Origin of the sequence: Streptomyces sp. NPDC050636, from assembly GCF_040654775.1 — a bacterium.
Lineage (GTDB): Bacteria > Actinomycetota > Actinomycetes > Streptomycetales > Streptomycetaceae > Streptomyces.
This window is the reverse complement of record NZ_JBFAIP010000034.1, coordinates 1-55874: the sequence shown is the minus strand read 5'-3', so window position 1 is coordinate 55874 and position 55874 is coordinate 1. Positions and strand designations below refer to the sequence as shown.

Genomic DNA, 55874 nt, shown 5'->3' with positions numbered 1-55874 from the left:
CGAGGTGGGCATTTCGCTGCTTCAGGAGGACCAGGTCCCGGCTTGCCTGGACTACCTGGCGCGGGCCGAGAAGCGCGGTGTGGAGTTCGTCCTCCCCGTCGATGTGCTGGTTTCGGCCGAATTCCCGGACCTGAAGACCAAGGCCCCGGCCAACCCCAAGACCGTCGGCGCGGACGCCATCCCGGCGGACGAGGAGGGCCTGGACATCGGCCCGAAGACCCGCGAGCTCTACGCCGCGAAGCTCGCCGACGCGGGCACGGTCTTCTGGAACGGACCGATGGGCGTCTTCGAGCACCCCGACTACGCCGGCGGCACCAAGGCCGTCGCGCAGGCGCTGCTGGACAGCGACGGCTTCACCGTCGTCGGCGGCGGCGACTCGGCCGCGGCCGTGCGCACGCTCGGCTTCGACGAGAATGCTTTTGGCCACATTTCGACCGGCGGCGGCGCCAGCCTCGAATACCTCGAAGGCAAGACGCTCCCCGGCCTCGCCGCTCTGGAGGACTGAACAACCGTGAACGCTCTCAGCAACGGCCGCACCCCGCTGATGGCGGGCAACTGGAAGATGAACCTCAACCACCTTGAGGCCATCGCGCACGTCCAGAAGCTCGCCTTCGCGCTCAATGACAAGGACTACGAGGCCGTAGAGGTCGCGGTGCTGCCGCCCTTCACCGACCTGCGGTCGGTGCAGACGCTGGTCGACGGCGACAACCTCAAGATCAAGTACGGCGCCCAGGACATCTCGGCGCAGGACTCCGGTGCCTTCACCGGTGAGATCTCCGGTTCGATGCTCGCCAAGCTCAAGTGCACCTACGTGGCCATCGGGCACAGCGAGCGCCGCCAGTACCACGGCGAGGACGAAGAGATCTGCAACGCCAAGGTCAAGGCCGCCTTCAAGCACGGCCTGACCCCGATCCTGTGCGTCGGCGAGGGCCTGGACATCCGCAAGGCGGGCAACCAGGTCTCGCACACCCTCGCCCAGGTCGACGGCGGTCTGAAGGACATCCCGGCCGAGCAGGCCGAGACCATCGTGATCGCGTACGAGCCGGTGTGGGCCATCGGCACCGGCGAGGTCGCCACGCCCGAGGACGCGCAGGAGGTCTGCGGTGCCATCCGCGGCCGCCTCGCCGAGCTGTACAGCCAGGAGCTGGCCGACAAGGTCCGCATCCAGTACGGCGGCTCGGTCAAGTCCGGAAACGTCGCGGCGATCATGGCGCAGCCGGACGTCGACGGCGCCCTGATCGGCGGCGCGGCGCTGGACGCGGACGAGTTCGTGAAGATCGTCCGCTTCCGCGACCAGTAGCAACTATGACGACGGGCCCGGCCCGTCGTACCCTGTCGGGGCCGGGTGAGGCGTTCGGTGCGCCGCCCGGCCCCGCACCATTTGATCTCCATCAGAACATCGGTACGTTCCGTCCGTCAGTCCTAGAGAGTTGGTCCAGCCGTGGTCATCGGGTTCTCGATCGCCCTCATCGTCTTCAGCCTGCTGCTGATGATGCTGGTGCTCATGCACAAGGGGAAGGGCGGCGGCCTGTCCGACATGTTCGGTGGCGGTATGCAGTCCTCGGTCGGTGGCTCCTCGGTCGCCGAGCGCAACCTCGACCGCATCACGATTGTGATCGGTCTGCTGTGGTTCGCCTGCATTGTCGCCCTCGGCATTCTCATGAAGCTCGGCAACTGACATAGCGTCGGAGGCGCGGCCTATCATGGGGCGGCGTCCTTGAACGGGTAACTCCTGTCACTGGACGCGCGTTGGGCCTTACGTAGACTGGGGCGCCCGCAGCGCAGCTGCTGTGGAGCCCGCAGCGCAGCTGATGTCAGAGGCTGAGCGGCACCATTACGCAGGGAGTTACGACCGTGGCAAGTGGCAACGCGATCCGAGGAAGTCGGGTCGGGGCGGGGCCGATGGGGGAGGCCGAGCGCGGCGAGTCCGCGCCGCGCATCCGCATCTCCTTCTGGTGCTCCAACGGGCACGAGACACAGCCCAGCTTCGCCGGCGATGCGCAGGTTCCGGACACCTGGGACTGCCCACGCTGTGGATTCCCGGCCGGCAAGGACCGGGACAGCCCGCCGGACCCGCCGCGCACCGAGCCGTACAAGACCCACCTCGCCTACGTCCGGGAGCGCCGCAGCGACGCCGACGGTGAGGCGATCCTCGCGGAGGCGCTCGCGAAGCTCCGCGGCGAGATCTGACGGAACAGCAGACGTACCGGCCGGCCCGGCCGGAGGGGACACACCACCCTCCGGCCGGGCCGTTGGTGTGTGGATGCCGGAAATGACCGGCGGTATCCGGGGGTTGTGCCGAGACGGTGAGCCTCGGGTGCGCCACCCGTCAGGGCGCGCCGTCCCGACACCCGTACGTAAGTCCTCCGACAGCGGACAGACACCTTGAACCGCGCCCTGATCAATTAGGTTGGGGGAGGCGGGGCCGGTACGAGACAGAGAAGGCTGATGTCCGAGATGAACGCAGATGGCCGCAGCAGGCTCGACCAGAGGCCTGAGTGGACCGCGCTGAGCAAGCACCGGGAGCAGTTGGGGGAGGTGCATCTGCGCGAGCTGTTCGACGGGGATCCCGGCCGTGCCGAGCGCTACGCCCTTCAGGTCGGTGATCTGCACCTGGACTACTCCAAGCACCTGGTCACCGACGACACACTGCGGCTGCTGCGCGAGCTGGCCGCGGCTGCGGGAGTGGGCGAACTGCGGGACGCGATGTTCCGCGGCGCCAAGATCAATATCACCGAGAACCGCGCCGTGCTGCACACCGCACTGCGCGCGCCCGGCTCCGCGGTCGTCGAGGTGGACCGCGAGAACGTCGTCCCGGGCGTGCACGCCGTGCTCACCAAGATGGCGACCTTCTCCGAGCGCGTGCGCTCCGGCGGCTGGAAGGGCCACACCGGCCGCCGTATCAAGACGGTCGTCAACATCGGCATCGGCGGCTCCGACCTGGGCCCGGCGATGGCGTACGAGGCGCTGCGCGCCTACACCCACCGGGACATGCAGTTCCGCTTCGTCTCCAACGTGGACGGCGCCGATCTGCACGAGGCCGTGCGCGACCTGGACCCGGCCGAGACGCTGTTCATCATCGCCTCGAAGACCTTCACCACCATCGAGACGATCACCAACGCCACCTCGGCCCGGGACTGGCTGCTGACCGGTCTGCGCGCCGGGGAGGAGGCCGTTGCCAAGCACTTCGTGGCGCTGTCGACCAATGCCGAGAAGGTGGCGGAGTTCGGCATCGACCCGACCAACATGTTCGAGTTCTGGGACTGGGTCGGCGGCCGCTACTCCTTCGACTCCGCGATCGGCCTGTCGCTGATGATCGCGATCGGCCAGGAGCGGTTCCGCGAGATGCTGGCCGGTTTCCATCTCGTCGACGAGCACTTCCGCACCGCCCCGCCGGAGGAGAACGTCCCGCTGCTGCTGGGCCTGCTCGGCATCTGGTACGGCAACTTCTGGGACGCCCAGTCGCACGCGGTGCTGCCGTACAGCCACTACCTCTCCAAGTTCACCGCCTATCTGCAGCAGCTGGACATGGAGTCCAACGGCAAGTCCGTGGACCGCGACGGACATCAGGTCGGCTGGCAGACGGGCCCGGTCGTGTGGGGAACGCCCGGCACGAACGGCCAGCACGCCTACTACCAGCTGCTCCACCAGGGCACGAAGATGATCCCGGTCGACTTCATCGGCTTCGCCCGGCCGGTCGACGATCTCCCGCCCGGTCTGGTCGCCCAGCACGACCTGCTGATGGCCAATCTCTTCGCGCAGGGCCAGGCGCTGGCGTTCGGCAAGACACCCGACGAGGTACGTGCCGAGGGCGTGGCGGAGGAGCTGGTGCCGCACAAGACGTTCAAGGGCAACCACCCCACCACCACGATCCTGGCCGAGGAGCTCAGCCCGTCCGTGCTGGGCCAGTTGATCGCGCTGTACGAGCACAAGGTGTTCGTCCAGGGCGCCGTCTGGAACATCGACTCCTTCGACCAGTGGGGCGTGGAGCTGGGCAAGGTGCTCGCCAAGCGCGTCGAGCCCGCGCTGACCGAGGGAGCCGAGGTGGCGGGCCTGGACGCTTCCACGGCCGGCCTGGTCGCCAAGTACCGCGAGCTACGGGGGCGTTGAGCGGGCGCGCCACGGCGCCCGGATGAACGACAGCGGCCCCGCCCGCCGGGAGGAGGGCGGGGCCGCCGGTTGTCCGTGCGCCTACGGCGAAGCCGGCGGATACATGTCCCGCGGCAGCCGGGAGGCCGCTGCCTCGTCCAGCAGCCACAGTGTCCGGCTGCGGCCCCGGGCGCCCGCCGCCGGGGCCTGGATCTCGCCGGCGCCGGAGAGTGCCATGGCCACGGCGTTCGCCTTGTCCTCGCCGGCCGCCAGCAGCCAGACCTCCCGTGCCGCGCGGATCGCGGGCAGGGTCAGCGAGACACGGGTGGGCGGCGGCTTGGGCGCGCCGTGCACACCGACCACCGTCCGCTCGGTCTCCCGTACGCCGGGCAGCTCGGGGAAGAGCGAGGCGACATGGGTGTCCGGGCCGACGCCCAGGAGGAGGACGTCGAAGGAGGGCACCGGACCGTGGTCCTCGGGGCCCGCCGCGGCGGCCAGCTCGATGGCGTACGCCTCGGCGGCGAGGTCCGCGTTGTTGCCGTACGGGCCGCCCGCGGGGGCCATGGGGTGCACCCGGGCCGGGTTCAGCGGGACGCTGTCCAGCAGCACCTCGCGGGCCTGGGTGTAGTTGCGTTCCGGGTCGCCGTCCGGCAGGAACCGCTCGTCGCCCCACCACAGGTCGAGGCACGACCAGTCCACCGCGTCCCGGGCCGGCGCCTGGGCGAGGGCCGCGAGCAGCCCGTTGCCGTTGCGCCCGCCGGTCAGGACCACGGAGGCGGAGCCGCGGGCGGCCTGGGCGTCCACGATCTTGGTGATCAGCCGGGCCGCCGCGGCCTGTGCCATCAGCTCCTTGTCGTGGTGGACGACAACCTGCGGAGCGGTCACTTGGCGGTCGCCTTCTTCGTGGAGGCCTTCTTCGCCGCGGGCTTCGCCGGGGCGCTCGGGTCGGCCGCAGACGTCTCCGCGGAGCTCGCCGCGGGCTGCTCGGACAGCTCACCGAGCCGGTCCACGCCGAACTTCAGCGCGGAGGCGTAGATGTCGTCCGGGTCGAGCCGGCGCAGCTCCTCGGCGAGCAGCTCGGAGGTCTCCCGCCGCTTGAGCGCCACCGCACGGTCCGGCTGGCCGCGCATGGAGAGCGTGGCGAGCGAGCCATCCGGGCGGTCCAGCACGATCGCGCCGCCGCTGGACTCCATCCGCACGGCCGTCAGACCGGGGCCGGCCGACACCGTGCGCCTGACCGGGACGTTCAGCCGGCTGGCGAGCCACATGGCGAGCAGCTCGCAGCTGGGGTTGAACTCCTCACCCTCGACCTCGGCCGAGGTGACCGTGCACGGCGCCTGGTCCAGCGCCGCCGCGAGCATCGAGCGCCACGGGGTGATGCGGGTCCAGGACAGGTCCGTGTCGCCGGGGCTGTAGTTCTCGGCGCGCCCGGACAGTTCCTGGACGGGCTGCTCGGCGGCGTAGGCGTCGGTGACACGGCGCTGGGCCAGTGCACCGAGCGGGTCGTTCGCCGGGTCCTGGGGGGCGTCCGCGGCCCACCAGACCACGACCGGGGCGTCCGGCAGCAGCAGCGGCAGCACCACGGACTGGGCGTGGTCGATCGCCTCGCCGTACAGCCGCAGCACGACCGTCTCACCGGTGCCGGCGTCCGCGCCGACGCGTACCTCGGCGTCCAGGCGGGCCTTGGCGCGGTCGCGCGGCGACCGGCTGACCCGCTTGATGACGACGAGGGTGCGCGAGGGGTGCTCGCGGGAGGCCTCGTTGGCCGCCCGCAGCGCGTCGTAGGCGTTCTCCTCGTCGGTGACGATGACGAGGGTGAGGACCATGCCGACGGCGGGGGTGCCGATGGCGCGACGGCCCTGGACCAGCGCTTTGTTGATCTTGCTGGCTGTGGTTTCCGTCAGATCGATCTTCATGGCCGACGCCAGCTCCGTCCGTCTCGTGCGAGCATTTCGTCCGCCTCTATGGGGCCCCAGGTGCCCGCCGGGTACTGCGCGGGCTTGCCGTTCTTGTCCCAGAACTCCTCGATCGGGTCGAGAATCCGCCAGGACTGCTCGACCTCCTCCAGGCGGGGGAAGAGGTTGGCGTCGCCGAGCAGGACGTCCAGGATCAGCCGCTCGTACGCCTCGGGGCTGGACTCGGTGAAGGACTCGCCGTAGGCGAAGTCCATCGATACGTCCCGCACCTCCATCGACGTGCCCGGCACCTTGGAGCCGAACCGCACGGTCACGCCCTCGTCCGGCTGCACCCGGATGACCAGGGCGTTCTGCCCCAGCTCCTCGGTGGCGGTGTGGTCGAAGGGGGAGTGCGGGGCGCGCTGGAAGACCACCGCGATCTCGGTGACGCGACGGCCCAGGCGCTTGCCGGTCCGCAGGTAGAAGGGGACGCCCGCCCAGCGGCGGTTGTCGATGGTCAGCTTGATCGCGGCGTAGGTGTCGGTCTTCGACTTGGGGTCGATGCCGTCTTCCTGGAGGTAGCCGACGGCCTTCTCGCCGCCCTGCCAGCCGGCCGCGTACTGCGCGCGCACCGTCTCCTTGCCCAGGTCGGCGGGCAGCCGGACGGCGCCCAGCACCTTGGTCTTCTCCGCGACCAGTGCGTCCGCGTCGAAGGAGGCGGGCTCCTCCATCGCGGTCAGCGCGAGCAGCTGGAGGAGGTGGTTCTGGATGACGTCACGCGCGGCGCCGATGCCGTCGTAGTAGCCGGCCCGGCCGCCGATGCCGATGTCCTCGGCCATCGTGATCTGTACGTGGTCGACATAGCTGCGGTTCCAGAGCGGCTCGAACATCGTGTTGGCGAACCGCAGCGCCATGATGTTCTGGACCGTCTCCTTGCCCAGGTAGTGGTCGATCCGGAAGACCTCGTTGGGCGGGAAGACCTCGTGGACGATCCGGTTGAGCTCCTGCGCGCTCTCCAGGTTGTGCCCGAAAGGCTTCTCGATGACCGCGCGGCGCCAGGAGTCCTCCTTCTGGTCGGCCAGCCCGTGCTTCTTCAGCTGCTGGACGACCTTGGGGAAGAACTTCGGCGGCACGGACAGGTAGAAGGCGAAGTTGCCGCCGGTGCCCTGCGCCTTGTCGAGCTCGTTGATGGTGTCCTTGAGCTGCTCGAAGGCGTCATCGTCGTCGAAGTTGCCCTGGACGAAGCGGCAGCCCTGCACCAGCTGCTGCCAGACCTCCTCGCGGAACGGCGTCCGCGCATGCTCCTTGACCGCTTCGTAGACCTCCTGCGCGAAGTCCTCGTGCTCCCACTCGCGGCGCGCGAACCCGATGAGCGAGAAGCCCGGCGGGAGCAGGCCGCGGTTGGCCAGGTCGTAGACGGCAGGCATCAGCTTTTTACGGGACAAATCGCCCGTGACGCCAAAGATGACCAGGCCCGACGGCCCCGCGATACGCGGGAGCCGTCGGTCTGCGGCGTCACGAAGCGGGTTAGCTCCGTGTGAACCAGACAAGGTTGGTCAGCCCTCCGAAGGGGTGAGGCGCTTCAGCTCCGCCTCGGTCGACTTGAGCAGGTCGTTCCAGGACGCCTCGAACTTGTCGACGCCCTCTTCCTCCAGGAGCTGCACGACGTCGTCGTACGAGATCCCCAGCGCGGCGATGGCGTCCAGGTCGGCCTGGGCCGCGGCGTACGTGCCGCGCACGGTGTCGCCCGTGATCTGGCCGTGGTCGGCGGTGGCCTGCAGGGTGGCCTCCGGCATGGTGTTGACCGTGCCCGGGGCGACCAGCTCGTCGACGTACAGCGTGTCCTTGTAGGCCGGGTCCTTGACGCCGGTCGAGGCCCACAGCGGACGCTGCTTGTTGGCGTTGGCACGGTCCAGGGCGGCCCAGCGCTCGGAGGAGAAGACCTCCTCGTACGCCTGGAAGGCCAGCCGGGCGTTGGCCAGCGCGGCCTTGCCCTTGAGGGCCTTGGCCTCGTCCGTGTCCAGCTTCTCCAGACGCTTGTCGATCTCGCTGTCCACACGGGACACGAAGAACGACGCCACCGAGTGGATCTCGGACAGGTCCAGGCCCGCGGCCTTGGCCTTCTCCAGGCCCGCGAGGTAGGCGTCCATGACCTCGCGGTAGCGCTCCAGCGAGAAGATCAGCGTGACGTTGACGCTGATGCCCTTGCCGATGACCTCGGTGATCGCCGGCAGGCCGGCCTTGGTCGCCGGGATCTTGATGAGGGTGTTGGGCCGGTCCACCAGCCAGGCGAGCTGCTTGGCCTCGGCGATCGTCGGCGCGGTGTGGTGCGCCAGACGCGGGTCGACCTCGATGGAGACCCGGCCGTCCTGGCCGCCGGTCGCGTCGAAGACCGGCCGCAGGATGTCGGCGGCGTCGCGCACATCCGCCGTCGTGATCATGCGGATGGCTTCCTCGACGGTGACCTTGCGGGCGGCCAGGTCGGCGACCTGCTGGTCGTAGCCGTGGCCGTCCGAGATCGCCTTCTGGAAGATCGACGGGTTGGTGGTGACGCCGACGACGTGCTGCTGGTCGATCAGCTCGGCGAGGTTGCCGGACGTGATGCGCTGGCGCGAAAGATCGTCCAGCCAGATCGCGACGCCTTCGTCGGAGAGGCGCTTGAGTGCGTCTGTCATGGGTTCTGCATCTCCTACTTGTCGTATACGGGCGTCAGCGCTGGGCGGCTTCCATCGATTCCCGGGCGGCGGCCGCGACCGCGTCGGCGGTGAAGCCGAACTCGCGGAACAGGACCTTGGCATCGGCCGAGGCACCGAAGTGCTCCAGGGACACGATGCGCCCGGCGTCACCGACGAAGCGGTGCCAGGTCAGACCGATGCCGGCTTCGACGGCGACACGGGCCTTGACGGACGGAGGGAGAACGCTGTCGCGGTATGCCTGGTCCTGCTCGTCGAACCACTCGACCGACGGCATGGACACCACCCGGGTCGCGATACCCGCGGCCTGCAGCTGCTCGCGCGCCTCGACGGCGAGCTGCACCTCGGAGCCGGTGCCGATCAGGACGACCTGCGGCTCGCCACCATCGGCCTCGAAGAGGACGTATCCACCCTTGGCCGCATCCTCGTTGCGCTCGTACGTCGGCACGCCCTGACGGGTCAGTGCGAGGCCGTGCGGGGCGCCCACGCCGAACTTCTTCGTGTAGCGCTTGAGGATCTCGCGCCAGGCGATGGCGGTCTCGTTGGCGTCGGCCGGGCGCACGATGTTCAGGCCCGGGATGGCGCGCAGCGAGGCGAGGTGCTCGACCGGCTGGTGGGTCGGGCCGTCCTCGCCCAGACCGATGGAGTCGTGCGTCCACACGTACGTCACCGGCAGGTGCATCAGCGCGGACAGCCGGACCGCGTTGCGCATGTAGTCGGAGAACACCAGGAAGGTGCCGCCGAAGATGCGGGTGTTGCCGTGCAGCGCGATGCCGTTCATCTCCGCGGCCATGGAGTGCTCGCGGATGCCGTAGTGGATCGTGCGGCCGTACGGGTCGGCGCCCGGCAGCGGGTTGCCCTTCGGCAGGAACGACGACGTCTTGTCGATCGTGGTGTTGTTGGAGCCCGCGAGGTCGGCGGAGCCGCCCCACAGCTCGGGGATGACCGCGCCGAGCGCCTGGAGCACCTTGCCGGACGCGGCACGGGTGGCCACGGCCTTGCCGGTCTCGAACGCCGGGAGGTGGTCCTGCCAGCCCTCGGGCAGCTCGCCGGCGGCGATCCGGTCGAACTCGGCGGCGCGCTCCGGGTTGGCGGTCCGCCATGCGGCGAACGACTTCTCCCATTCCTTCTTGGCGTCGCGGCCGCGGTCCAGGGCGGCGCGGGTGTGCGCCAGGACCTCGTCTGCGACCTCGAAGGACTGCTCCGGGTCGAAGCCCAGCACGCGCTTGGTGGCGGCGACTTCGTCGTCACCGAGCGCCGAGCCGTGCGCGGCCTCGGTGTTCTGGGCGTTCGGGGCCGGCCAGGCGATGATCGAGCGGGCCGCGATGAACGAGGGGCGCTCGGTCTCGGCCTTGGCGGCCTCCAGGGCCTTGGCCAGACCGGCCGGGTCCAGGTCGCCGTTGGACAGCTGCTCGACCCGCTGGACGTGCCAGCCGTAGGCCTCGTAGCGCTTGAGGGTGTCCTCGGAGACCGCGGTCTCCGTGTCGCCCTCGATCGAGATGTGGTTGTCGTCCCACAGCAGGACGAGGTTGCCGAGCTTCTGGTGGCCCGCGAGCGAGGACGCCTCGGCGGCGATGCCCTCCTGGAGGCAGCCGTCGCCGGCGATGACCCAGATGGTGTGGTCGAACGGCGAGGTGCCCGGCGCCGCCTGCGGGTCGAACAGACCGCGCTCGTAGCGGGCGGCCATGGCCATGCCCACGGCGTTGGCGACACCCTGGCCCAGCGGGCCGGTGGTGGTCTCCACGCCGGTGGTGTGGCCGTACTCCGGGTGGCCCGGGGTCTTCGAGCCCCAGGTACGGAAGGCCTTGAGGTCGTCCAGCTCCAGGCCGTAGCCGGCCAGGTAGAGCTGGATGTAGAGGGTCAGGCTGGAGTGGCCGGCGGAGAGCACGAACCGGTCGCGGCCGGTCCAGTCGGCGTCCGCGGGGTCGTGCCGCATCAGCTTCTGGAAGAGAAGGTAGGCGGCCGGCGCCAGGCTCATGGCCGTACCCGGATGGCCGTTACCGACCTTCTGCACGGAATCCATGGCCAGGACGCGGGCGGTATCAACGGCCCGCCGGTCCAGTTCGGTCCAGTCGAGATCTGTGGTGGTCGGCTTGGTGCTCACCCTGAGTCAGGGCTCCTCTCCACATGTCGAATGCCGGGGACGGTATGCCGCCAGGCGGTGTCGAGCCTACCCCCGCAAGTGCGTGCGTCTTTTCGACGCTCAGTCGATGTTTGCGACGCTCAGTCGGTGCTCATTTGCGCCGGGGCTTGTCGCTTTGCGCAACCGCATCGGCACGCCGGGCCGGTACTCCCGTCCCGGATGCGCCTGCCCATACGACCAGACTGCCGGGCGGGGGGAGCGTTCGCCTCTTGAACCAGGGTCGGACGATCGGGGGGTGGTGTTCTCCTGCGCTCTCGCCGCGCCCTGGCCAGCCGCTCAACACGACCTGACCCCCGCGAAGATCGCTCTCTGGCCAACGTCTAAAGTGGCGTGGTACGCGCAAGCATTTACCGGGTCTTCACGATCGCGGGGGAGCTTGCTGGCCTTATCTCTGCGGCAGAAGTCGCTGATGTTACTTCCAGGGGTGTGCGTGACGGCCGTCGAATCCCGTCCTGCGGGGGCGCTCTCTCAGGTCCCCGGGAGTCCCGGCAAGCGGCCGTTGGGCCCCCGCGTCAAAGCGTTCGTGGCCCTGACCAAGCCGCGGGTCATCGAATTGCTGCTGATGACCACGGTGCCGGTGATGTTCCTGGCGGCCAAGGGTGTTCCCGATCTGTGGCTGGTGCTCGCAACCTGCATCGGCGGATATCTCTCCGCCGGCGGCGCGGGCGCCTTCAATATGTACATCGACCGCGACATCGACGCCCTGATGGACCGCACTTCCCAGCGGCCGCTGGTCACCGGCATCGTCTCGCCGCGCGAATGCCTGGTCTTCGCGACCACTCTCGCGGTGGGCTCCACGGCCTGGTTCTGGTTCCTCGTCAACCCGCTGTCCGCGATGCTGTCGCTCGGGGCGCTCCTTTTCTACGTCGTCGTTTACACGATGATCCTGAAGCGGCGCACCGCGCAGAACATCGTCTGGGGCGGAATCGCGGGCTGTATGCCGGTCTTCATCGGCTGGTCCTCGGTGACGAATTCGGTCTCCTGGGCCGCCGTGATCCTGTTCCTTGTCATCTTCTTCTGGACGCCGCCGCATTACTGGCCGCTGTCGATGAAGGTCAAGGACGACTATGAGCGCGTCGGCGTGCCGATGCTGCCGGTCATCGCGGGCAACAAAGCCGTGGCGCGCCAGATCGTCGCCTACAGCTGGGTGATGGTCGCCGTCTCGCTGCTGCTCCAGCCGCTGGGATACACCGGCTGGTTCTACACCGTGGTCGCCCTCGCGTGCGGCGCCTTCTGGCTCAAGGAGGCGCACGGCCTGCAGGCCCGCGCCAAGGCCGGGATCACTGGCGCCAAGCTCAAGGAGATGCGGCTGTTCCACTGGTCCATCACCTATGTGTCGCTGCTGTTCGTCGCCGTCGCGGTGGACCCGTTCCTGCACTGAGACCGCCCGTTTCCCGGTGCGGGTGCCGCCCGCCGGAATTGCCTCTTCCTCGGTTGATTACCGGCGGGTAGCATGCTGTCCATGGCAGACACCCAGCAGGCGGACGAGCAGGTGGAGACGGCGGCCGGCGCCAAGGCCGGCAAGCGGGGCGGCAAGCGCACCGCCAAGCTCGCCAAGGAGATCCGCGCCTTCGCCGCGTCGCACGGCGGCAGCGCCGAAGGCCAGCTCGCGCACATCGGCCGCGGCCGCACCCGTATCGCCCTCGTCGGCGCCAACGGCGAGTGGGGCAACCTCGTCGCGGACAGCTTCAGCTCCGCCAAGGACGCCGCCGCACAGGCCGGCATCACGCTCCAGGACGACTTCGACGGCGATCTCGCCGCCAAGGTCCGTACCGGCCGCTACGAGTGGTCCCGGATGGCCGGCATACAGGTGGGCGGCCCGGCCAACCTCTAGACGAGTAAGTCTTATATCCCTTCGTCCATCCCTTCGTCCGCCCGTGGGGCGGCGAGCCAGAAGGGACGCAGGACTCACCCGTCCGGACCCGTCCAGGCGCCGCCGGATGCGCGACCGGCGCACTGCTCCGGCTCGCGCGCCCGTCTCCGCCCGATACCTGACCACCTCCTCGTCCGTTAAGCCCATCAGGGGCGGCGCTTCGGCTGCGCCCGGTGGGCTCTCGGCGAGGAGGAGCGGATGGACGGACTTCCACCGCTCATCGATCAGTACAGCCATGGTGCGGTGCACGGCGAGCTCGGCCTCGGATCCTTCGAGACCCACCTTGCCGCCGCGACCGGCGCGCACGGCCCGGCCCCCGCGGGCACCAGCTACTTCGACAGTTGGACCGGCCTCGCGATACGCCGCTGGTGCCCCCCGCTGCTCGGCCTGGAGCCGCACTGCCCGCCCGCCCGCTATCTGGCCCGCAGGCGCGAGGTCGGGGCGTATCAGGCCGGGCGTCTGCTGCTCCGCGGTGCCGGCATCGGCACCTTCCTGCTGGAGGCCGGCACCCCCAGCGATCTGACCTCGACCGCCGAACTGGCCACCGCCGCCGAGGCCCGCGCCCACGAGGTGGTGCGGCTCGAACCGCTCGCCGAGCAGGTCGCCGACACCTCCGGCAGCGTCGACTCCTTCATCGGCTACACCGCGGAGGCCGTGTACGCCGCGGCCCAGAACGCCACCGCCTTCGCCTCCGGCGCCACGTACTGCGACGGGCACGCCCCCGAAGCCGGCGAGGTGCGGCGCGCCGCGGACCGCTGGCTGCGTCATCGCCGCCAGGGGGAGCGGCTCGGAGAGCCCGCGCTGGTGCGGCATCTGCTGTGGAGCGCGGTGGCCACGGGACTGCCGGTGCAGCTGCATAGCCCCGACCCGCAGCCGCTGGCCGGCTTCCTGCGGGCCACCACCGGCATCGGGTCGGATCTGGTGCTGCTGCCCGGAGTGCCGCACCACCGCCGGGCCGCGCAGCTCGCCGCGGCACATGCCCACGTCTACACGGACGCCGGACCCTGCCCCGAGGAGACGCTCAGCCAGGCGCCGTTCGGCAAGCTGCTGTTCTCCTCGGGCGCACGCGGGCTGCCGGAGCTCTATGTGACCGGCGCGCGCTTCTTCCTACGCGCCATGCGGCGGGTCCTGCGGGAATGGACCGACGAGGGTCTGTGCGCCGCCGCGGACGGGCGGCGCATCACCGAGATGATCGGGTCGGGGACCGCGCGCCGGGTCTACCGGCTGGAGGCCGAGGTGGCGGCCGCCGGCTGAGATTCCAGGGACTCGTGGTCCTGGGCGGGCGCCGGCACGGCCGGGACCGGACCGCGCTCGCGCAGCGCGAGGACGACCCGTAGTACGGCGATCCACATGAGGGCCGAGCCGAACATGTGCAGTCCGATGACGAGCGCCGGAAGCCCCATGAAGTACTGGGTGTAGCCGATGGCGCCCTGGGCGAGGAGGCAGCCGAAGAGTTCGAGCACGGCGCGGCGCGGCGCGGCCGGAGCCTTGACGGCGCGCAGTGTGAACCACAGGGCGACGGTCAGGCCGACGACGACATAGACGAAGTCGACATGGAGCTGGGTGATCTCCTGCCAGTTCAGCGGGATGCGGTGGACCTTCTTGGCATCGCCCGCGTGCGGCCCGCTGCCGGTGACGAGCGTCCCGGCCAGGGTCAGTGCACCGGTCGCCGCCACCAGCAGCCAGGCCAGCTGGCGCACCGGGCGGGCGACCACGTCGCGCGGCTCCTCGTCCCCTTCGGTCGCGCGCCGCCAGGCCACCACGGAGACCGTGAGCAGGACCGTGGCGAGCAGGAAGTGCGAGCTGACGATGTACGGGTTCAGGCCGGTGAGAACCGTGATGCCGCCGACGACGGCATTGCCCATGACGAGCCAGAACTGCACCCAGCCGAGCCGGGTCAGCGAGCGCCGACGGGGTTCGCGGGCGCGCGCCGCGATGATGAACAGGCCGACGAAGGCGCACAGCACATAGGTCAGCATGCGATTGCTGAACTCGATCAGGCCGTTGATGCCCATCTCGGCGGTCGGCGTGAGGCTGTCGGGGGTGCACCTGGGCCAGGTCGAGCAGCCCAGACCGGACTGCGTCAGCCGCACCGCCCCGCCGGTGACGACGACGATCACGGCCATGACGACGGTGGCGAGCGCCGCCCGTCGCACAAAGGCCACGGACGGCTGCCAGCGGCGGGCGATCAGCTCAAGGGGATTCAGCGTGTTCGGCACGGGTGCCATCGTAGGCGGCGCCTTGTGCAAACTTTCACGAGGGGGGCGTATCGCTACGGAACCGCCCGAGCCGTTCGTCGTACGCCCTGGTCACCGCCCCGTGGGTGCTACTCCCAGCGGAAGAACCTCGCCGCTGCGCCGAGCCCGAGAACAGCCCATACGGCGAGGATGCCGAGGTCGGCCCACGGCACCCCCGCGCCGTGCTGAAGGACGTCCCGCAGGCCGTCCGACAGGGCGGAGACGGGCAGGAGCTGGAGTACCTGCTGTGCCGCGTCCGGGAACTTGTCCAGCGGGACGATGACGCCGCCGCCGACGAGAAGGAGCAGGAAGACGAGGTTGGCCGCGGCCAGTGTCGCCTCGGCCTTCAGCGTCCCGGCCATCAGCAGGCCGAGACCGGAGAACGCGGCCGTGCCCAGGATGAGCAGCAGGACGACGGAGACCACGCCGGTGGAGAACGTGGCGCCCTGAGGGGACCAGCCGAGCGCGAAGGCGATGGCCGTCAGCAGGACGATCTGCAGGATCTCGGTGACCAGCACCGAGCAGGTCTTGGCGGTCATCAGCGCCCAGCGGGGGAGCGGTGAGGCGCCGAGCCGCTTGAGGACTCCGTACCGCCGCTCGAAGCCGGTCGCGATGGCCTGCCCGGTGAAGGCCGTGGACATGACGGCCAGCGCGAGGATGCCCGGCGTCAGGAAGTCCACCGGCTTCCCCGTCCCCGTGTCGACGATGTCGACGGTGGAGAACAGCACCAGGAGGAGCGTCGGAATGATGACCGTCAGCAGCAGCTGTTCGCCGTTGCGCAGCAGCATCCTGGTCTCCAGGGCTGCCTGTGCACGGATCATCCGGGGCAGCGGGGCCGCACCGGGACGCGGCGTGAAGGTGCCGTTGGTTCCGGTGGTTCCCATGGTTCCCGTGGTGGTACCGGTCTCGGTCATGCGCGCAGCTCCTTACCGGTGAGCTCCAGGAAGACGTCCTCCAGGGTGTGCCGCTCCACGGCTATCGCGTTGGGCAGCACGCCGTTCTGCGCACACCAGGAGGCGACGGTGGCGAGGAGTTGCGGGTCGACCTTGCCCTGGACGCGGTAGGTGCCGGGAGTGAGCTCGGTGGCGACGCTGTCCGCGGGCAGGGCCTTGAGGAGCGATGCGACGTCGAGGCCCGGCCGGCCGGTGAAGCGCAGGGTGTTCTCCGCGCCGCCCCGGCACAGCTCGTCCGGGCTGCCCTGGGCGATCACCCGGCCGCCCTCGATGATCGCGACATCATCGGCGAGCTGCTCGGCCTCGTCCATGAAGTGGGTGGTCAGCACGATGCTGACGCCGTCCTGCCGCAGCTCCCGAACGAGATCCCAGGTGGCGTGCCGGGCCTGCGGGTCGAGGCCGGCCGTCGGCTCGTCGAGGAAGACCAGCTCGGGGCGGCCGACGACGGCCATGGCCAGGGCGAGCCGCTGCTGCTGGCCGCCGGACAGCCGCCGGTAGGGCGTCCGGCCGCAGCCGCCCAGCCCCAGACGGTCGATGAGGATGTCCACATCGACGGGGTGGGCGTGCAGGGTGGCGGTGTGCCGCAGCATTTCCTCCGCTTTGGCGCCCGGGTAGACGCCGCCGGACTGCAGCATCACGCCGATCCGGGGCCGCAGCGCGGCGGCGTCGGCGACCGGGTCCAGGCCCAGGACGCGGACGGCGCCGTCATCCGGACGGCGGTAGCCCTCGCAGATTTCGACGGTGGTGGTCTTGCCGGCTCCGTTGGGGCCGAGTACGGCGGTCACGGCGCCGCGCGCGACGGTGAGGTCGAGCCCGTCCACTGCGGTCTTCGCCCCGTATCGCTTGACCAGGCCGACGACCTCGACGGCAGGCTCGGTACACATGGCGGGCAGTCTACGGAGGGCGGCCGGGGGCTGGTGGCGGGGCCCCGGAGGACGGCGGGAAATTAGGTGACCCTAAGTGATCGAGACCACCAGTCCGTGATGTGGACGAGGGTTGAATCGCCCTGAGGAATTACGCAACAATGACGTTGTGAAAAACGCGAGCGAGGATCGGAAGGGACCCGCGGTCGAGCCGACCGCCGGGCCCGCTGCCTCCGCGCGCGAGCGAGCCGCCCACCAAGCCCCGTCGCCCCACGACGAGCAGCACGGCACCCGCAATCGCGTCGCCCGCTCCATTCTCGACCACGGTCCGTCCACCGCGGCCGAGCTCGCCCTCCGCCTGGAGCTCACCCAGGCCGCCGTCCGCCGCCATCTGGACGCGCTGGCCGCGGAGGGTGTCGTGGAGCCCCGCGAGAAGCGGATCTACGGAGCGCGTGGCCGCGGCCGCCCCGCCAAGGCCTTCGCTCTCACCGACTGCGGCCGGGACGCCTTCGACCAGTCCTACGACCAGCTGGCCTCCGACGCGCTGCGCTGGATCGCGCAGACCGCGGGCGGCGGCGAGATGGGCGAGGCGGCGGTCGCCGCGTTCGCCCGTGCGCGGCTGGCCGCGCAGGCCGAGGGCTACCGTGAGGCGGTCGAGGCCGCCGAGCCGGAGGCCCGCACCCAGGCCCTTGCCGAGGCGTTGACCGCGGACGGGTACGCTGCTACGGCGCGCAGCGCGCCCAATTCCCAGCTCGGTGAACAGCTCTGCCAGCACCACTGCCCGGTCGCCCATGTCGCCGAGCAGTACCCGCAGCTGTGCGAGGCGGAGACCGAGGTCTTCTCCCGTCTGCTGGGGACCCACGTACAGCGTCTCGCCACCATCGCCCATGGGGACGGGGTGTGCACGACCTTCATCCCGAAGGCCGGCAAAACCGCTCACAGCACCACTGGGCGGATGACCAAGACCACCACAGAATCTGCAAGCACGGCCGGGAGGAACCCCGCATGACGCTCCCCACGGAGACTGCTCACCCCGAGCTCGAGGGCCTGGGCAAGTACGAATACGGCTGGGCCGACTCCGACGTGGCCGGCGCCTCCGCGAAGCGCGGTCTTTCCGAGGCGGTCGTTCGCGACATCTCGGCCAAGAAGAACGAGCCGGAGTGGATGCTCAAGCTCCGTCTCAAGGGTCTGAGGCTGTTCGACAAGAAGCCCATGCCGAACTGGGGCTCCGACCTGTCGGGCATCGACTTCGACAACATCAAGTACTTCGTCCGCTCCACCGAGCAGCAGGCCGCCTCCTGGGAGGACCTGCCCGAGGACATCAAGAACACCTACGACAAGCTCGGCATCCCGGAGGCGGAGAAGCAGCGTCTGGTCGCCGGTGTCGCCGCGCAGTACGAGTCCGAGGTCGTCTACCACCAGATCCGTGAGGACCTGGAGGAGCAGGGCGTCATCTTCCTGGACACCGACACCGCGCTGAAGGAGCACCCGGAGCTCTTCCAGGAGTACTTCGGCACGGTCATCCCGGTCGGCGACAACAAGTTCGCGTCGCTGAACACCGCCGTGTGGTCCGGTGGCTCGTTCATCTACGTCCCCAAGGGTGTCCACGTGGACATCCCGCTCCAGGCCTACTTCCGGATCAACACCGAGAACATGGGCCAGTTCGAGCGGACGCTGATCATCGTCGACGAGGACGCCTACGTCCACTACGTCGAGGGCTGCACGGCCCCGATCTACAAGTCGGACTCGCTGCACTCCGCCGTCGTCGAGATCATCGTGAAGAAGGGCGGCCGCTGCCGCTACACGACCATCCAGAACTGGTCGAACAACGTCTACAACCTGGTCACCAAGCGCGCCGTCGCCTACGAGGGCGCGACCATGGAGTGGGTCGACGGCAACCTCGGCTCCAAGGTGACCATGAAGTACCCGGCGGTCTACCTGATGGGCGAGCACGCCAAGGGCGAGACCCTGTCCATCGCCTTCGCCGGCGAGGGCCAGCACCAGGACGCCGGCTCCAAGATGGTCCACATGGCGCCGAACACCTCCTCCAACATCGTCTCCAAGTCGGTGGCGCGAGGCGGCGGCCGTACCTCCTACCGCGGTCTGGTCGAGATCGGCGAGGGCGCCGCGGGCTCCAAGTCCAACGTGCTGTGTGACGCCCTGCTGGTGGACACCATCTCCCGTTCGGACACCTACCCGTACGTCGACGTCCGCGAGGACGACGTCTCCATGGGCCACGAGGCGACCGTTTCCAAGGTCAGCGAGGACCAGCTCTTCTACCTGATGGCCCGCGGCCTGACGGAGTTCGAGGCCATGGCGATGATCGTGCGCGGCTTTGTCGAGCCGATCGCCCGTGAGCTTCCGATGGAGTACGCGCTGGAGCTGAACCGGCTGATCGAGCTGCAGATGGAAGGCGCGGTCGGCTGACGCCCGGCCCCCAGCAGCGACCGACTCCCTGAACGCAGAAAGCGAGCACGACGACAGCCATGGCTGAGGCTCAGAACATCCCGGCGGGTTCCACGACCACCGGCTCCATCGCGGTGGCCGCGGAGTCCACCGTCGCCACCCGGATGAGCGCCCCGCCGTCCTACGATGTGGCGGACTTCCCGGTGCCGCACGGCCGCGAGGAGGAGTGGCGCTTCACGCCCCTCGCGCGTCTGCGGGGCCTGCACGACGGCAGCGCCGTCGCGGGCGGTGCCGACCTGAAGATCGACATCACCGCGCCCGAGGGCGTCACCCACGAGCTCGTGGGCCGCGAGGACGCGCGCGTCGGCAAGGCCGGCAAGCCCGTGGACCGCGTCGCCGCGCAGGCGTACAGCTCCTTCGAGAAGGCCTCGGTCGTCTCGGTCCCCAAGGAGACCGTGCTCCCCGAGCCGATCCGGATCACCGTGCACGGCGAGGGCGGCACCGCCTTCGGCCACCAGGTCATCGAGCTGGGCGCGTTCGCCGAGGCGGTCGTCGTCATCGACCACACCGGTGACGCGGTGCTCGCCGCCAACGTCGACTACCTCCTCGGCGACGGCGCCAAGCTGACCGTCGTCTCCGTCCAGGACTGGGACGACAAGGCCGTCCACGTCGGCCAGCACAACGCCCTCGTCGGCCGGGACGCCACCTTCAAGTCCGTGGTCGTCACCTTCGGCGGCGACCTGGTCCGTCTCCACCCGCGCGTCACCTACGCGGGCCCCGGCGGCGAGGCCGAGCTCTACGGCCTGTACTTCACCGAAGAGGGCCAGCACCAGGAGCACCGCCTCTTCGTCGACCACGAGGCGTCCAACTGCCGCTCCAACGTGGTCTACAAGGGCGCGCTGCAGGGCCAGGACGCCCACGCGGTATGGATCGGCGACGTCCTGATCCAGGCGTCCGCCACCGGCACGGACACCTACGAGCTCAACCGCAACCTCGTCCTCACCGATGGCGCGCGGGTCGACTCGGTCCCCAACCTGGAGATCGAGACCGGCGAGATCGTCGGCGCCGGGCACGCCTCGGCGACCGGCCGATTCGACGACGAGCAGCTGTTCTACCTGATGGCCCGCGGCATTCCCGCCGACGATGCGCGCCGTCTGGTCGTCCGCGGCTTCTTCGCCGAGCTCGTCCAGCAGATCGGTCTCCCGGACGTCGAAGAGCGTCTGATGAGCAAGATCGAGGCCGAGCTGGAAGCGTCCGCGGCATGACGTACGTACGCGTAGCGGCGCTCAGCGAGCTGGAGGAGGACACCCCCAAGAGGGTGGAACTCGACGGCACGCCGATCTCCCTTGTCCGCACGGAGGGCGAGGTGTTCGCGATCAACGACATCTGCTCGCATGCGAATGTCTCCCTCTCGGAGGGCGAGGTCGAGGACTGCTCGATCGAGTGCTGGCTGCACGGATCGAGCTTCGACCTGCGCACCGGCAAGCCGTCCGGCCTTCCCGCGACACGCCCCGTCCCCGTATACCCCGTCAAGATCGAAGGAGACGGCCCAGACGCATCTGTGCTCGTCTCCGTCACCCAGGAGTCCTGAGTTCCCCATGGCAACGCTTGAGATCCACGACCTGCACGTCTCCGTCGACGCCGAGAACGGCCCGCGCGAGATCCTGAAGGGCGTCGACCTGACCGTGAAGCAGGGCGAGACGCACGCCATCATGGGCCCCAACGGCTCCGGCAAGTCGACCCTCGCCTACTCCCTGGCCGGTCACCCCAAGTACACCGTCACCGGCGGCACCGTCACCCTCGACGGCGAGGACGTCCTGGAGATGTCCGTCGACGAGCGCGCCCGGGCCGGCGTCTTCCTCGCCATGCAGTACCCGGTCGAGGTGCCTGGCGTCTCCGTCTCCAACTTCCTGCGCACCTCCGCCACCGCGATCCGCGGCGAGGCCCCCAAGCTGCGGCTGTGGGTCAAGGAGGTCAAGGAGGCCATGGAGCGCCTGAGCATGGACCCCGCCTTCGCCGAGCGCAACGTCAACGAGGGCTTCTCCGGCGGTGAGAAGAAGCGCCACGAGATCCTTCAGCTGGAGCTGCTCAAGCCGGCCATCGCGATCCTCGACGAGACCGACTCCGGCCTCGACGTCGACGCGCTGCGCACCGTCTCCGAGGGCGTCAACCGCGTCCGCGAGACCGGCCAGGTCGGCACCCTGCTGATCACCCACTACACGCGCATCCTGCGCTACATCAAGCCCGACCAGGTCCACGTGTTCGCGAACGGCCGTATCGCCGAGTCCGGTGGCGCCGAGCTCGCCGACAAGCTGGAGGCCGAGGGCTACGAGGCTTACACGAAGGGTGGCGCTACCGCGTGACGACACTGCCGGGCCTCCTGGACACAGAGGCGATCCGTAAGGACTTCCCCCTTCTGGATCGCGTGGTCCACGACGGGAAGAAGATCGTGTATCTGGACAACGCGGCGACTTCGCAGAAGCCGCGCCAGGTCCTCGATGCGCTGAACGCCTATTACGAGCGCTACAACGCCAACGTCCACCGCGGCGTGCATGTGCTCGCCGAGGAGGCCACGGCGCTGTACGAAGGCGCCCGCGACAAGGTCGCCGCCTTCATCAACGCGCCGAGCCGCGACGAGGTGATCTTCACCAAGAACGCCTCCGAGTCGCTCAACCTCGTGGCGAACATGCTCGGCTGGGCCGATGAGCCCTACCGGGTGGACCGCGAGACCGAGATCGTCATCACGGAGATGGAGCACCACTCCAACATCGTTCCGTGGCAGCTGCTGTCGCAGCGCACCGGCGCGAAGCTGAAGTGGTTCGGGCTGACCGACGACGGCCGGCTCGACCTCTCCAACATCGACGAGATCATCACGGACAAGACCAAGATCGTCTCGTTCACCCTGGTCTCCAACCTGCTGGGCACCATCAACCCGGTCGAGGCGATCATCCGGCGCGCCCAGGAAGTCGGCGCGCTGGTCTGCATCGACGCTTCGCAGGCCGCCCCGCACATGGTGCTGGACGTGCAGGCGCTGCAGGCCGACTTCGTGGCCTTCACCGGCCACAAGATGTGCGGCCCGACCGGCATCGGCGTCCTGTGGGGCCGCCAGGAACTGCTGGAGGACCTGCCTCCGTTCCTCGGCGGCGGCGAGATGATCGAGACGGTGTCCATGCACTCCTCGACCTACGCGCCCGCCCCGCACAAGTTCGAGGCCGGTACGCCCCCGATCGCCCAGGCCGTCGGCCTCGGCGCGGCCGTGGACTACCTCTCCGCGATCGGCATGGACAACATCGCCGCGCATGAGCACGCCATCACCGAGTACGCCGTCAAGCGGCTGCTGGAGGTCCCTGACCTGCGCATCATCGGCCCGAGCACGGCCGAGGACCGCGGCGCGACGATCTCCTTCACGCTCGGCGACATCCACCCGCACGACGTCGGCCAGGTGCTGGACGAGCAGGGCATCGCGGTCCGGGTGGGCCACCACTGCGCGCGGCCGGTCTGCCTGCGGTACGGAATTCCTGCGACCACGCGGGCGTCGTTCTATCTGTACTCCACGCCCGCCGAGGTCGACGCCTTGGTCGAGGGCCTGGAGCACGTCCGCAACTTCTTCGGATGAGGACGAGGACTGACTGAGCCGTGAAGCTGGATTCCATGTACCAGGACGTCATCCTGGACCACTACAAGCACCCGCACGGGCGCGGTCTTCGGGACGGCGACGCCGAGGTGCACCACGTCAACCCCACCTGCGGCGACGAGATCACGCTGCGCGTGCGGCTCGACGGCGCGACGATTGAGGATGTGTCCTACGAGGGTCAGGGCTGCTCCATCAGCCAGGCCAGCGCGTCGGTGCTCAACGACCTCCTGGTCGGCAAGCAGCTCGGCGAGGCGCAGAAGATCCAGGAGACGTTTCTGGAGCTGATGCAGTCCAAGGGCAAGGTGGAGCCGGATGACGCGATGGAAGAGGTGCTGGAGGACGCGGTGGCGTTCGCCGGTGTCTCGAAGTACCCGGCGCGTGTGAAATGCGCCCTGCTCAGCTGGATGGCCTGGAAGGACGCCACGGCCAAGGCCCTCTCCGAGGAGGCGAAGACCGCATGACCGACACCCCGACCACCACCAAGCCGGCGACCGAGGAAGAGGTCCGCGAGGCGCTGTACGACGTCGTCGACCCCGAGCTGGGTATCGATGTCGTCAATCTGGGCCTGATCTACGGCATCCACGTCGACGACGCCAATATCGCCACCATCGATATGACGCTGACCTCCGCGGCCTGCCCGCTGACCGACGTCATCGAGGACCAGGCGAAGTCCGCCACGGACGGCATCGTCAGTGAACTGAAGATCAACTGGGTCTGGATGCCCCCGTGGGGCCCGGACAAGATCACCGACGACGGTCGCGAGCAGCTGCGCGCGCTGGGCTTCAACGTCTGATCTCCGTCTGATCCCCGCCTCAGGGCGCGCGCGACACGCGTGAGTTGTACCGATACGGCCATGTTCGCCAGGCACACTGGCGGGCATGGCCGTATCGCTGTATCAGATCGCCGTTGACGCCCATGACCTCAAGGGGCAGGCCGCTTTCTGGGCCCGGGTCCTGGGCTGGCGGGTCGTGTACGAGGCCCTCGACGAAATCGTCATCGGCGCCGACGAGCGCGCGCTGCCGGGCATCGTCTTCCTTCCCGTACCCGAGGTGAAGTCCCGCAAGAACCGACTGCATCTGGATCTGACACCGGACGATCAGGCCGCGGAGGTCGAGCGGCTCATCGGCCTCGGTGCGCGCAGGGTGGATGTGGGTCAGGGCGGCGATGTGTCGTGGGTGGTGCTCGCCGATCCCGAGGGCAACGAGTTCTGCGTGCTGACGCCGAAGCGGACGTTGGTGGATTAGCCGCCGGCTCGATGCGGCGCCAGGCGCTATGTACGACCGTACGCAACGCTATGTACACTCGTACGCATGGCCTACGTGATGCTGGCAGGCGCGATACTTTCCGAGATTCTCGCGACCACCGCGATGAAGTACAGCGAGGGCTTCAGCAGGCTGTGGCCGTCGCTGGGCACCGCGGTCGGGTATCTGCTCGCCTTCGCGCTGCTGGCGCAGACGCTCAAGTCGATGAGTGTCGGCACCGCGTATGCGATCTGGTCCGGTGCCGGGACGGCCGTCATCGCGGCGATCGGCGTGGTGTTTCTGGGGGAGAGCGCGAGCGCGCTGAAGATTCTCGGGGTGCTGCTCGTCATCGCCGGGGTCGTGGTGCTGAATCTGGGCGGTGCGCACTGATGGGCCGGCGCTTCGACCCGGACCGGCGGCAGCGGATCATCGACGCGGCGATCGCGGTGGTCGGTGAGCGGGGGATCTCCGGGCTCAGTCACCGTTCCGTGGCAGCCGCGGCGGATGTGCCACTGGGCTCGACGACGTACCACTTCGCGACCAAGGACGATCTGCTGGTCGCCGCGTTGCGGCAGGTCAACGCGGGATGTCTGGGCGACTTCGCGCGCTGGGTGGACGGCATCGACCCGGCCGTGCCGCTCGCCGACCAGGTCACCCGGTTCGTCGAGGACACCCTGACCGGTGACCGCGCGCGGGTGGAGCTGGAGTACGAGCTGTATCTGGCGGCGCTGCGGCATGAAGCGGTGCGGCCGATCGCCGCCGAGTGCCTGGAAGAGATGGTGCGGCTGCTCGGCAGGCGGATCGGCGACACGCCGACCGCACGGGCCGTGGTGGCGTTCATCGACGGGCTGCTGCTTCAGCAGCTGCTCACCGGGCGGCCCTTCGAACGTGACGCGGTGCGGGCGGCGGGGGCGGGCTGGTCGGCCCCGGAGACCGGTCGCTGAGACCGGTTCGCATCGGCGGGCGCCCTCCGGTTAGGTTTTCCGCATGACCGATGCTGCTACCTCTGCTTCCCGTACCACCGGCGCCGTCGCTGCCGGGCTCGCCACCGTCACCCCGGACGGCACCGTTCTCGACACCTGGTACCCCGCGCCCGAGCTGGTCACCGCGACCGCCGAAGGCCCTGGCCCCGCCGGCACCGAGCACCTCGACGACGAGCGTGCCACCGAACTGCTGGGCGCCGGCGCGCTGAAGGCGATCGGCCTCGACCCGGTCCGCGACGTCGAGGTCGTGGCCGTCCGTACGGTCATCGCCTCGCTGGACGACAAGCCGCTGGACGCGCACGACGCCTATCTGCGTCTGCACCTCCTCAGCCACCGGTTGGTCAAGCCGCACGGGCAGAGCCTGGAAGGCATCTTCGGGCTGCTGGCGAACGTCGCCTGGACCTCGCTCGGCCCGGTGGCCGTCGACCAGCTGGAGACGGTGCGGATGAACGCCCGCGCCGACGGTCAGCATCTGCAGGTCACCAGTGTCGACAAGTTCCCCCGGATGACCGACTACGTCGCGCCCGCCGGTGTGCGGATCGCGGACGCCGACCGGGTGCGGCTGGGCGCGCACCTCGCGGCCGGTACCACCGTCATGCACGAGGGCTTCGTCAACTTCAACGCCGGAACGCTGGGCACCTCCATGATCGAGGGCCGGATCAGCGCGGGCGTCGTCATCGGCGACGGCACCGACATCGGCGGCGGCGCCTCCACCATGGGCACCCTGTCGGGCGGCGGCAAGCAGATCATCGCGATCGGCGAGCGCTGCCTGCTCGGCGCCGAGTCGGGCATCGGTATCGCGCTGGGCGACGAGTGCGTGGTCGAGGCGGGCCTGTACGTGACCGCGGGCACCCGCGTCACCATGCCCGACGGCCAGATCGTCAAGGCCCTGGAGCTCTCCGGCGGCGACAACATCCTCTTCCGCCGCAACTCGACCACCGGCGCCGTCGAGGCCCGGCCGAACAAGGCGGTCTGGGGCGGGCTCAACGAGATTCTGCACAGTCACAACTGATGTGGCAGGGCCGGCTCATGGCCGCCCTGTCATAGGTGGCTCCACGCGGCCAGTGGGCGCCCTTTCCCGGACCGGCGACGGACCGGGGGAGGGCGCTCCGCTGTTGCGGGGATCGAGGGTGTCGTCCCGTCCCGTCGGCGTGCGCGGGCGTGGGACGGAGTGTGCCCCGGGCGCGGGGGCGGTGGCCAGGATGCGCTGGTGCCAAGCCGGCCGGGGCTGGTCCACCATGGCGAGGTCGGTGTCCAACGGACCGTACCGGGAGGCGTCATGAGGCTCGGCAAACCGCTCGCTGTCGGCATCGCGGAGGAACGGGAAGCCGGGGAGCGGGATGCCGGGGAGCGGGAGGCCGACGGAGCCGAGGTCGGGGCGCGGGAAGCCACCGGGGTGGTAGCGGCAGGCCGGGACGCCCATGAGCGTCTCGTCGCCGAGGCGTTGGTCGGGCGATGAGGCTGCGGCTGCCGCAGGAGCGGCCCGCCGAGCCGCCGCGCGGGTACAAGCTCGCCAATCCGGTGCTGTCCCACGACGGTGAACGGATCGGGTTCGCCGGGGTGTCGATCGGCGGTGCGGCCCCGTACGGCGTGGTGGACGAGGCGCGGTGTGTCTACGGCCGCCGGCACCGCAGCCCCGCGCTGCGCTGCGACTGCGGCTTCTACTGTCTGCACACGCTCACCGATGCGCTGGCCCTGACCTGCGCCGACGCGCACCGGAGGGCGGCGCTGCTGGAGGTCACGGTGCTCGGTGTGTACATCCGCTTCGAGCGCGGGATGCGCTATGCGCGGCAGCGGGTGCGGGTGGTGCGCGTCGGGCCGTGCGGCTGCGGGCTGCCGCCGGAGGTCTTCGCGGACGCGGGCTGGGGCCGGACCGGGTGGCAGGTACTGACCGGCTCGTGCGTGGGCTGTGTGGCCGGGCGCGACACGGTGAGTTTCGCGGAGTTCGCCCGGATCGGCGGCGGGCGGCTGCGGGTGGTCCCCGGCCACCACCAGGCCGAGAGCTGCCCCGGGCCTGACACCGGGCCCGCCTTACGCACCGGACCGTCCGCCGGACCCGCCGTACGCACCGTCGCCGAGATGTCCGCCGAGGCGTCCCTCATGCAGGCCCGGATCGACTGGCTCCAAGGGCAACTGGCGCGGCTGACCGGCGAGACGTAACGGTTCCGTGGTAGCTGGCATGCCCGTGTCACCGGGCCGTCTGCCCGCAGATAGGCTTGGACCCATGCGTGATCTTGTAGCGGGGATGCGGTATCTGGGCAAGGGCCAGCGGTGGGTCGCCGGGCACGGCCGGTGGTGGGGCTTCGGCCTGATCCCGGCGTTGATCGCCCTGGCGCTGTACGCCGGGGTGCTCACCATGCTCGCCCTGTGGTCCGGCGATATCGCCGCCTGGGCGACGCCGTTCGCCGACGACTGGGGCTCGCCCTGGCAGGGGCTGCTGCGCGGGCTGTTCGTGGTGCTGCTGTTCGCCGGCGGGCTGATGCTGTCCGTGCTGACCTTCACCGCCGTCACGCTGCTGATCGGTGATCCCTTCTACGAGTCGCTGTCGGAGAAGGTCGAGGAGTCCGAGGGCAGCTGCCCGGAGAGCCCGGACCGGCCGCTGTGGCAGGAGATCTGGATCGCGCTGCGGGACAGCGTCCATGTGCTGCTGCGGGCCCTCGGCTTCGGGATCATCCTGTTCGCCCTCGGATTCGTGCCGGTCATCGGGCAGACCGTGATCCCGGCCATCGGGTTCTGTGTCTCCGGCTTCTTCCTCGCCGTCGAGTTGACGTCGGTGGCGATGCAGCGCCGGGACATCCCGGTCCGCGAGCGGCTGCGGATGCTGCGCGGTCGCAAGGCGCTCGCCGTCGGCTTCGGCACCCCGATCGTGCTGCTGTTCCTGGTCCCCTTCGTCGCGGTGATCCTCATGCCGGGTGCGGTGGCCGGCGCGACGCTGCTCGTACGGGACCTGGTGCCCGGCGAGGAGCAGCCGCCGGGCGACGGTGAGACCGGGCAGGCTGCGGCCGCGGCGCCGTACGGGCAGGCCGCGCCGGGGTATGCGGCACCGGGTCAGGCCGCGCCCGGCGGCTTCGGGCCGGCGCCCGCGCAGTACCCGCCTCACCAGGGACAGCCGTACCAGTCACCGCAGTACCCGCAGCAGTCACAGCAGTACCCGCAGCCGCCTGCCGGTCCAGGGCCGTCCGGAGCGCGTCCGCCAGCCGGCTGGTGAGCTCGGCCCCGGCATCCAGCAGCGGTCCGCGGATCGGCCCCGAGGGCCGGCCGAGGTGGTGGAGCAGCGCCTTCGCGGTGACCGTGCCGGAGTTGGCGCCGCCGAAAGGATCTGCTCGTCGCACCCCGCGTAGTACGCCAGGCCGGTCGCGGCCAGTACCTTCGCCGACTTCAGCAGGTCGTCACCGCAGTCCTCGACCGCCGCGATCCGCGGATGGCCGGCCGGCCGCAGCAGGGTCTCGGCGCTCAGCGCGGTCCCGGTGCGGCCGGGGATGTCGTACAGCATCACCGGCAGCCCGGTGGCGTCCGCGACCGTGCGCAGATGGTGCGCGACGGCGTCCTGGGCGGGCCGTGAGGAGTACGGCGTGACCACCAACAGGCCGTGGGTGCCCGCCCGTTCGGCGGGCGCGGGCCAGTGCGACGGAATGCCGGGTGTCGCTCGTGCCGACCCCCGCGGTGATCCGCGCCCGGTCGCCGACGGCCTCGGCGACGGCGCGCACCAGCATCCCCTTCTCGGCGTCCGAGGTCGTCGGGGACTCGCCGGTGGTGCCCCCGGTGCAAGCACCGGCTCCAAAGGAGTGCTACGCCGAGACAAGGGTGGGCCCACGAAGCGGCCGCCGCACCCTTCCGGTACGGCGGCCGCTCGGGCCGCACAGGCCCCTCACGCGTCAGTCGGGCATATTTCGCGACCGGGGCTTCAGGTCCTGGGTCCGCTCGGCAGCGGACTCCTCCGGCATCTGCGGCTCCCGCTCGCGTTCGGCGCGCTGCTTGGCGGCGCGCTCCTTGCCTGACTTACGGTTCTGCGACTTCGGCATGATGACTTCCTTGTCCGGCCGGTATTGCTTACCAGCTCAGTAGCGCACTCCCGGCGGGAGTTGGCGATCTGAACGCGGCCGGAGGGTGACGGCGCCCGTCACGGCCGGATGCGCAGCACCTGCGGGTCGTGGTCGCTGGCCTGGTCGGCGTACTCGGCGTTGATGTGGACGATGTCGTAGTCGGTACGGGCCAGATGGCGGCTGGTGAGCATGTGGTCCAGGACCTGGGAGTTGCCGCTGTAGACATAGCCGTAGCGCTCGGCGCGCGGCAGGCCGCCGACGAGGTCGGTGAGTACGCCGCCGCCGGTCAGGGCCTTGAGGGCGGGGGAGAACTGGTAGTCGTTCAGGTCGCCGGCCACCACCACGTCGGCCTTGGGGTCCTTGGCCAGCAGATCCTTGACGAAGGCGTTGACCAGCCGGGCCTGCGCGGTGCGCTGGGTCTCGGACGTCCTGGCCGGCGGCTGGAAACGGCTGTCCAGGCCCTGGTCGCCGCCCTTGGAGTTGAAGTGGTTGGCGACCACGAACACCCGGCTGCCGGGACGATTCTTCAGTGAGAACTGGCCGACCAGGGGCTTACGGCTGTCCTTCCATGCCTCCTCGGCGGGCGCGATCCGCCCCGGGGAGACGGAGAGCGCGGCCTTGCCGTGGTCGGCGACCACCTTCACCGGCGTGGTGGCGTCGCCGCCCTTGATGTCCGTGAACGACACCCGGTCGGGGTTGAAGAGGAACGCGACGCGGATATTGCCGCCGGGCTGCCCGCCGTCCTGGCCGTTCACCGGGTCGATCTGGCGCCACTCGTACGCCGGGCCGCCGGCCGCCTTGACGGCGTCGGTGAGCTTCTTGAGGGTGGCCCCGGCGGAGACCACGCCGTCGTCGGTGACGCCGTTGTCGTCCTGCACCTCCTCCAGGGCGACGACGTCGGGGGCGGACAGGTTGTGCACCAGCGCCTTCGCCAGCCGGTCGAACTTGGCCTGCGGGGTGGTGGGGGAGAGGTTCTCGACGTTGTACGTGGCCACGGCCAGCTCGCCGGACGTCTGCTTGCGGGTGGTCTCCGGCGCCGGGCCGTGGTCGGTGACCGTGCCCAGCTCGGTGGCCTGAAGCGTGTAGCCGCCGAAGTTGTCGTAGTCCAGGGGCCCGGCGGTGGTGCCGGTCAGCTCGTCGCCGACATCGGCCACCGGGAACGGCCGCTGCGCGAAGGGGATCAGCGAAGCGACCTTCACCCGGCCGGAGTTGGGGTCCCCGTAGGAGCTGTAGAGCGTGCCGCCGCGGACCGTGCGGTTGTGCCGCGGTTCGGCGGTGACCCACAGCTCGTGGTGGGTGCTGGTCGGGCCGACTACCGGGGCGCCCGCGACCGCGACCCGCATGCCCTCCAGGGACTCGTAGCGGTCCAGCGCGTACGAACGCGGGCGCAGCGGCAGTGACTCGATGTTCTTGCCGTCCGCGCTCGCGCCGTCCGCCTCGGGCGCGTAACGGTCCGGAACCGAGGCCGGGTTGAGCTTGAAGGCGGCCGGCAGCGGAGCGTCGGAGGAGGTGGTCTTCCAGGTGGCGTCGGTGATCTGGGTGACGGACTGGAGGCCGGCGTCCTTCCCGCCCGGGTAGTACTCGCTGACCGTGCCGGCCAAGGTGACCGCGTCACCGACGTCGACCTTCGGCGTCTCCTTGCCGGTGAAGACGAAGACGGCCTCGCTGGTCGCCGCGTTGTCGTCCGGGTGCGGGTCCTGCACCCAGAAGCCGCGCGCCGAGCCGAACGCCCGGACCGCGGTGACCGTGCCGGGCACGCCGCTGACCTGCTTCCCGGCGAGCGGGGATATTCGGGTGCTGCCCTGGATGTCGTGGATCCGGGAGCCCGCGGCGGACGCGGACTGGGGGGCGGTGAGCAGTCCGGTGGCGAGGGCGGCGCAGGCCACCGCGCCGACGGCGGCGGGCCTGCGGAGCGAACGACGGGACGGCATGAATGCCTCCGAGGGAGAGGGAGTGGGGGGTGCGTCGGAAGAGGTGCGCGCATAAGTGCACCGACAGCCTCTACGCGCGTCAATCTCTTGTGTGGCCAGGGGAGTTGTCAAGGTTCGCCGGGTGACGGATGACGGGCGGGTGGGTGAACCGCCCGAGATACCCGGAATTCCGTCTACGCTTGGACGTCGCACGAGCCGTAGTCCGTTCGAGGAGCTGAGCCCGAGATGTCCGCAGACCGTCCCACCCTGCCGCCGGTCCGGCTGCACACCGAAGCGGAGCTGGCCCGGGACGCGCTGAGCGCGCCGCTGATGGCCAGGGCGGCGAAGCTCGCCCGCTGGGCCGAGCGGGGCGTTCCCGTCGGCGTCGGCGGCGAGATCCTCCAGGAGCCGCTGGCCGCCGCCACCGAGCACCTCGGCCTGGCGGACGACGAGGACGGCCCCGCGTACACCGCCGAGGCCTGGCAGCTGGCGGTGGACACCGGCCTGGTCGAGATCGACGAGCCCGATGACGGCGCGGGCGCGGCCGACGGCGAGCCGGCCGCCGACCTCCCGGACGATGCCGCGGTCGGCACCGCCACCCCCGGCGAGGAGCTGAGCATCCTCACCTCCGGCAGCCCGCAGGACATCCTCGACATCTGGCTCGGCGGCATGGAGACCGTGCTCGCCGACGCGGTCGCCCCCGACCTCTCCGACATCGCCGAGCAGCTCGCCGACGGCGGCGAGCTCGACCTGGACGCGATCGACTGGAACCCGGAGGAGGAGGCCGAGCTGCTGGACGGCATCCTCGGCAACCTCTATCTGCTCACCGCCCTGCACGAGGGCCCTGACCAGGACGTTCCGCTGCCGGCGCTGGCCGCGTCCATGATCGTCCCGGACGATATGGACGAGCCGACCGACGACGTCCTCGAAGAGGTCTCCGAGGCGATGATGCGCCTGGACGACCAGTTCCGGGTGCTGGAACCGATCGGGATCGTGGCCTACACCCCGGTCGACGAGGCGCTCATCGAGGAGCTGGACGAGGACGGCGAGACGGTCCTCCCCCGAGGACCTTCGGCCGGCTCCGGTCCGGCGGGGACCCCCACCGCCGAGCCGCTCGCCGACGAGGACGTCGCCCGCTACGGCCTGGTCCGTCTCACCCCGCTCGGCATCTACGCCGTACGCGCCCGCATGCTGGACGCCGGTGTGCACGCCCCGGCCGTCGGCGACCTCACCGACAAGGGTGCCGACGTCCTCCTCGACGCGCTGCCCGACTACCCCGAGACGCTCGCCCAGGCCGAGTCCGAGCAGTGGCTGGCGGCCCGTACGCCCGTGGATGCCGCCCGGGACCTGCTCGCGGCCGCCCGCGGCGACGACGAGCGCGCCCCGCTGCGCCGGCTCGCCGCGCAGCAGACCCTCTCCCTGGTCGCGCCCGACGCCGAGCCCGCGCTGCGCGAGGTTCTCGACGACCGGCAGCTGGGCGGTCTGGCCCGGGTCTGGCTCGCCGAGCGCGCCGCGCCCGGCATCCCCGAGCCGTCCCAGGACATGATCTTCTGGCTGACCGTGGACACCATCGCCGCACAGCTGGACAGCGCGGACGACGAAGCGGCGGCCGAGCTGCGCGAGCTCGTCCGCAGCCTGACCGACCAGCACAGCGGGTTCTTCGACGCGGCCTGGCGGGTGGACCACCCGGCCACCGCCGACGTCCTGGAGGCCATGGGCCGGCTGCACCCCGACAAGAAGGCCGCCAAGGAGGCCCGCAAGGCCGCCTTCAAGGCGCGCTCCCGCAGGGCCGGCTGATCGTTTCCGGCGCCAGGGGTGTCGTCACGCCCTAGACGAGTAAGTCCTATGTCCCTTCTGGCTCGTCTAGGGCGCATGGCGATGTCCACTGCGGGTGAGGCGCAACCGCTTCCTGGATGTAGGGCGGCGTTCAACTGGAGTTCGAAGGCGCGCGGGAACGTGTGCGGCGCAGGCACAGGGGATCCCAGGCCATCCAGGAGATGACAATGCCGCTCACCCGCAGAGACTTCGCCAAGCGTTCCGCCTTCGCCGGTGCGGGCGTGGCACTGGCCGGCAGCGTCGGTGTGCTGGCCACCGCGCCCGGAGCCATCGGTGAGGAGGCCCCCGCCGACGGCACGGCGGGCGGCGCGCTCGGCTACGGTCCGCTGATCCCCGACCCGGACGGCATCCTCGCGCTGCCCGCCGGCTTCTCGTACCGGATCATCACCCGGACCGGCGTGACCAAGCTCGACAGCGGCGAGTCCACGCCCTCCAACCACGACGGCACCGGCACCTTCGAGGGCACCCGCGGCAGCACCCTGATCGTCAACAACCACGAGCTGAAGGGCCCGCGCGCCGACTGGCCGCACCCGGTGCCGCTCGCCGAGGGACTCGTCTACGACCCGGCGGCGTCCGGCGGCTGCACCGTCGTGGAGGTCGCCAAGGACGGTACGCCGGTCGGCGAGTGGGTCGGCATCGCCGGTACCTCCACCAACTGCGCGGGCGGGACCACTCCTTGGGGCACCTGGCTGACCTGCGAGGAGAACGAGGACAAGGCCGGCGAGCACGGCATGACCAAGGACCACGGCTATGTCTTCGAGGTCGACCCGTACGACGTCAGGGCCGGCCGTGACCCCAAGCCCATCAAGGCGCTGGGGCGTTACGCCCACGAAGCGGTGGTCGTCGACCCCAAGCGCGGCCACCTCTTCCTGACCGAGGACGCCGACAAGCCCAACGGCCTCCTCTACCGCTGGACCCCGCCGCACGGCTTCAAGCACGGACGCGGACAGCTCAAGACGCTGGCCGACGACGCCGGTGTGCTGGCCGCCCCCAAGTGCTTCGACTCCGGCGGCCGGTACGTCGACGACCTGTCGCGCGCCACGAAGACCGGCACCGTCTACGGCGTCGACTGGATCGAGGTCCCCGACCGCGACGCCCGCACGACGTCGGTGCGCAAGCAGTTCGCCGAGGGGGAGATCACCCGTGCCCGCAAGCTGGAGGGCATGTGGTGGGCGGACGGCGGCGCGTACATCGTGTCGTCCTACGCCCGCGACGAGAGCCCGGTCCACCACGACGGCCAGGTCTGGTTCTACGACCCGAAGCGGCGGACCCTCACGCTGAAGGTGCTGCTCGGCGTCAATCCGGACCCTTCGAAGGACGGCGCGCTCGACGGCCCCGACAACATCACCGTCTCCCCCTACGGCGGGCTGATCATCTCCGAGGACGGCGAGGGCGTCCAGCACCTCTTCGGCGCCACCGAGGGCGGCCGGACCTACCCGATCGCGCGCAACGACCTCAACATCGGTACGGCCGAGGAGCCGGAGTTCAGCGAGTTCACCGGGCCGGTCTTCTCCCCGGACGGGCAGACGCTGTTCGCGAACATCCAGGAGCCCGGGATCATGCTGGCGATCAGCGGGCCCTGGAAGCGGCAGCGGTAGCGGTACCGGCGGCGCCATCACCGGCGGCCTCAGGGGCCGTGGCCGTGATGACGTAGTAGTCCAGCAGGCCGGTCTCGTACGCCGTCAGATAGCGGCGCGGCCACTTGTCGCGGAGCTCCGGCCGCTGGGCCATATAGAGGTCGTACCCCTCCCAGACCGCGTCGCCGATCGCCTGCACCCGGACGTCCCCCAGCCCCGCCGCGGCCAGCGTCGCGGCGGCGTCATCGATCACATGGGGGACGTCCAGGCCGTCCGCGTACGCGGGCAGCAGCTCGGGCAGTGCGCGGGCGGCGTGGTGGTCGCGGGCGAAGAACGTGGTCAGTGCTAGCCGGCCGCCCGGGCGCAGCACCCGCGCGGCCTCGCGGGCGAAGGCGGGCAGATCGCGGAAGTGCTGGGCGGCCTCGACGGAGTAGAGGCAGTCGACGGTGGCATCGGGGAGCGGGATGCGCTGGGCGGCGCCCCGTACGAAGTCCAGGTGACTCCGGGTGGGATCGGTGGCGGCGCCGAGCTCGGTGAGCAGCGCCTCGTGGGTTTTGCGGGCGCGGGCGATCTGGTCCGGATGGGCGTCCAGGCCGATGACCGTTCCCAGGCCGAATTCCTGTAGCGCCAGTACGCAGCCCAGCCCCCGTCCGCAGCCGACCTCCAGGGCGGTGCGGCCCTGCGGCCGGTCGAAGGTGCTCAGCACCACGCGGTAGAGGTCCTGCTCGCTGCGGACCCGGTCGGCCTCGGTCAGCGGGCGGTCGGCGATGTCGGGCAGCCGCGCCCAGTAGCCGAAATTGATGAAACCGCCGGCGAAGGCCGGGACCGTGCTGAGGTCCTCGTCGCCGTAGATCGCCGCCACCCGGTCGGGGAGGTCCGGGATGGCGGTCCGGCTCGGGTCGTCCGTCCGGCCCGGCTGGCCAGGGTCGCCGGTCGGGGGCTGCTGCATCATCGAACGCTCCTGGTGCGTGGCGTGGGGGGGGGCGTGCGGAGTGCGGAATCTTGCGCGCGTGCGGACGTTGTAGGGGAGGTGACCTCGACGATACGGACAACTCGATTCTCGATCCTGGACCGCTCGCGCACCATCGAGGGCCGTCCGGAGGCGGACGCGCTGCGCGGCACGGTAGCGCTCGCCCGGCGCGCCGAGGAGCTCGGTTACCACCGCTTCTGGGTCTCCGAGCACCACAGCGTGCCGGGTGTCGCGGGCTCCGCGCCGACGGTGCTGGCCGCGGCGGTGGCCTCGGCGACATCGGCCATCCGGGTCGGCACGGGCGGGGTGATGCTGCCCAATCACCGTCCGCTGGTGGTCGCCGAGCAGTTCGGAGTGCTGGAGTCGCTGTTCCCCGGGCGGATCGATATGGGACTCGGGCGGTCGGTGGGCTTCACCGACGGTATCCGGCGGGCGCTGGGCACGGAGAAGGACGCCACCGAGGACTTCAGTGCCCAACTCGCCGAGCTGCTGGGCTACTTCACGGGTAGCCAGACGAGCCATCCGCAGGTGCACGCACGGCCGGCGGAGGGCCTGAGCGTGCCCGCTTTCGTGCTGGCCACGGGCGCGGGGGCGCAGGTCGCGGCGGCGGCCGGGCTGGCACTGGTGATCGGTGACCTCCGGGGGCGGAAGAAGATGCTGGAGGCGATCGACGCGTACCGTGCCGGGTTCCGGCCCTCGGCTCTGTGGGACCGGCCGTATGTCGTGATCTCCGGGACGGTGGCGGTCGCGGGTACGCGGGAGGAGGCGCATCGGCTGCTGGTGCCGGAGGCCCGGTCGCTGGCGCACTCGCGCGTGCATGGGGTGTTTCCGCCGTTGCGGTCCGCTGAGGACGCCTACTCGGCCGCCGACGGCATGTCCGCCCGGGAGCGGGGATTCTACGAGGACGCGCTGCGCGGTCATGTCCACGGCACGGAGGGTGAGGTCGCGGAGGCGCTCGGTGCCTTGATCGAGCGCAGTGGCGCGGATGAGGTGCTCGTGACCACCAGCTCTTACGACCGTGCCGCGCTGCTGGAGTCGTACGAGCGGCTGGCCGGGGTCGCGGGGCTGGTGGGGCGGGGCTGATGGAGCCCGCGGAGCGGCGCCGTGGCCAGGACGGCGCCGCTCGGGCGTTCTACCAGCTCAGCTGGGTGTCCGAGGGCGTGCGGACACGCCCTGGTGCTCAGAGCGCTGCCGCCGCGGGCTTCTGCATACCGCGTACGGTGCGCGCGTCGACGAATTCACCCATGGCCGTCATTTCCCACTCGCCGGAGAACTGGCGGATGAGCTTGGCCATCATCACGCCGGTGCGCTGCTCCGAGCTGGTGAGGTCGAAGCGGACCAGTTCCTCGCCGGTCTGTGCGTCGGTCAGCCGGCAGTACGCCTTGGCGACGTCCGAGAACTTCTGGCCGGAGAAGGAGTTCACCGTGAAGACCAGGCCGGTGACCTGCGGGGGCAGCCCGCCGAGGTGGACGGTGATGACCTCGTCGTCGCCGGAGCCGTCGCCGGTGAGGTTGTCGCCGGAGTGCTGGATCGCGCCGTTCAGGATGGACAGCTTGCCGAAGAAGCAGTTGTCGATCTTCTTGCGGTCCGGGCCGTAGGCGATGACGGAAGCGTCCAGGTCGATGCTCTTGCCGCGGAACGCGGGCTCCCAGCCGAGGCCCATCTTGACCGAGGTGAGGAGCGGCTGACCGCCCTTGACCAGGGAGACCGTCTGGTTCTTCTGGAGGCTTACGCGGCCCTTGTCGAGGTTGACCTTGTCGAGGGAAGGAAACCCGGGAGCAGGGGCAGCACCGGTCTGGCCAGGGGGAGCCGCTGCCTGCGGCGGGGCGACGGGGGCGGGGGCCGGAGCCGGGGGTGCCTGAGGGGCGGGGGGTGCCTGCGGTGCGGCCGGGGCGGCCGGCTCCTCGTCCACGCTGACGCCGAAGTCGGTGGCGATTCCCGCCAGGCCGTTGGCGTAGCCCTGGCCGACGGCGCGGACCTTCCAGGCGTCGTTGCGGCGGTAGATCTCCACGACGACCAGTGCGGTCTCGGCGCCGAGGCGGGGCGGGGTGAAGGAGGCGATGAGGCTGCCGGTCCCGGCGTCGCGGACCGTGCCGGTCGGCTCGGTGCCGGCGAAGGTCGCGCCGGGGGCGTCCAGGCTGGCGGTGACGACGATCTTATGGATGTCGCCGGGCACCGCGGCGGTGTCCACGGTGATGGTGTCGCCGTTGCCGCCGGCCGCGGCGGTGTGGGTCACGCCGGGGCCGTTGGGCTGGTTGTAGAACACGAAGTCGTCGTCGGAGCGCACCTTGCCGTCGGCGGTGAGGAGCAGGCCCGACACGTCGAGCCGCACGGGGGCGGTGACGTCCACCGCCACCCGCGCGGAGGTGAGCGGGAGGTTCGAGCCAGGAGTCATAGCGGTCATGCCAGCAGTAACGAACGGCTCCCTTTTGCGGTTCCATTACCCGTACTCGGATGGCCGTCCGGTACGGATGGGCCGCCCGATTCGGGTGATCAGCGACGTTCGCGTGAATTGCCGAAGAGCAGTCGGTAGATGATCAGCAGGACCAGGGCCCCGGCGACCGAGGCGATCCACATGGACGGTTCGCCGAAGTCCTTCGGTATCGGCCGGTCCAGGATTTTGGTGGACAGCCAGCCGCCGATGAAGGAACCCACGATGCCGATCAGCGTCGTGCCGACGAGCCCGCCCGGGTCGCGTCCCGGCAGCAGGACCTTGGCGATGACGCCCGCGATCAGTCCCAGTACAAGCCAGCTGACGATGCCCATGATGCGTTTCCTCGTTCCTGCGCGGTGATTCGCCGTGCTTCGTCCTCAAGGACGCAAGGAGGCGGCATCGAGTTCCGTACGGTGACGGAAAGCGCTGGTCGGTGTCGCAATCGGGGTCAGTGGGGCCAGACGGGCGGATCGGTGCAGAATGCGCCGCCGAGGTGGGCGTGTTCCGGGTCGCCCCAGGAGAGTTCGCCCTGGGCGGCGATCAGTTCGGCGGCGTAGGGCTCGGAGTCGTCCTGGGGGTCGTAGCCGAGCGCGCGGGCGGTGGAGAGGTCCCACCACAGGCGGGTGTTGGCGGAGGAGGCGTAGGCGACGGTGTGGCCGACGTCCGGGGCGGTCAGGGCCGCGTGCAGCAGGCGGGCGCAGTCGGCCGGGCTCATCCAGAGGGAGAGCATCCGGACGGTGGTGGGTTCGGGGAAGCAGGAGCCGATGCGCAGTGAGACGGTCTCGATGCCGTGCAGGTCCCAGTAGAGCGAGGCGAGATCCTCGCCGAACCCTTTGGACAGGCCGTAGTAGGTGTCGGGGCGGCGGGGCGTGTTGACCGGGATCGCGCCGGAGCCGTCCGCGGGGCGTGGGGTGAAGCCGACGGCGTGGTTGGAGGAGGCGAAGACGATCCGGCGTACGCCTTCCTCGCGTGCGGCTTCGTAGAGGTGGTAGGTGCCCTCGATGTTGGCCCGGAGGATCTTCTCGAACGGGGCCTCCAGGGAGATGCCGGCCAGATGGATGATCGCGTCGACGTCGCGTACCGCCTCGCGCAGCGCCTTGCGGTCGGCCAGATCGGCGGTGATGACGTCCGGTTCGCCGGCTGTGTTCTCGATGGGCCGCTGGTCGAAGAGCCTCAGTCGGTATCCGTACGGCGGCAGCAGCTCGCGCATCAGGGTGCCCAGGCCGCCGGCGGCGCCGGTGAGCAGGACGGTGCGGGGTGCGGTCATGGGCGGGTACTCCTCCGGCTGACGGCTGAGCTGCAAGGCTGTATGTGCGGACGGCATTCAGATGTGTGGACACGCTAGGGAGTCGGCTGACGGCGGGTCAAGACGCCTGACGGACTGGGCGAATCCGGTTGCGCGGCGCCGATTTCGGTCCCTTGACCGGCGCGGGAGGGCTGCAATAGCGTGATGATGTTCAGGGACGTGGGCACTGATCACAGACATGTCTAGCGTGTGCAGTGCGACAGGTACGCGCGACAGGTGCGCGCAGAGACATGTATGAGCATGCCAAGGAGAGCCCGTTGACCTCAGAGCCTCCCCCAGCCACTGCTGGGAGGTACCCCCACCTCGCCGACCGCCTCGACGGACTGCTGTTCTTCCCCGTGACCGCGTACGCGCCGGACGGCGCCCTGGACCTGGCGGCCTTCCGCACCCATGTGCGGGCCGGGATCGACGCAGGCGCGGCAGCGGTCTTCGCCTGCTGCGGCACCGGCGAGTTCCACGCCCTCACCCCCGAGGAGTTCGCCGACTGCGTCGCCGCCGCGGTCGACGAGGCCGCGGGCCGGGTCCCCGTCGTCGCCGGTGCGGGCTACGGCACCGCGCTCGCAGTCCAGTTCGCCCGCCTCGCTCATGAAGCCGGCGCCGACGGGCTGCTCGCCATGCCGCCGTACCTCGTCGTCGCCGGACAGGACGGCCTGCTGCGGCACTATGCCGAACTCGCCGCCGCCACCCCGCTTCCCGTCATCGTCTACCAGCGCGACAACGCCGTCTTCGAACCGGCCACCGTCGTCGCGCTCGCCAAGACCCCGGGCATCATCGGCCTCAAGGACGGCCTGGGCGATCTGGACCTGCTGCAACGCATCATCAGCACGGTACGCAGCGAGGCCCCGGACGAGGAGTTCCTGTACTTCAACGGCCTCCCCACCGCCGAACTCACCGGTCCCGCCTACCGGGGCCTGGGTGTCCGCCTCTACTCCTCCGCGGTCTTCGCCTTCGCCCCCGAGATCGCCCTCGCCTTCCACCAGGCGCTGGACACCGGCGACGAGGCCACCGTCGCCCGGCTGATGGACGGCTTCTACCGCCCGCTGGTCGAACTGCGCAAGCGGGGCCACGGATACGCCGTTTCGCTGGTCAAGGCCGGTGTGCGGCTGCGTGGTCTGGATGTCGGCGAGGTCCGGCCACCGCTGAGCGAACCGGCCCCGGCGCACGTCAAGGAGCTGGCCGAGCTGATCGAGCACGGCCTGGCACTGGTACGGGGAGCCGGCGCCTGATGCGTACCGCCGCGTTCCTCTACCCGTGGGACGTCGTCGGCGACCCGGACGCCGCGGGCCGTATCGCCGCCCTCGGCGTCCACCAGGTCACCCTGGCCTCCGCCTACCACTCCACTCGCGCCCTCACCCCGCGCCACCCCCGCCACCGCATCATCACCGCCCGGCACGCCGCCGTCCTCTACCCGCCGGACGCCACCCGCTGGGCGGGGCGCGCGCTGCGGCCGTACACCCAGGACTGGGTCGAGGGCGAAGACCCCTTCGGTGCGGCCGCGCGGGGGCTGGCCGACGCGGGCCTGGAAGTGCACACGTGGGTGGTGCTGGCGCACAACTCCCGCCTGGGCGCCGAGCATCCGTCCGTCGTCGTCCGCAACGCGTACGGCGATCCGTACCCCTGGGCGCCGTGCATCGCCCGCCCCGAGGTGCGCGATCATCTCGTCGCTCTCGCCGCGGAGGCGGCCGTACGGCCCGGCGCCCGTGGCACCGAGCTGGAGTCCTGCGGCTGGTACGGACTCGCCCATCTGCACGCCCACGACAAGATCGGCGGAGTGCCGCTCTCCGGTGCCGCGCAGTATCTGATGTCGCTGTGCTTCTGCACGGTGTGCCGGGACGGATACGCCGAACTGGGCTTGCCCGCAGAGGAGTTGAGGCGTGTGGTGGTGCGGGCACTGGAGCCCCTGTGGGGGGATGCGGCGGGTGGGCCGACGGGTCGGGCGGGGGAGTGGGGCGCGGTCGAGGAACTGCTCGGTGCGGACCTCGCGGGGGTGGTGCGCACGTGGCGGGACCGGGCCGCACGGACCCTTCAGCGCGCGGCCGTACGCGCCGTACGGGACGCCGCGGCGGGCGAGTTCCGGGTGCTGCTGCATGCCGATCCCGCCGCGCACCGCTGCGGCGCGAACGTCGGTGTGGACCCAACGGACGTTCTCGCACATGCCGATGGCGTCGTCGTACCGTGCACCGGTGACGCCGCGGCCCGCGCCGATGCCCTCGGCCCGTTCGCGGACCGCCGGGCAACCGGCACCGCCGCCGCGACCGTCGCCGCCAATCTCACCGTGGTCTCCGGAATGGGCGGCAGCCCCGGCACCCTCGCCGCCGATGCCGCGCACGCCGCCTCGCTGGGCGCGAACGAACTGCGGCTCTACCACGCGGGTTTGGCGAGCGACCGGGACCTGTCCGCCGTGCGGGCCGCGCTGCGCGACACCGTGGGGAGTACCGCGCGCTGAAACAGCCGGGCGTGCCGCATCGGCTCGGCCGGTCCGGTCGGCTTCGCGGAGGCCGTGTCCCTGGCGCCGGTGAGATGCGCGAAGACGACGACGTTGCCGAGGTATTCCTGCTTGTCCGTGTCGAAGCCGCCGCCGCAGGTGATCAGGCGGAGTTCGGGCCGGTCGGCTTCCCCGTAGACCTTGTCGTCCGGGAATTCCTTGCCTTCGTAGACCTCGACCGCGTCGACGGTGAAGATCGCCGTCCGGCCGTCCTTGCGCAGGATCTCGATGGGGGTGTTCTTCTTCAGGGAGCCCAGGCTGTAGAAGACGGCGGGCCCGGAATGGCTGTCGACGTGGCCGGCGACCAGGGCGGTGCCCCGGGCTCCGGGGGCGGTGCCGTCCTTGTACCAGCCGGCCAGGTTCTCGGTGGCGTCCGGCGGCGCGTCAAGGCTGCCGTTCGCGGCCAGGCCCAGCTTCATCAGGGGCGCGTCGATCTGCGCGGACGGCACCGTGACCCGTATCGGCTCCGAGGCGGGCAGCGGCGGGATGGCGGGCACCGCGGGCACCGCGGGCCGGGCGCCCGGCGGACCGGCGCCGAATCCCTGGGCGGCGGACGGCTGGGGCGGAGTGCTGGTCTCGGTGCCGTGGCTGATGAGCCAGAGCCCGGTGCCCAACGCGAGCGCCGTGATGCCGGCTATGACGGTTCTGTCGCCACGGGCGCGGCTGCGGGTTCCCATCGCTGTGCGCACTCCTCCCGGGAAGCGAGGATCGGTCCGCGGCCCGGCCCCCCGACTGCGGCGGAGGCGTGCGGCCGCGGCGGCTCACGGCGACCGGCCGTGGCCGGTCTCCCTCAGGAGCGGCCCCCCTCGCGACGGCGGCGCATCACCCGGATGCCACCGGCGACAGCGGCCATCAGCAGGGCCGCGCCCGCGGCGACCTCGGTGCCGCTGGAGCTCTCGGTCGTGGTGCCGACACCGGTCTTGACCTTGCCCTGGGGAGCCGGCGTGGCGCTGCCGCTCTCTTTGCCGGCCGAGCTGCCGGCCATCGTGCTGCCCGTGGTGCCGCCCCTGGTGCTGCTTTTGCCGATGGTCTTGCCGATGCCGACGGTGCCGGTGATCTCCCTGCCGTCGGAACAGGTGCCGCCGATGCCGTAGTTGCCGGGCTGGGTGCCGGACGGAATCCGCAGCGAGCCCTGTACGTTCTCGGAGTGCGTCCGGCCCTTGGGCGCGAGCCGGACGGTGCCGGCGCCCAGCGAGCTCGCGTCGACCCTGGCCGAGCCGTGTCTGCCGCAGGCGCTGCTGGTCAGATTGACCGTGAAGCCTGCCTTGGCCGTGCCGGGGGAGACCTCGATGGTGCCGAAGTCGCCGGCGAACGCCGCGGTGGTGGAGAGGCCGAGCGCGGCGGCGGACAGCGCGGCACCGGTGAGAACTCGACTGGGACGCATGGTGACGCACCTCCACGAAGCGCGGACCGGGCACGTCGCTGTGCCGCGAGAAGAGTTGTCGGAGTTCCACGCCTCCTGATTCCGAGGTAAGCGGCCCGGCGCCGCCCGAGCCTGCTGACGCGATGTCAGAACTCGCTCGGCCGGTCGATGCGCCTCCCGAGATCACCAAGAAAAGGGCAGGTCGGAGCGGGCTTTTCGGTGATGGTTCGTAATCCGGCGCATTGGGATGATCGGGTGACGGGGAGTGTCCGGGCCCGGCCCTGATCCACCGGACGGGCCCTGGACCTACTCGTCTGGCCCGGTCTAGCCCGGCCGCACGAATCCGCATTCGTACGCGGCTATCACCGCCTGGGTCCGGTCCCGCACCCCGAGCTTGGCCAGCACCCCCGCGACATGCGTCTTCACCGTGGCGGGGCCGACCCCCAGCCGGGCCGCGATCTCGGCGTTCGTCAGCCCGGCCGTCATCAGCCGCAGCACCGCGCGTTCCCGTTCCGACAGCCTCGCCCGCAGCGCCCGCGCCGCGTCGTCCGCCGCGCGCTCCCCGGCGTGCCGGGCGGCCAGTGCGCGGACCGCCGCCGGGAAGAGCAGCGAGTCGCAGCGCGCCACCAGCCGTACGGCCTGGACCAGCTCCTCCGCGCCGGACCGCTTGAGCAGGAACCCGCTGGCCCCGGCCCGCAGCGCGTCATAGACATAGGCGTCGTTCTCGAACGTCGTCACCACAATGATGCGGGGCGGCTCGGACATTCCGGCGAGCACCTGCTCGGTCGCGCGGATACCGTCGATCTCGGGCATCCGGACGTCCATCAGGACGATGTCCGGGCGCAGTTCACGGATCAGCGGCACCGCCTCCGCGCCGGACGAGGCCTCGCCGACCACCTCCATGTCGGCCTCGGCGCCGAGGATCGCGCGCAGCGCCGTACGCACCATCCGCTCGTCGTCGGCGAGGACGATACGGAGCGGGCGGGCGTCGCCGTCCTCGGGAGGCGTGGCTGCCTCCGTGCCCGTTCCCGTCGCATCCGTACCGTCGTCGTCGCTCCGCACCGTGCTCATGCCCCGCTCGCCCACCCTGTCCTTGACCCGGTCATCCGGTCGCTCGCCATGTCCCGCCGTGCCCCGTCGCACGCCCCGTAGCGGGCGTCCCGCTCACCGCCCCGCCCCCAGTGGCAGCCGTGCGGTCAGCCGCCATACGCCGTTCTGCGCCGCGGCCGTCGCATTGCCGCCCAGCAGCCGGGCGCGCTCGCCGATCCCGCGCAGCCCGCGGCCGCCGCCCGTACGAGCCGCCGGGGCAGCGGCGTCCGCCGTGTCGTCCACCGTCTGCGCCGCCGTCAGCGGGTTCGTCATGTTCAGCGTCAACTCCAGCTTCGTGACGCTGAGTTGGAGCTGCACATGAACCGGGCCGGCGTGCCGCAGCGCGTTGCTGAGGCCCTCCTGCACGATCCGGTACGCCTCCCGCGAGACCACCGGCGGCAGCCCGGCGCAGCTCCCCTCGATCGTCGTCTCGACCTGCAGGCCCGCCGCGCGGGTGCGGTCGAGCAGGGCGTCCAGGCCGTCCAGGGTGGGTGCCGGAGTGGTCGGATTGGCGCCGTCCTCCTCGCGCAACAGCCCCAGTACGGTGTCCAGTTCCGCGACCGCCTCGCGGGTGGTCTCCTCGATGGCGGTCAGCGCCTGGCGGGCGAACTCCGGATCCGCGTCCAGGACCCGGCGGGCCGCGCTCGCCTGCAGGGTGACGGCGCTGAGCGCGTGCCCCACGGAGTCGTGCAGCTCGCGGGCCAGCCGGTTGCGGGAGGCCAGATCGGCGGCTCGGCGCTCGGCCGCGGCCAGCCGGTCGGCGGGTGTCGGCCCCAGCAGCGCCGGTGCGCAGCGCGCCTGAACCGCCCCGCAGATCTGTACGGTCGTGAGCAGCACCACCACCAGCGCGATCCCGGACACCGGACCGAGCCAGCCGTTGAACTGTTCGGAGAAGCCGATCCTGCTGGAGCGCAGGGACGTGGAGAACGGCGACAGCATCAGCACCACCACGGCGGGTGGCATGGCGAGCGTCATGCCGCTGACGATTCCGCCGGTGAACAGATGCAGGGTGAACCATGTGGCGGTGCGCCGGCGGACCTCCCAGGACGCCGTGGCCACGGTGTCCGGCCCGTCGTCCGCCAGCCCGCAGAGCGCCCTGGCGGTGACCGTCTCCACGATCCTCACGACGGGGAAGAGGACGGTGACCGCGCTGAACCAGGCGACGGGGAGGGCCGCACCGAACGCCTTGTACCAGTCCGGGTCGGTCAGCAGGCCGGGCGTGGCACCGAGCACCGCCAGAAAGACCGACATCAGCAGGAAGTACGGCATCAACAGCGCGCCGCCCAGCACCATATGGATCCAGCGCCGGGCAAAGACTCCCGCCCATGCACGTACCGCGGCTATCCGTATGGCGGTTATGCGTACCGCGGTTATGCGCATCGCGCCTCTCCGCACCGGGCTGCCTCACGCTCGGCGAAGAAGTGGGCACCGGCGACTGCCACAAGCATCCCGACGATCATCTGCACAGAGTAGGTCACGCTCAACAGGGGGCTGGGCAGCATCGGATCGCCTGCCCTGGCCGAGAGCGTGGTGAATGTCATCCAGCCGCCCCAGCAGGCCAGTGCGCCCGAGCCGATCCAGGCGGCGGCCAGCGGCAGCAGCAGCGGTACGCGGCGGCCGCGCCCGTAACCGAGCATCAGCGCCCCGGCCGCCGCGAGCGCCGCGAACAGGACGTAACCGGCATCGTTCAGGCGGGAGTTGAGATCCTGCGCCGCGGCCCGCGCGGGGTTCAGGCCGGCCGTGCTGCCGGCCGCCCACAGCAGATGTGTCACGGCGGGCAGCACCGCCAGTACGGCCACCGCGGCCGCGGACAGCCGGCGCGCGGACCGGGTGGGGCCGTCGGGGAGCGTACCGACGCGGCCGCGCCACAGATGGCCCCAGCGTTCCCTCGCGTACAGCACGAACAGGGCGCCCAGGGTCAGCGCCTGCACGATGAAGCCGGTGTAGACGACGCTCCACACCCAGGGGGCGAGGAACCGGTCCGGGTCGCCGCCGAATCCGTCGCCGCCGGTGACGGCCCCACCCCCGTGGGAGCCGTCACGCAGCACCGAGGCCAGCGTCTGGACGGGGAAGACCACGACGATCGGCGCGAGCAGGCCGGTCGCGCACCACATGGGCAGCACCAGCAGCCAGGCCGGCACCCGCCGACCCCAGGGCCGGGTCAGCAAGAACGCCAGGATGATCACCGCGGCGTCCATCAGCACGGTGAGCCCGTTCATAGCCATCAAGGAGTCGCCGCCCTGGCGTAGCGGGCTCCCCTCGGGGATGCCGATACGGCCTCCCGCGATCCAGGCGATCTTGAGCGAGAGGTAAGGGATGCAGGCGGCCAGGGCGGTCGCCCGCAGAACGGAGCGGGTGCGCTGCGGGGTCATGCGACCAGACTTCCGGTGTCCCGCCCCGGCCGCCTCGCCCCTGAAGACGATCCGCCTCCGCCGGACGGGGGAGCCGAACGACGGAGGCGGAGGAGAGGCCCGCGGTGCCGCGGCGCCGAACCGCGGGTCAGAGGCGCCGGGTGGCCAGCGTCAGCCGGTCCCGCGCGTCGAACAGCGCGTCCTTGATCATCTGCTCATGGTCCGGGGTCAGCCGGGCCACCGGCACCGAGCAGCTGATCGCGTCCCGCGCCGGGGTGCGGTACGGGATCGCCACGCCGAAGCAGCGCAGGCCCAGGGTGTTCTCCTCGCGGTCCACCGCATAGCCCTGCTCGCGCACCGCGTGCAGCTCCTCGATCAGCTGCTCGCGGTCGGTGATGGTGTGCTCGGTCAGCGCCGCGAGCGTGGGCGGCAGCATCGCGCGGACCTGGTCGTCGGTGTACGTGGCGAGCAGAGCCTTGCCCAGCGAGGTGGAGTGCGCGGGCAGCCGGCGGCCGACCCGGGTGAAGGGCCGCAGATAGTGCTGGGACTGGCGGGTGGCGAGATAGACGACGTTGACGCCGTCCAGCCGTGCGAGGTGGATGGTCTCGGTGGTGTCGTCAGAGAGCCGGTCCAGCGTCGGGCGGGCGGCGGCCACCACTTCGTCGCCGTCGATGTACGACGTGCCGACCAGCAGGGCCCGGACGCCGATGCCGTAGCGCGTGCCGGTGGCGTCCGTCTCGACCCAGCCCAGGTCGACGAGGGTGCGCAGCAGCATGTAGAGGCTGGACTTCGGATAGCCGACGGCTTCCTGGACGGAGGCCAGGCTGTGCATGCCGGGGCTGCCCGCGAAGTACTCCAGCAGCTCCACCGTCCGCACCGCGGACTTGACCTGCGATCCACCGGTATCGGCAGTTGACATCGCCCTTGACCCCTCTGCTCGGACAGCCATAGAGTCCCATTTGTTCATGATCCGGGACGACGTTCAGCATATCGAACGCCGTCCGGTGTACTGCAAGACTCGTACGTCTCAGCAATCCTCGGTACGACTCAGTTCTCGGTACGACTCGGTACGGCATCGCCCGGGAGGAATGCACGGTGGCAGCAGCGGCAGCACCAGTCTGGAGTGTCGACCCCCGAACCGGGAAGCCACGCGAGCAGGTTGCGGTGGAGGCCACAGCGGCCGAGGTGGACGCGGCGGTACGCGCGGCACACGCCGCCCGTGCCTCGCTCGCCGACCGCGCCGTACGCACCGCCCTCCTGCGCCGCGCCGCCGACCTGCTCGACGAGGCGGGCGACCAGGTCATCGAGGCCGCCGACGCCGAGACCGCACTCGGTCCCGGCCGGCTCACCGGTGAACTGGGCCGCACCACCTACCAGTTGCGGACGTTCGCGGACATCGTGGCCGAGGGCGCGTTCCTCGACGTACGCATCGACCACGCCGACCCCGCCCTCGCCCCGCCGCGCCCCGACCTGCGCCGCTACAAGATCCCGCTCGGTCCCGTAGCCGTGTACTCCGCCAGCAACTTCCCGCTGGCCTTCTCCGTACCCGGCGGCGACACCGCCAGTGCCCTCGCGGCCGGCTGCCCCGTCGTCGTCAAGGTGCACCCCGACCACCCCGCCACCTCCGAACTCTGCGCCGCGCTGCTGCGCCGCGCAGCCACCGACGTCGGCCTGCCCCAGGGTGTGCTGAGCCTGGTGCACGGCTTCCAGGCCGGCATCGACCTGGTGCGCCACCCGCTGATCACCGCCGCCGGGTTCACCGGCTCGGTGCGCGGCGGCCGTGCCCTGTACGACGCGGCCGCGGCCCGTCCGCACCCCATCCCCTTCCACGGCGAACTGGGCAGCCTCAACCCCGTCGTGGTCACCGAGGCGGCGGCCGGCGAACGCGCCGAGCAGATCGGCGCCGGACTCGCGGCCTCGATGACGCTCGGCGTCGGCCAGTTCTGCGTCAAGCCGGGACTCGTCCTGGCACCGGAGGGCGAGGCGGGCGACCGGCTGCTCACGTCCCTCACCGCCGCCGTCAGCGACACCGAGCCGGGCGTTCTGCTCGACCACCGGATGCGGGACGCGTTCCTCGACGGCGTCCGCACCCGCGCCGAACTCCCCGACGTCCAGGTCCCGGTGACCCCCGGCGCGGGCGGCGAGCACACCGTCAGCGCGGGCTTCCTCGCCGTCCCCGCCGCCCGCCTCGCCGCCGAAGGGCCGCACGACGTCCTCCTGGAGGAGTGCTTCGGCCCGGTGACCGTCCTCGCCCGCTACGCCGACGAGGCCGAGATCGTCGCCGTGCTCGCCCGGCTCCCCGGCAACCTCACCGCGACGCTCCAGCTCAGCGAAGCGGAGAGCGCCGGAACCGACGAGGAGGGACGCGACACCGGTGGCGCTGGGCACGGCAGCGACGGCGCCGGCCTAGGCGCCGGTGGCGCTGGGCATGGTGGCGACGGCGCCGGCCTAGGTGCCCGGCTGTTGTCCGGCCTCACCCCGCTCGCCGGACGCGTCGTCGTCAACGGCTGGCCGACCGGCGTCGCGGTCGCCCCCGCCCAGCACCACGGCGGCCCCTACCCGGCCACCACCTCCACTTCCACCTCCGTCGGCGGCACCGCCGTCGAACGCTGGCTGCGCCCGGTCGCCTACCAGGACACCCCGCCCGCGCTGCTCCCGCCCGAGCTCCGCGAGGACAACCCGCTCGGCCTGCCACGCCAGGTCGACGGCCGCGCCGAGGGCGCGTAGCGGCACCGTGCGCACCGCCACCACCACCGGCCCCGGCCTCCAGGTCCGCGCTGCCACCCCCGCCGACCTGGAGGCGATCGCCGCCCTGCACACCCGCGCCCGCGCCGCGTACGCCCGCAACCGGGTCCCGGACGCCCCCTTCGACGCCCCGGCGGAACACGCCCGCCGACGCGCCGCCTGGGAACGCGTCCTGAGCCGGGACACCCCCACCCTCTGCGCCGTACGCCACGGCACGGTGATCGGCGCCGCCTCCTACCGCGCGCGCCGGTCCGGGGCCCGGGACGCGGCTCCGGGCACCGTCGAACTCCATCAGCTACACGTCGACCCCGGCCACTGGGGCACCGGCGTCGGCCGTGCCCTGCACACCGCGTGCCTGCACGCCTGGCGCGCGGCCGGCCACTCCCGGGCCGTCCTCGAAGTGCTCTGGCACAACCACCGCGCCCGCACCTTCTACACCGGCCTCGGCTGGCGGCCCGACCCGGACCGCCGCCCCGCCCCCGACGCCACCCACCTCACTCTGGTGCTGCCCCTGGACGCGTACGTCCCTCCCGCCGGGCAATGATCTGCAACCGCTCGGCGGTGCGCCCGTCCAGCGTCGCGACCGAGCCCACCCGCTCCCGCACCACCGAGAACCCCGCCTCGCGCACCAGTCCCCGCAGCCGCTCCGGCGCATGATGACGGAACACCCCGCCGTCAGGCGTCTCGAACACCCCATACGTGCCGTGCTGCTGGGCGAACCGCCCGTACAACTCCTGGTGGTACGCATCGTCCTGCAACGGCACATCGCTCAGATACAGCACCCCGCCCGGCCGCACCAGCCGCCCCAGCTCCGCGATGATTGCCGACTGCGCGGCGTCCTCCGGAACGCACGTCAGCACCGCGAACAGCAGCGCCGCATCGAACGCCGCGTCCTCGAACGGCAACGGGAACTCCGCGCACCGCATCAGATCCAGCCCGGGGTGCTCCCGCCGCCCACGGGCGATCAGCGCCGCCGAGACATCCACCCCACGCACCGCGCCGTACCCGAGTTTCACCAGCTCGGCCGTCAACCGCCCGTACCCGCACCCGTAGTCCAGCACCAGGGCGGTACGCGGCAGATATCCGTCCAGCAATTCCGGATCGAGCGGATGGGTGAAGGTCTTGGCGGAACCGGTCGTTTCCCAGAAGCCGAGAAGGTCCTGTGACGAAGTCATGCCGGGACCGTACCCAGAAATCGGCGTGCCGCTCGATCGACGCGTTATGTCCGCATCCTTATGCCTGCCGCCTTATACCCGCCGGTTTATGTCCGTCACGTCATGCCTGCCCCGTCTCGAAGCGGGTCACCTTGCCGTCCTGCACGGTGAACCGCCAGCGGGTGCTCATATCGCCCCAGGTGTCATTGCTGTAGCGGGCCAGCAGTGAAAGCCCGTTGTCGGTCTCCGACTCCACTTCCATATGGCCGTGCGAGGAGAAGATCTCCTGTTCGCTCCACCGGGCCAGATCGCGGTCGGCGCCGTCGTCGGACATCGTCGCATCCGGCATCAGAGCGGCCTTGAAAGCGCCGCGGTCATTGGCATTGAGGGCGGTGACAAAGGCGCGCACGGCGGGGTTGCTCAGACTGTTGGCGGGAATGCTCACAGCAATTTCCTTCAATGTCGGGACACTGAGATGCCGAGGCCCGGCAGCATATTTTCCCGACGAGCTCGCACAGGGGACCGGCGGCGTGTCGAGCGCGCCGCGGCGGCAGGACGCGAAGCTCGGCGACAGAGGAATAGCGGGCAGCTCCCGGAGGTTCCGCAGAGGTAATCCACCCGAAGCCCGCCGAAGCCCGAAGCCCGAAGCCCGAAGAGAGTCAGTCATCCATGCGCGTCGAAATCTGGTCCGACATCGCCTGCCCCTGGTGCTACATCGGCAAGGCCCGCTTTGAAGCCGGGCTTGCCGGGTTCGCGTACCGGGACGACGTCGAGGTGGTGCACCGGTCCTTCGAGCTGGATCCGAAGGCGCCGGCCGCCACCGATGTGCCGGTGCTGGAGATGCTGGCGGCGAAGTACGGCGTGAGCCGTGAGCAGGCGGAGGGCATGGAGGCCCGGGTCGCGGAGGCGGCGGCCGGGGAAGGACTGGAGTACCGGTCCGACCGGATTCACGGGAACACCTTTGATCTGCACCGGCTGCTGCACCTCGGTAAGGAACACGGGGTTCAGGACGCGCTGCTCGATGCGTTTTACCGGGCCAATTTCGCGGAGGCGCGGACGCTCGGGGACCCCGGGGTTCTGAGCGACACAGCCGTCCATGCCGGAGTGCCGGCCGACGAGGTCCGGCGGGTGCTGGCCGATCCCGGTGCGTACGCGGAGGAGGTGCGTGCCGATGAGCGGGAGGCCGCGGAGCTGGGTGCCACCGGAGTGCCGTTCTTTGTCATCGACCGGCGGTACGGCATCTCCGGCGGGCAGCCCGCGGAGGTTTTCCGGCAGGCGCTGGAGCGGGCCCACGCGGACGGCGCCGGCACCCTTGTCCAGGGTGCGCCGGCCGGTGATGCTGAGGTCTGCGGGGACGACGGCTGCGCGGTGCCGGGGATGTGAGGGCGCGTCGGCCCACCCGTAACCCCTCCGACCAGCGCGGATAAGGGATGCTTGCGGGGCCGCGAAGCAAATTCCCGATGGACGGGGCACCGATCGCCCAGCACAGTGGGGGCATGCAGCGACGTGAGCTACGCAAACCACTGGGCGGGGCCGAATTCGCGCCCGATACGACCTATCTGAACTCCGCCTCCAGCGGACTCCTCCCCGCACGCACCGCCGCCGCCCTGCGCGCGGCCATCGACGAATCCGCCTCCCACGGCACCATGGGCCGCGACTACTTCGGCCCCGCCGCGGCCTCCCGGGCCGCCTTCGCACGGCTGCTGGGCCTCCCCGAGGAGCGGGTGGCGATCGGCAGTTCGGTCGCGGTGCAGGCCGCGTTCGTCGCCGGCACGCTCCCGCCGGGCGCCGAAGTGCTGGTCCCCGAGGGCGACTTCAGCTCTCTGGTCAATCCGCTCGCCATCCGGCCCGGCATCACACTGCGCACCGCGCCGCTGGAGGACCTCGCCGAGGCGGTGCGTCCCGGCACGGCGCTGGTCGCGTTCAGCGCCGTGCAGTCGAGGGACGGCCGGATCGCCGACATGGCGGCGGTACAGGAGGCCGCGCGGGCTCACGGTGCGCGTACCTTCCTCGACATCACGCAGGCCGCCGGCTGGCTGCCGCTGAGCGTCGCCGGCTTCGACTATGTCGCCTGCGGGGCCTTCAAATGGCTGCTGTGCCCGCGCGGCGCCACCTTCATGGCGTTCGGCGGGGACGGCGACGAGGGCGGCGCCGCGGCCTGGCCGGCCGCGCTGCACTCGGGCTGGGTGGCCGGTGAGGACCCTTACGAGTCCTGCTACGGACCGATCCGGCAGTCGGCCGCCACCGCCCGGCGCTTCGACGAACCGCACGCCCACTTCTCGTACGTCGGAGCCCAGCACTCCCTCGCGCTCCTCGACGAGATCGGGGTCGCCGCCATCCACGCCCACAACACCGCGCTCGCCGACCACTACCGGGCCGGTCTGGCCGAGCTCGGACTCTCCCCCGTTCCGGCGCCCGGCTCGGCGATCGTCTCCGCCCCCGGGCTCGCCGACGTGGAGAGCCGGCTGGCCGAGGCGGGCGTACGGGTCGCGATGCGTGACGGGCAGCTGCGCGCGGCCTTCCACCTCTACAACTCCACGGACGACGTGGACCGGTTGCTGGAGTTGCTCCGCCCCTAGGCCGACAGGGCCTAGACCCCGCGCGACCGGCGGCGGGTTCGCCAAGTGTCGTGGCGTCGCTTTCCGTGCTCTGCTGGAAGGGGCCGGTCTTCCGGTACGGGATCGCCTTGTGTGCGGAACGGCGGGAGGGCCGCCATGTTGCACGTCCGTCTCGCGGCGCCGGCACCCGCCCGACCCGTGAACCTGCTGCCGAAGCGTGAGCTGGCGGTGGCGTGGACGCTGATGGTGCTGCTCGCGGTGCCGGCATGGGTGCTCACCGCCGGTCAGGCGGACGCCATGGGCAGCGAGCCGGGGACGATGGGCCTGGCGCTGCCGCTGTTTCTGGTGCTGTGGCTGGTCATGATGGTGGCGATGATGTTCCCGTCGGTGGCACCGGTGGCCATCACCTGGGTGCGGGCGATCGGCCGCCGCACCGGCGGGCTCACCAGGGCGGGCCGGATCGCCCAGTTCGCCGGGGGCTATCTGCTGGTCTGGACCGGATTCGGGGTTCTTGTCTACGGCGTGCTGGCGGCGACCGGCCCGCTGGTGGCCGAGAGCCCGGACGTGGGGCGCTGGATCGGAGCGGTGGCATTCCTGCTCGCGGGAGTACAGCAGCTCAGCCCCCTCAAGCGGATCTGTCTGCGGCATTGCCGCGACCCCCTGGGCCAGCTCGCCCGGTACGCGCGCTTCCGGCCATGGGCCCGTGACCTGCGGGTGGGGGCGCACCACGGGCTCTACTGCCTCGGCTGCTGCTGGGGCCTGATGATCGTTCTCATTCCGCTCGGCGTGATGAATGTGGCGGCGATGGCCGGGCTGGCCGCGGTGATCTTTCTGGAGAAGCTGTGGCGGCAGGGGCTCTGGCTCTCCTGGGCGGTCGGTCTGGCCTTTCTCGTCCTGGCCGGCCTTGCCCCGTTCCAGGACTGGCTGCTGCCCGGCCTCCAGACGGAGATGGACCCGATGACGCACCGGGCCGCAGGTGCATGATGGAAGGGAAGTCCCGCCGCAAGGGAAGTCCCGCCGCACCGCCGGTCGCCGCGCGAAAGAGCGTCGGCCCCAGGCACAGACCGCCGGCCCTCACTGCCGTGCCGCCAACACCGGACCCGCCGGGTGCGGGGCGTGAGGAGGCGCAGCGATGACCGAATCAGTGACCACCGTTCCGGCATGGCACGTTGCCGGCGACTGGTTCGACACATGCAAGTGCGACATCCCCTGCCCGTGTTCGTTCGCCCAGCCACCCACCTACGGCGATTGCGAAGGCGTACTGGTCTGGCACATCCGCGAGGGTCACTACGGCGATGTGCGGCTGGACGGCCTCAACGTGCTGATGCTGGCGTCGTTCGTGGGCAATGTGTGGGGCGAGCACTCCGATGCGTATGCCGCGGTCTTTCTCGACGAGCGCGCGGACGACGCGCAGCGCGCGGCCATGGAGATGATCTTCGGTGGACAGGCCGGCAGCTGGCCCGCCGAGCTGGTCGCCATACTGGGACCCGAGATGCGGGGCATGGCCGTCGCCCCCATCGAAGTGGAGATCGACGGGGACCTGGGGTCCTGGCGGGCGGCGATCCCCGGCAAGGTCGAGGCGCGCGCGGAGGCGCTCACCGGGCCGACGACGCCGGACGGCGCGCGGGTTCAGACGACCAACCTGCCGGGGTCGGAGACGGGCCCCGGCCAGGTCGCGACGTGGGGCCGGGCCACCACCGACCGAGCGGACGCCTTCGGGTTCACCTGGAGCCGGGAAGGCCGGTCCAGCAAACACATCACCTTCGACTGGGCCGGACCGGAGTAGCGTCCGGCCCCTCGCACGGCCGGCCGTCCGGCGGGAATGCCGGGGCCGTGCGGGTTGCTGATCCCATGGCCAACGTTCAGCTCAGTATGTGAGTTGACGCCCCGTTGACCAGTCGAGAGGCCATCAGTGACCACCGCGTTCGACCCCGTAGATCTCGCCGGCACCCCGCTCGCCAACCGCATCGTCATGGCACCGATGACGCGGAACCGCGCCACCGCCGAGGGCGTCCCCACCCCGTCTATGGTCCGCTACTACACCCAGCGGGCCTCGGCCGGGCTCATCATCACCGAGGCCGCCCAGACCGCCGCCGTCGGCCGCGGCTACCCGCTGACCCCCGGGCTGCACACCGCCGAGCAGACCGCCGGCTGGCGCGCGGTCACCGACTCCGTGCACGCCGCGGGCGGCAAGATCTTCGCCCAGCTGTGGCACGGGGGCCGGATCGGCCACCCGGTGCTGCTGCCCGACGGCCTGGTGCCCGTCGCGCCCTCCGCGGTCGCCGCGGCCGGGCAGGGCTTCACCCAGGAGGGCCTGAAGGACTTCGTCACACCGCGCGAGCTGACCGGCGAGGAGATAGCCGAGACCATCACCGGGTTCGCGGCCGCGGCCCGTAACGCCATCGAGGCCGGGTTCGACGGGGTGGAGATCCACGGCGCCAACGGCTATCTGGTCCACCAGTTCCTGGCGCCCAACGCCAATCTGCGCACCGACGAGTGGGGCGGCTCCGACGAGGCCCGCGCCCGCTTCGCCATCGAGGTCGTCAAGGCCGTCGCCGCCGAGATCGGCGCGCACCGCACCAGCCTGCGGATCTCGCCCGGCAACACCTTCAACGACATCTCCGAACCCGCGCCCGAGGCCGCCTACACCGCCCTGGTCGAGGCCATCGCCCCGTTGGGCCTGGCCTATCTGCACACCTGCGATGTGCGCGACACGGAGCTGCTGGCCCGGCTGCGCAAGCGCTTCGGCGGCACCTTCCTGCTCAACCCGGCCACCGACGGCCGGCCCACCGGCCTTGAGGAGCTCCCGCTCGTCGAGGCGGGCGAGGCCGATCTGCTGGCGTACGGCGCGCTGTTCCTCGCCAACCCCGACCTGCCCGAGCGGCTGGCGGCCGGCGGCCCGTTCAACACGCCGGACCGCACGAGCTTCTACGGGGGCGATGACTCCGGGTACATCGACTATCCGACCCTGGACGCCTGAGTGACGGGGAGGGGGAGAGCGGTCCGAACGCACGGCGCGGCCGCCGCACAGTCCCTGCTGTGC

Annotated in this window: 56 protein-coding genes and 2 pseudogenes (1 of these 58 running past the window's edge); 35 read left to right on the top strand and 23 right to left on the bottom strand. The window is 70.8% G+C overall.

Annotated features, from left to right (window positions below):
* The 5 genes from AB0I10_RS23565 to pgi all read left to right on the top strand — a co-directional run.
* Positions 1-505: the 3' end of a phosphoglycerate kinase gene (locus AB0I10_RS23565; protein ID WP_363154539.1), read on the top strand. It extends 707 nt beyond the left edge of the window; the window shows 505 of its 1212 coding nt (coding positions 708-1212); its start codon lies beyond the left edge, outside the window; the stop codon is at positions 503-505.
* A gap of 39 nt (positions 506-544) precedes the next feature.
* Positions 545-1300 carry a triose-phosphate isomerase gene (tpiA, locus tag AB0I10_RS23560; RefSeq protein WP_363154554.1) on the top strand — a complete coding sequence of 252 codons (756 nt, stop codon included), beginning with the start codon at positions 545-547 and terminating at the stop codon, positions 1298-1300.
* Positions 1301-1441: 141 nt separating this feature from the next.
* Entirely contained in the window at positions 1442-1678 is a 237-nt protein-coding gene (gene secG / locus AB0I10_RS23555) for a preprotein translocase subunit SecG (RefSeq protein WP_363154538.1), read from the top strand.
* Between the two features lie 176 nt (positions 1679-1854).
* Positions 1855-2190, top strand: coding sequence for an RNA polymerase-binding protein RbpA (locus tag AB0I10_RS23550; RefSeq protein WP_016578660.1), 336 nt, complete (start codon positions 1855-1857; stop codon positions 2188-2190).
* 267 nt (positions 2191-2457) lie between these two features.
* Positions 2458-4110, top strand: coding sequence for a glucose-6-phosphate isomerase (pgi, locus tag AB0I10_RS23545; protein ID WP_363154553.1), 1653 nt, complete (start codon positions 2458-2460; stop codon positions 4108-4110).
* Positions 4111-4191: 81 nt separating this feature from the next.
* Here the strand turns inward: pgi and pgl are convergent, their stop codons facing one another.
* From pgl to tkt, 5 genes are read right to left on the bottom strand one after another with little or no spacing between them, the layout of a single operon-like run.
* Positions 4192-4974 (bottom strand): 6-phosphogluconolactonase, encoded by a 783-nt coding sequence (gene pgl, locus AB0I10_RS23540; RefSeq protein ID WP_363154537.1) that lies wholly within the window; start codon positions 4972-4974, stop codon positions 4192-4194.
* Positions 4971-6005, bottom strand: a complete 1035-nt coding sequence (gene opcA / locus AB0I10_RS23535; RefSeq protein WP_363154536.1) for a glucose-6-phosphate dehydrogenase assembly protein OpcA — start codon at positions 6003-6005, stop codon at positions 4971-4973. Before opcA ends, pgl begins: the two co-directional genes overlap by 4 nt.
* Positions 6002-7534 carry a glucose-6-phosphate dehydrogenase gene (gene zwf / locus AB0I10_RS23530; protein WP_363154535.1) on the bottom strand — a complete coding sequence of 511 codons (1533 nt, stop codon included), beginning with the start codon at positions 7532-7534 and terminating at the stop codon, positions 6002-6004. Before zwf ends, opcA begins: the two co-directional genes overlap by 4 nt.
* Before the next feature lie 6 nt (positions 7535-7540).
* On the bottom strand, positions 7541-8659 hold the full coding sequence (tal, locus tag AB0I10_RS23525; RefSeq protein WP_363154534.1) for a transaldolase: 1119 nt from the start codon (positions 8657-8659) through the stop codon (positions 7541-7543).
* Positions 8660-8693: 34 nt separating this feature from the next.
* Positions 8694-10781 (bottom strand): transketolase, encoded by a 2088-nt coding sequence (gene tkt / locus AB0I10_RS23520; RefSeq protein ID WP_363154532.1) that lies wholly within the window; start codon positions 10779-10781, stop codon positions 8694-8696.
* Between the two features lie 469 nt (positions 10782-11250).
* Between tkt and AB0I10_RS23515 the strand changes: the two genes are divergently transcribed.
* From AB0I10_RS23515 to AB0I10_RS23505, 3 genes are all read left to right on the top strand, one after another.
* Entirely contained in the window at positions 11251-12201 is a 951-nt protein-coding gene (locus tag AB0I10_RS23515; protein ID WP_363154531.1) for a heme o synthase, read from the top strand.
* Between the two features lie 72 nt (positions 12202-12273).
* Positions 12274-12654 carry a hypothetical protein gene (locus AB0I10_RS23510; RefSeq protein ID WP_363154530.1) on the top strand — a complete coding sequence of 127 codons (381 nt, stop codon included), beginning with the start codon at positions 12274-12276 and terminating at the stop codon, positions 12652-12654.
* Positions 12655-12891: 237 nt separating this feature from the next.
* Complete coding sequence (locus AB0I10_RS23505) at positions 12892-13947, top strand: amidohydrolase (RefSeq protein WP_363154529.1); 1056 nt, start codon at positions 12892-12894, stop codon at positions 13945-13947.
* Here AB0I10_RS23505 and AB0I10_RS23500 read toward each other — a convergent pair.
* The 3 genes from AB0I10_RS23500 to AB0I10_RS23490 all read right to left on the bottom strand — a co-directional run bounded on the left by AB0I10_RS23500 (position 13911) and on the right by AB0I10_RS23490 (position 16767).
* Positions 13911-14912, bottom strand: a complete 1002-nt coding sequence (locus AB0I10_RS23500; protein WP_363154528.1) for a COX15/CtaA family protein — start codon at positions 14910-14912, stop codon at positions 13911-13913. The two genes, AB0I10_RS23505 and AB0I10_RS23500, sit on opposite strands and share 37 nt — an antisense overlap.
* Before the next feature lie 107 nt (positions 14913-15019).
* On the bottom strand, positions 15020-15814 hold the full coding sequence (locus AB0I10_RS23495; RefSeq protein ID WP_363154552.1) for an ABC transporter permease: 795 nt from the start codon (positions 15812-15814) through the stop codon (positions 15020-15022).
* A gap of 26 nt (positions 15815-15840) precedes the next feature.
* Positions 15841-16767 carry an ABC transporter ATP-binding protein gene (locus AB0I10_RS23490; protein WP_363154527.1) on the bottom strand — a complete coding sequence of 309 codons (927 nt, stop codon included), beginning with the start codon at positions 16765-16767 and terminating at the stop codon, positions 15841-15843.
* 148 nt (positions 16768-16915) lie between these two features.
* On the opposite strand from AB0I10_RS23490, the gene AB0I10_RS23485 reads away from it, so the two are divergent.
* From AB0I10_RS23485 to AB0I10_RS23415, 15 genes are all read left to right on the top strand, one after another.
* Complete coding sequence (locus tag AB0I10_RS23485; RefSeq protein ID WP_363154525.1) at positions 16916-17755, top strand: ArsR family transcriptional regulator; 840 nt, start codon at positions 16916-16918, stop codon at positions 17753-17755.
* Positions 17752-19173 carry a Fe-S cluster assembly protein SufB gene (gene sufB, locus AB0I10_RS23480; protein WP_363154524.1) on the top strand — a complete coding sequence of 474 codons (1422 nt, stop codon included), beginning with the start codon at positions 17752-17754 and terminating at the stop codon, positions 19171-19173. Before AB0I10_RS23485 ends, sufB begins: the two co-directional genes overlap by 4 nt.
* Before the next feature lie 59 nt (positions 19174-19232).
* Entirely contained in the window at positions 19233-20417 is a 1185-nt protein-coding gene (gene sufD / locus AB0I10_RS23475; protein WP_363154523.1) for a Fe-S cluster assembly protein SufD, read from the top strand.
* Entirely contained in the window at positions 20414-20743 is a 330-nt protein-coding gene (locus tag AB0I10_RS23470) for a non-heme iron oxygenase ferredoxin subunit (RefSeq protein ID WP_363154522.1), read from the top strand. The genes sufD and AB0I10_RS23470 overlap by 4 nt, the downstream gene beginning before the upstream one ends.
* A 7-nt stretch (positions 20744-20750) precedes the next feature.
* Entirely contained in the window at positions 20751-21515 is a 765-nt protein-coding gene (gene sufC, locus AB0I10_RS23465) for a Fe-S cluster assembly ATPase SufC (RefSeq protein WP_363154521.1), read from the top strand.
* Positions 21512-22768: a cysteine desulfurase gene (locus AB0I10_RS23460; protein WP_363154520.1), complete on the top strand. Its 1257-nt coding sequence runs from the start codon at positions 21512-21514 to the stop codon at positions 22766-22768. Before sufC ends, AB0I10_RS23460 begins: the two co-directional genes overlap by 4 nt.
* 20 nt (positions 22769-22788) lie before the next feature.
* Positions 22789-23247: a Fe-S cluster assembly sulfur transfer protein SufU gene (sufU, locus tag AB0I10_RS23455; protein WP_363154519.1), complete on the top strand. Its 459-nt coding sequence runs from the start codon at positions 22789-22791 to the stop codon at positions 23245-23247.
* Positions 23244-23579, top strand: a complete 336-nt coding sequence (locus AB0I10_RS23450; RefSeq protein ID WP_363154518.1) for a metal-sulfur cluster assembly factor — start codon at positions 23244-23246, stop codon at positions 23577-23579. The genes sufU and AB0I10_RS23450 overlap by 4 nt, the downstream gene beginning before the upstream one ends.
* A gap of 85 nt (positions 23580-23664) precedes the next feature.
* Positions 23665-24030 carry a VOC family protein gene (locus AB0I10_RS23445; RefSeq protein ID WP_363154517.1) on the top strand — a complete coding sequence of 122 codons (366 nt, stop codon included), beginning with the start codon at positions 23665-23667 and terminating at the stop codon, positions 24028-24030.
* A gap of 66 nt (positions 24031-24096) precedes the next feature.
* Positions 24097-24417 carry a multidrug efflux SMR transporter gene (locus AB0I10_RS23440; RefSeq protein ID WP_363154516.1) on the top strand — a complete coding sequence of 107 codons (321 nt, stop codon included), beginning with the start codon at positions 24097-24099 and terminating at the stop codon, positions 24415-24417.
* The gene (locus AB0I10_RS23435; protein WP_363154515.1) at positions 24417-24971 is read left to right on the top strand and encodes a TetR family transcriptional regulator; all 555 of its coding nucleotides are present in this window, start codon (positions 24417-24419) and stop codon (positions 24969-24971) included. The genes AB0I10_RS23440 and AB0I10_RS23435 overlap by 1 nt, the downstream gene beginning before the upstream one ends.
* Before the next feature lie 43 nt (positions 24972-25014).
* Positions 25015-26022, top strand: coding sequence for a 2,3,4,5-tetrahydropyridine-2,6-dicarboxylate N-succinyltransferase (gene dapD, locus AB0I10_RS23430; RefSeq protein ID WP_363154514.1), 1008 nt, complete (start codon positions 25015-25017; stop codon positions 26020-26022).
* A 267-nt stretch (positions 26023-26289) separates the two neighbouring features.
* Complete coding sequence (locus AB0I10_RS23425) at positions 26290-26469, top strand: hypothetical protein (RefSeq protein WP_363154513.1); 180 nt, start codon at positions 26290-26292, stop codon at positions 26467-26469.
* Positions 26466-27170 (top strand): hypothetical protein, encoded by a 705-nt coding sequence (locus AB0I10_RS23420; RefSeq protein ID WP_363154512.1) that lies wholly within the window; start codon positions 26466-26468, stop codon positions 27168-27170. The genes AB0I10_RS23425 and AB0I10_RS23420 overlap by 4 nt, the downstream gene beginning before the upstream one ends.
* A gap of 64 nt (positions 27171-27234) precedes the next feature.
* On the top strand, positions 27235-28218 hold the full coding sequence (locus AB0I10_RS23415) for an EI24 domain-containing protein (protein WP_363154511.1): 984 nt from the start codon (positions 27235-27237) through the stop codon (positions 28216-28218).
* Positions 28219-28335: 117 nt separating this feature from the next.
* Here AB0I10_RS23415 and AB0I10_RS23410 read toward each other — a convergent pair.
* The 3 genes and pseudogenes from AB0I10_RS23410 to AB0I10_RS23400 form a co-directional block, all read right to left on the bottom strand.
* Positions 28336-28768, bottom strand: a pseudogene (locus AB0I10_RS23410) (dihydrodipicolinate synthase family protein); the annotation flags it as partial.
* A 117-nt stretch (positions 28769-28885) separates the two neighbouring features.
* Positions 28886-29032 (bottom strand): hypothetical protein, encoded by a 147-nt coding sequence (locus AB0I10_RS23405; protein WP_363154510.1) that lies wholly within the window; start codon positions 29030-29032, stop codon positions 28886-28888.
* 98 nt (positions 29033-29130) lie between these two features.
* Positions 29131-30984, bottom strand: a complete 1854-nt coding sequence (locus AB0I10_RS23400; protein ID WP_363154509.1) for an endonuclease/exonuclease/phosphatase family protein — start codon at positions 30982-30984, stop codon at positions 29131-29133.
* Positions 30985-31209: 225 nt separating this feature from the next.
* Between AB0I10_RS23400 and AB0I10_RS23395 the strand changes: the two genes are divergently transcribed.
* Together AB0I10_RS23395 and AB0I10_RS23390 are read left to right on the top strand one after the other, a co-directional pair.
* Complete coding sequence (locus AB0I10_RS23395; RefSeq protein ID WP_363154508.1) at positions 31210-32760, top strand: hypothetical protein; 1551 nt, start codon at positions 31210-31212, stop codon at positions 32758-32760.
* A gap of 206 nt (positions 32761-32966) precedes the next feature.
* On the top strand, positions 32967-34397 hold the full coding sequence (locus tag AB0I10_RS23390) for an alkaline phosphatase PhoX (RefSeq protein ID WP_363154507.1): 1431 nt from the start codon (positions 32967-32969) through the stop codon (positions 34395-34397).
* On the opposite strand, the gene AB0I10_RS23385 is transcribed toward AB0I10_RS23390, so the two are convergent.
* On the bottom strand, positions 34369-35328 hold the full coding sequence (locus tag AB0I10_RS23385; protein ID WP_363154506.1) for a class I SAM-dependent methyltransferase: 960 nt from the start codon (positions 35326-35328) through the stop codon (positions 34369-34371). The two genes, AB0I10_RS23390 and AB0I10_RS23385, sit on opposite strands and share 29 nt — an antisense overlap.
* Positions 35329-35406: 78 nt before the next feature.
* Between AB0I10_RS23385 and AB0I10_RS23380 the strand changes: the two genes are divergently transcribed.
* A complete protein-coding gene (locus AB0I10_RS23380; RefSeq protein WP_363154505.1) occupies positions 35407-36429 on the top strand; it encodes an MsnO8 family LLM class oxidoreductase in 1023 nt (340 codons plus the stop codon).
* Positions 36430-36526: 97 nt separating this feature from the next.
* On the opposite strand, the gene AB0I10_RS23375 is transcribed toward AB0I10_RS23380, so the two are convergent.
* From AB0I10_RS23375 to AB0I10_RS23365, 3 genes are all read right to left on the bottom strand, one after another.
* On the bottom strand, positions 36527-37741 hold the full coding sequence (locus AB0I10_RS23375; RefSeq protein WP_363154551.1) for a TerD family protein: 1215 nt from the start codon (positions 37739-37741) through the stop codon (positions 36527-36529).
* A 98-nt stretch (positions 37742-37839) separates the two neighbouring features.
* Entirely contained in the window at positions 37840-38112 is a 273-nt protein-coding gene (locus tag AB0I10_RS23370) for a GlsB/YeaQ/YmgE family stress response membrane protein (RefSeq protein WP_363154504.1), read from the bottom strand.
* Positions 38113-38228: 116 nt separating this feature from the next.
* Complete coding sequence (locus AB0I10_RS23365) at positions 38229-39047, bottom strand: NAD(P)-dependent oxidoreductase (protein WP_363154503.1); 819 nt, start codon at positions 39045-39047, stop codon at positions 38229-38231.
* A 296-nt stretch (positions 39048-39343) separates the two neighbouring features.
* On the opposite strand from AB0I10_RS23365, the gene AB0I10_RS23360 reads away from it, so the two are divergent.
* Positions 39344-40312 carry a 5-dehydro-4-deoxyglucarate dehydratase gene (locus AB0I10_RS23360; RefSeq protein ID WP_363154502.1) on the top strand — a complete coding sequence of 323 codons (969 nt, stop codon included), beginning with the start codon at positions 39344-39346 and terminating at the stop codon, positions 40310-40312.
* On the top strand, positions 40312-41532 hold the full coding sequence (locus AB0I10_RS23355) for a hypothetical protein (RefSeq protein WP_363154501.1): 1221 nt from the start codon (positions 40312-40314) through the stop codon (positions 41530-41532). Before AB0I10_RS23360 ends, AB0I10_RS23355 begins: the two co-directional genes overlap by 1 nt.
* Positions 41533-41591: 59 nt before the next feature.
* Here the strand turns inward: AB0I10_RS23355 and AB0I10_RS23350 are convergent.
* The 6 genes and pseudogenes from AB0I10_RS23350 to AB0I10_RS23325 all read right to left on the bottom strand — a co-directional run.
* Positions 41592-42248: pseudogene (locus AB0I10_RS23350) on the bottom strand (class F sortase); the annotation flags it as partial.
* Between the two features lie 113 nt (positions 42249-42361).
* Positions 42362-42955, bottom strand: a complete 594-nt coding sequence (locus AB0I10_RS23345; protein WP_363154500.1) for a hypothetical protein — start codon at positions 42953-42955, stop codon at positions 42362-42364.
* 303 nt (positions 42956-43258) lie between these two features.
* The gene (locus AB0I10_RS23340) at positions 43259-44005 is read right to left on the bottom strand and encodes a response regulator transcription factor (RefSeq protein ID WP_363154499.1); all 747 of its coding nucleotides are present in this window, start codon (positions 44003-44005) and stop codon (positions 43259-43261) included.
* Between the two features lie 93 nt (positions 44006-44098).
* On the bottom strand, positions 44099-45316 hold the full coding sequence (locus tag AB0I10_RS23335; protein ID WP_363154550.1) for a histidine kinase: 1218 nt from the start codon (positions 45314-45316) through the stop codon (positions 44099-44101).
* 77 nt (positions 45317-45393) lie between these two features.
* On the bottom strand, positions 45394-46395 hold the full coding sequence (locus AB0I10_RS23330) for a hypothetical protein (RefSeq protein ID WP_363154498.1): 1002 nt from the start codon (positions 46393-46395) through the stop codon (positions 45394-45396).
* Positions 46396-46522: 127 nt separating this feature from the next.
* Complete coding sequence (locus AB0I10_RS23325; RefSeq protein ID WP_363154497.1) at positions 46523-47293, bottom strand: IclR family transcriptional regulator; 771 nt, start codon at positions 47291-47293, stop codon at positions 46523-46525.
* A gap of 176 nt (positions 47294-47469) precedes the next feature.
* Here AB0I10_RS23325 and AB0I10_RS23320 point away from each other — a divergent pair, with 176 nt between their 5' ends.
* Entirely contained in the window at positions 47470-49101 is a 1632-nt protein-coding gene (locus AB0I10_RS23320; protein ID WP_363154496.1) for an aldehyde dehydrogenase (NADP(+)), read from the top strand.
* Positions 49102-49108: 7 nt separating this feature from the next.
* Positions 49109-49663: a GNAT family N-acetyltransferase gene (locus AB0I10_RS23315; protein WP_363154495.1), complete on the top strand. Its 555-nt coding sequence runs from the start codon at positions 49109-49111 to the stop codon at positions 49661-49663.
* On the opposite strand, the gene AB0I10_RS23310 is transcribed toward AB0I10_RS23315, so the two are convergent.
* The gene (locus AB0I10_RS23310; RefSeq protein WP_363154493.1) at positions 49614-50294 is read right to left on the bottom strand and encodes a class I SAM-dependent methyltransferase; all 681 of its coding nucleotides are present in this window, start codon (positions 50292-50294) and stop codon (positions 49614-49616) included. The genes AB0I10_RS23315 and AB0I10_RS23310 overlap by 50 nt on opposite strands.
* A gap of 100 nt (positions 50295-50394) precedes the next feature.
* Positions 50395-50718: a nuclear transport factor 2 family protein gene (locus AB0I10_RS23305; RefSeq protein WP_363154492.1), complete on the bottom strand. Its 324-nt coding sequence runs from the start codon at positions 50716-50718 to the stop codon at positions 50395-50397.
* Positions 50719-50942: 224 nt separating this feature from the next.
* Here AB0I10_RS23305 and AB0I10_RS23300 point away from each other — a divergent pair, with 224 nt between their 5' ends.
* The 5 genes from AB0I10_RS23300 (at position 50943) to AB0I10_RS23280 (ending at position 55811) form a co-directional block, all read left to right on the top strand.
* Complete coding sequence (locus AB0I10_RS23300; protein ID WP_363154491.1) at positions 50943-51656, top strand: DsbA family oxidoreductase; 714 nt, start codon at positions 50943-50945, stop codon at positions 51654-51656.
* A 113-nt stretch (positions 51657-51769) separates the two neighbouring features.
* Positions 51770-52852 (top strand): aminotransferase class V-fold PLP-dependent enzyme, encoded by a 1083-nt coding sequence (locus tag AB0I10_RS23295; RefSeq protein ID WP_363154490.1) that lies wholly within the window; start codon positions 51770-51772, stop codon positions 52850-52852.
* Between the two features lie 135 nt (positions 52853-52987).
* Positions 52988-53815, top strand: coding sequence for a DUF2182 domain-containing protein (locus tag AB0I10_RS23290; RefSeq protein ID WP_363154489.1), 828 nt, complete (start codon positions 52988-52990; stop codon positions 53813-53815).
* A 148-nt stretch (positions 53816-53963) separates the two neighbouring features.
* The gene (locus AB0I10_RS23285; RefSeq protein ID WP_363154488.1) at positions 53964-54617 is read left to right on the top strand and encodes a DUF1326 domain-containing protein; all 654 of its coding nucleotides are present in this window, start codon (positions 53964-53966) and stop codon (positions 54615-54617) included.
* A gap of 126 nt (positions 54618-54743) precedes the next feature.
* Positions 54744-55811: an alkene reductase gene (locus tag AB0I10_RS23280; protein ID WP_363154487.1), complete on the top strand. Its 1068-nt coding sequence runs from the start codon at positions 54744-54746 to the stop codon at positions 55809-55811.
* Positions 55812-55874 lie beyond the last annotated feature (63 nt).

Bases quoted from the DNA above. Each gene is read 5' to 3' on its own strand.
- tpiA (WP_363154554.1), top strand. From the start codon at position 545: ATGGCGGGCAACTGGAAGATGAACCTCAACCACCTTGAGGCCATCGCG.
- pgi (WP_363154553.1), top strand. From the start codon at position 2,458: ATGAACGCAGATGGCCGCAGCAGGCTCGACCAGAGGCCTGAGTGGACC.
- opcA (WP_363154536.1), bottom strand. From the start codon at position 6,005: ATGAAGATCGATCTGACGGAAACCACAGCCAGCAAGATCAACAAAGCG.
- tal (WP_363154534.1), bottom strand. From the start codon at position 8,659: ATGACAGACGCACTCAAGCGCCTCTCCGACGAAGGCGTCGCGATCTGG.
- AB0I10_RS23510 (WP_363154530.1), top strand. From the start codon at position 12,274: ATGCTGTCCATGGCAGACACCCAGCAGGCGGACGAGCAGGTGGAGACG.
- AB0I10_RS23505 (WP_363154529.1), top strand. From the start codon at position 12,892: ATGGACGGACTTCCACCGCTCATCGATCAGTACAGCCATGGTGCGGTG.
- AB0I10_RS23495 (WP_363154552.1), bottom strand. From the start codon at position 15,814: ATGGGAACCACCGGAACCAACGGCACCTTCACGCCGCGTCCCGGTGCG.
- AB0I10_RS23490 (WP_363154527.1), bottom strand. From the start codon at position 16,767: ATGTGTACCGAGCCTGCCGTCGAGGTCGTCGGCCTGGTCAAGCGATAC.
- sufB (WP_363154524.1), top strand. From the start codon at position 17,752: ATGACGCTCCCCACGGAGACTGCTCACCCCGAGCTCGAGGGCCTGGGC.
- sufD (WP_363154523.1), top strand. From the start codon at position 19,233: ATGGCTGAGGCTCAGAACATCCCGGCGGGTTCCACGACCACCGGCTCC.
- AB0I10_RS23470 (WP_363154522.1), top strand. From the start codon at position 20,414: ATGACGTACGTACGCGTAGCGGCGCTCAGCGAGCTGGAGGAGGACACC.
- sufC (WP_363154521.1), top strand. From the start codon at position 20,751: ATGGCAACGCTTGAGATCCACGACCTGCACGTCTCCGTCGACGCCGAG.
- AB0I10_RS23450 (WP_363154518.1), top strand. From the start codon at position 23,244: ATGACCGACACCCCGACCACCACCAAGCCGGCGACCGAGGAAGAGGTC.
- AB0I10_RS23445 (WP_363154517.1), top strand. From the start codon at position 23,665: ATGGCCGTATCGCTGTATCAGATCGCCGTTGACGCCCATGACCTCAAG.
- AB0I10_RS23440 (WP_363154516.1), top strand. From the start codon at position 24,097: ATGGCCTACGTGATGCTGGCAGGCGCGATACTTTCCGAGATTCTCGCG.
- AB0I10_RS23435 (WP_363154515.1), top strand. From the start codon at position 24,417: ATGGGCCGGCGCTTCGACCCGGACCGGCGGCAGCGGATCATCGACGCG.
- dapD (WP_363154514.1), top strand. From the start codon at position 25,015: ATGACCGATGCTGCTACCTCTGCTTCCCGTACCACCGGCGCCGTCGCT.
- AB0I10_RS23425 (WP_363154513.1), top strand. From the start codon at position 26,290: ATGAGGCTCGGCAAACCGCTCGCTGTCGGCATCGCGGAGGAACGGGAA.
- AB0I10_RS23420 (WP_363154512.1), top strand. From the start codon at position 26,466: ATGAGGCTGCGGCTGCCGCAGGAGCGGCCCGCCGAGCCGCCGCGCGGG.
- AB0I10_RS23415 (WP_363154511.1), top strand. From the start codon at position 27,235: ATGCGTGATCTTGTAGCGGGGATGCGGTATCTGGGCAAGGGCCAGCGG.
- AB0I10_RS23405 (WP_363154510.1), bottom strand. From the start codon at position 29,032: ATGCCGAAGTCGCAGAACCGTAAGTCAGGCAAGGAGCGCGCCGCCAAG.
- AB0I10_RS23400 (WP_363154509.1), bottom strand. From the start codon at position 30,984: ATGCCGTCCCGTCGTTCGCTCCGCAGGCCCGCCGCCGTCGGCGCGGTG.
- AB0I10_RS23395 (WP_363154508.1), top strand. From the start codon at position 31,210: ATGTCCGCAGACCGTCCCACCCTGCCGCCGGTCCGGCTGCACACCGAA.
- AB0I10_RS23390 (WP_363154507.1), top strand. From the start codon at position 32,967: ATGCCGCTCACCCGCAGAGACTTCGCCAAGCGTTCCGCCTTCGCCGGT.
- AB0I10_RS23385 (WP_363154506.1), bottom strand. From the start codon at position 35,328: ATGATGCAGCAGCCCCCGACCGGCGACCCTGGCCAGCCGGGCCGGACG.
- AB0I10_RS23375 (WP_363154551.1), bottom strand. From the start codon at position 37,741: ATGACTCCTGGCTCGAACCTCCCGCTCACCTCCGCGCGGGTGGCGGTG.
- AB0I10_RS23370 (WP_363154504.1), bottom strand. From the start codon at position 38,112: ATGGGCATCGTCAGCTGGCTTGTACTGGGACTGATCGCGGGCGTCATC.
- AB0I10_RS23365 (WP_363154503.1), bottom strand. From the start codon at position 39,047: ATGACCGCACCCCGCACCGTCCTGCTCACCGGCGCCGCCGGCGGCCTG.
- AB0I10_RS23355 (WP_363154501.1), top strand. From the start codon at position 40,312: ATGCGTACCGCCGCGTTCCTCTACCCGTGGGACGTCGTCGGCGACCCG.
- AB0I10_RS23345 (WP_363154500.1), bottom strand. From the start codon at position 42,955: ATGCGTCCCAGTCGAGTTCTCACCGGTGCCGCGCTGTCCGCCGCCGCG.
- AB0I10_RS23340 (WP_363154499.1), bottom strand. From the start codon at position 44,005: ATGAGCACGGTGCGGAGCGACGACGACGGTACGGATGCGACGGGAACG.
- AB0I10_RS23335 (WP_363154550.1), bottom strand. From the start codon at position 45,316: ATGGTGCTGGGCGGCGCGCTGTTGATGCCGTACTTCCTGCTGATGTCG.
- AB0I10_RS23330 (WP_363154498.1), bottom strand. From the start codon at position 46,395: ATGACCCCGCAGCGCACCCGCTCCGTTCTGCGGGCGACCGCCCTGGCC.
- AB0I10_RS23325 (WP_363154497.1), bottom strand. From the start codon at position 47,293: ATGTCAACTGCCGATACCGGTGGATCGCAGGTCAAGTCCGCGGTGCGG.
- AB0I10_RS23310 (WP_363154493.1), bottom strand. From the start codon at position 50,294: ATGACTTCGTCACAGGACCTTCTCGGCTTCTGGGAAACGACCGGTTCC.
- AB0I10_RS23300 (WP_363154491.1), top strand. From the start codon at position 50,943: ATGCGCGTCGAAATCTGGTCCGACATCGCCTGCCCCTGGTGCTACATC.
- AB0I10_RS23295 (WP_363154490.1), top strand. From the start codon at position 51,770: ATGCAGCGACGTGAGCTACGCAAACCACTGGGCGGGGCCGAATTCGCG.
- AB0I10_RS23290 (WP_363154489.1), top strand. From the start codon at position 52,988: ATGTTGCACGTCCGTCTCGCGGCGCCGGCACCCGCCCGACCCGTGAAC.
- AB0I10_RS23285 (WP_363154488.1), top strand. From the start codon at position 53,964: ATGACCGAATCAGTGACCACCGTTCCGGCATGGCACGTTGCCGGCGAC.